Origin of the sequence: Lapillicoccus sp., from assembly GCF_046595215.1 — a bacterium.
GTDB lineage: Bacteria > Actinomycetota > Actinomycetes > Actinomycetales > Dermatophilaceae > Lapillicoccus.
In genome coordinates this window covers 1-55,018 of the sequence record NZ_JBKJPP010000212.1, presented here as the reverse complement: position 1 = coordinate 55,018, position 55,018 = coordinate 1, and the positions used below count along the sequence as shown (strand labels likewise).

Annotated in this window: 49 protein-coding genes and 1 tRNA gene; 23 read left to right on the top strand and 27 right to left on the bottom strand. The window is 69.7% G+C overall.

Annotated features, from left to right (window positions below; all coding sequences use genetic code 11):
* From ACLL9L_RS18135 to ACLL9L_RS18115, 5 genes are all read right to left on the bottom strand, one after another.
* Positions 1–387 (bottom strand): ATP-binding cassette domain-containing protein (locus ACLL9L_RS18135; RefSeq protein ID WP_411286050.1); only part of this gene is annotated, 387 nt, incomplete at its 3' end.
* Complete coding sequence (locus tag ACLL9L_RS18130) at positions 387–1,334, bottom strand: amino acid ABC transporter permease (RefSeq protein ID WP_411286049.1); 948 nt, start codon at positions 1,332–1,334, stop codon at positions 387–389. The genes ACLL9L_RS18135 and ACLL9L_RS18130, both read right to left, overlap by 1 nt.
* Complete coding sequence (locus ACLL9L_RS18125) at positions 1,334–2,236, bottom strand: ABC transporter substrate-binding protein (RefSeq protein WP_411286048.1); 903 nt, start codon at positions 2,234–2,236, stop codon at positions 1,334–1,336. The genes ACLL9L_RS18130 and ACLL9L_RS18125 overlap by 1 nt, the downstream gene beginning before the upstream one ends.
* A gap of 135 nt (positions 2,237–2,371) precedes the next feature.
* A complete protein-coding gene (gene paaI, locus ACLL9L_RS18120; RefSeq protein WP_411286047.1) occupies positions 2,372–2,818 on the bottom strand; it encodes a hydroxyphenylacetyl-CoA thioesterase PaaI in 447 nt (148 codons plus the stop codon).
* Positions 2,815–4,050 carry a 3-hydroxyacyl-CoA dehydrogenase NAD-binding domain-containing protein gene (locus tag ACLL9L_RS18115; RefSeq protein WP_411286046.1) on the bottom strand — a complete coding sequence of 412 codons (1,236 nt, stop codon included), beginning with the start codon at positions 4,048–4,050 and terminating at the stop codon, positions 2,815–2,817. Before ACLL9L_RS18115 ends, paaI begins: the two co-directional genes overlap by 4 nt.
* 15 nt (positions 4,051–4,065) lie before the next feature.
* On the opposite strand from ACLL9L_RS18115, the gene ACLL9L_RS18110 reads away from it, so the two are divergent.
* Entirely contained in the window at positions 4,066–4,620 is a 555-nt protein-coding gene (locus ACLL9L_RS18110; protein ID WP_411286045.1) for a dihydrofolate reductase family protein, read from the top strand.
* A 45-nt stretch (positions 4,621–4,665) separates the two neighbouring features.
* Here ACLL9L_RS18110 and ACLL9L_RS18105 read toward each other — a convergent pair whose 3' ends face one another.
* A complete protein-coding gene (locus ACLL9L_RS18105; RefSeq protein ID WP_411286044.1) occupies positions 4,666–4,893 on the bottom strand; it encodes a response regulator transcription factor in 228 nt (75 codons plus the stop codon).
* 35 nt (positions 4,894–4,928) lie between these two features.
* Between ACLL9L_RS18105 and ACLL9L_RS18100 the strand changes: the two genes are divergently transcribed.
* On the top strand, positions 4,929–5,132 hold the full coding sequence (locus tag ACLL9L_RS18100) for a hypothetical protein (protein WP_411286043.1): 204 nt from the start codon (positions 4,929–4,931) through the stop codon (positions 5,130–5,132).
* A 20-nt stretch (positions 5,133–5,152) separates the two neighbouring features.
* Here the strand turns inward: ACLL9L_RS18100 and ACLL9L_RS18095 are convergent, their stop codons facing one another.
* A complete protein-coding gene (locus ACLL9L_RS18095) occupies positions 5,153–6,160 on the bottom strand; it encodes a magnesium transporter CorA family protein (protein WP_411286042.1) in 1,008 nt (335 codons plus the stop codon).
* A 52-nt stretch (positions 6,161–6,212) separates the two neighbouring features.
* Between ACLL9L_RS18095 and paaN the strand changes: the two genes are divergently transcribed.
* Entirely contained in the window at positions 6,213–7,925 is a 1,713-nt protein-coding gene (gene paaN / locus ACLL9L_RS18090) for a phenylacetic acid degradation protein PaaN (protein ID WP_411286041.1), read from the top strand.
* 13 nt (positions 7,926–7,938) lie between these two features.
* On the opposite strand, the gene ACLL9L_RS18085 is transcribed toward paaN, so the two are convergent.
* The 8 genes from ACLL9L_RS18085 to ACLL9L_RS18050 all read right to left on the bottom strand — a co-directional run bounded on the left by ACLL9L_RS18085 (position 7,939) and on the right by ACLL9L_RS18050 (position 17,353).
* Positions 7,939–9,339, bottom strand: a complete 1,401-nt coding sequence (locus ACLL9L_RS18085) for a GH1 family beta-glucosidase (protein ID WP_411286040.1) — start codon at positions 9,337–9,339, stop codon at positions 7,939–7,941.
* A gap of 42 nt (positions 9,340–9,381) precedes the next feature.
* Positions 9,382–11,859, bottom strand: a complete 2,478-nt coding sequence (locus tag ACLL9L_RS18080) for a glycoside hydrolase family 2 protein (RefSeq protein WP_411286039.1) — start codon at positions 11,857–11,859, stop codon at positions 9,382–9,384.
* Positions 11,856–12,695, bottom strand: a complete 840-nt coding sequence (locus ACLL9L_RS18075) for a carbohydrate ABC transporter permease (RefSeq protein WP_411286038.1) — start codon at positions 12,693–12,695, stop codon at positions 11,856–11,858. Before ACLL9L_RS18075 ends, ACLL9L_RS18080 begins: the two co-directional genes overlap by 4 nt.
* Complete coding sequence (locus ACLL9L_RS18070; RefSeq protein WP_411286037.1) at positions 12,688–13,683, bottom strand: carbohydrate ABC transporter permease; 996 nt, start codon at positions 13,681–13,683, stop codon at positions 12,688–12,690. The genes ACLL9L_RS18075 and ACLL9L_RS18070 overlap by 8 nt, the downstream gene beginning before the upstream one ends.
* A gap of 73 nt (positions 13,684–13,756) precedes the next feature.
* A complete protein-coding gene (locus tag ACLL9L_RS18065; protein ID WP_411286036.1) occupies positions 13,757–15,085 on the bottom strand; it encodes an extracellular solute-binding protein in 1,329 nt (442 codons plus the stop codon).
* A gap of 153 nt (positions 15,086–15,238) precedes the next feature.
* On the bottom strand, positions 15,239–16,273 hold the full coding sequence (locus ACLL9L_RS18060) for a LacI family DNA-binding transcriptional regulator (protein ID WP_411286035.1): 1,035 nt from the start codon (positions 16,271–16,273) through the stop codon (positions 15,239–15,241).
* Positions 16,274–16,332: 59 nt separating this feature from the next.
* Positions 16,333–16,950: an L-threonylcarbamoyladenylate synthase gene (locus ACLL9L_RS18055; RefSeq protein WP_411286053.1), complete on the bottom strand. Its 618-nt coding sequence runs from the start codon at positions 16,948–16,950 to the stop codon at positions 16,333–16,335.
* A 1-nt stretch (position 16,951) separates the two neighbouring features.
* Entirely contained in the window at positions 16,952–17,353 is a 402-nt protein-coding gene (locus ACLL9L_RS18050) for a phage holin family protein (protein WP_411286034.1), read from the bottom strand.
* Positions 17,354–17,452: 99 nt separating this feature from the next.
* On the opposite strand from ACLL9L_RS18050, the gene hisC reads away from it, so the two are divergent.
* Entirely contained in the window at positions 17,453–18,544 is a 1,092-nt protein-coding gene (gene hisC, locus ACLL9L_RS18045) for a histidinol-phosphate transaminase (protein ID WP_411286033.1), read from the top strand.
* Positions 18,545–18,640: 96 nt separating this feature from the next.
* On the opposite strand, the gene ACLL9L_RS18040 is transcribed toward hisC, so the two are convergent.
* A complete protein-coding gene (locus ACLL9L_RS18040; RefSeq protein WP_411286032.1) occupies positions 18,641–19,630 on the bottom strand; it encodes a type IV toxin-antitoxin system AbiEi family antitoxin domain-containing protein in 990 nt (329 codons plus the stop codon).
* A 417-nt stretch (positions 19,631–20,047) separates the two neighbouring features.
* On the opposite strand from ACLL9L_RS18040, the gene pdhA reads away from it, so the two are divergent.
* From pdhA to ACLL9L_RS18020, 4 genes are read left to right on the top strand one after another with little or no spacing between them, the layout of a single operon-like run.
* Positions 20,048–21,145: a pyruvate dehydrogenase (acetyl-transferring) E1 component subunit alpha gene (gene pdhA, locus ACLL9L_RS18035; protein WP_411286052.1), complete on the top strand. Its 1,098-nt coding sequence runs from the start codon at positions 20,048–20,050 to the stop codon at positions 21,143–21,145.
* A gap of 1 nt (position 21,146) precedes the next feature.
* On the top strand, positions 21,147–22,121 hold the full coding sequence (locus tag ACLL9L_RS18030) for an alpha-ketoacid dehydrogenase subunit beta (protein ID WP_411286031.1): 975 nt from the start codon (positions 21,147–21,149) through the stop codon (positions 22,119–22,121).
* Between the two features lie 30 nt (positions 22,122–22,151).
* The gene (locus ACLL9L_RS18025; RefSeq protein ID WP_411286030.1) at positions 22,152–23,660 is read left to right on the top strand and encodes a dihydrolipoamide acetyltransferase family protein; all 1,509 of its coding nucleotides are present in this window, start codon (positions 22,152–22,154) and stop codon (positions 23,658–23,660) included.
* Between the two features lie 16 nt (positions 23,661–23,676).
* On the top strand, positions 23,677–24,900 hold the full coding sequence (locus ACLL9L_RS18020; RefSeq protein ID WP_411286029.1) for an MFS transporter: 1,224 nt from the start codon (positions 23,677–23,679) through the stop codon (positions 24,898–24,900).
* Positions 24,901–24,917: 17 nt separating this feature from the next.
* Here the strand turns inward: ACLL9L_RS18020 and ACLL9L_RS18015 are convergent, their stop codons facing one another.
* The 4 genes from ACLL9L_RS18015 to ACLL9L_RS18000 all read right to left on the bottom strand — a co-directional run bounded on the left by ACLL9L_RS18015 (position 24,918) and on the right by ACLL9L_RS18000 (position 28,748).
* On the bottom strand, positions 24,918–25,304 hold the full coding sequence (locus ACLL9L_RS18015) for a hypothetical protein (RefSeq protein WP_411286028.1): 387 nt from the start codon (positions 25,302–25,304) through the stop codon (positions 24,918–24,920).
* A gap of 149 nt (positions 25,305–25,453) precedes the next feature.
* Positions 25,454–27,301: an MDR family MFS transporter gene (locus ACLL9L_RS18010; protein ID WP_411286027.1), complete on the bottom strand. Its 1,848-nt coding sequence runs from the start codon at positions 27,299–27,301 to the stop codon at positions 25,454–25,456.
* A 1-nt stretch (position 27,302) separates the two neighbouring features.
* Positions 27,303–27,788, bottom strand: a complete 486-nt coding sequence (locus tag ACLL9L_RS18005) for a MarR family winged helix-turn-helix transcriptional regulator (RefSeq protein ID WP_411286026.1) — start codon at positions 27,786–27,788, stop codon at positions 27,303–27,305.
* A 99-nt stretch (positions 27,789–27,887) separates the two neighbouring features.
* Complete coding sequence (locus ACLL9L_RS18000) at positions 27,888–28,748, bottom strand: maleylpyruvate isomerase family mycothiol-dependent enzyme (RefSeq protein ID WP_411286025.1); 861 nt, start codon at positions 28,746–28,748, stop codon at positions 27,888–27,890.
* Between the two features lie 27 nt (positions 28,749–28,775).
* On the opposite strand from ACLL9L_RS18000, the gene ACLL9L_RS17995 reads away from it, so the two are divergent.
* The 3 genes from ACLL9L_RS17995 (at position 28,776) to ACLL9L_RS17985 (ending at position 32,199) form a co-directional block, all read left to right on the top strand.
* On the top strand, positions 28,776–30,839 hold the full coding sequence (locus ACLL9L_RS17995) for a cytochrome c oxidase assembly protein (RefSeq protein WP_411286024.1): 2,064 nt from the start codon (positions 28,776–28,778) through the stop codon (positions 30,837–30,839).
* A 10-nt stretch (positions 30,840–30,849) separates the two neighbouring features.
* Positions 30,850–31,674: a carbon-nitrogen family hydrolase gene (locus ACLL9L_RS17990; RefSeq protein WP_411286023.1), complete on the top strand. Its 825-nt coding sequence runs from the start codon at positions 30,850–30,852 to the stop codon at positions 31,672–31,674.
* A 258-nt stretch (positions 31,675–31,932) separates the two neighbouring features.
* A complete protein-coding gene (locus tag ACLL9L_RS17985) occupies positions 31,933–32,199 on the top strand; it encodes a DUF6458 family protein (RefSeq protein WP_411286022.1) in 267 nt (88 codons plus the stop codon).
* Between the two features lie 85 nt (positions 32,200–32,284).
* On the opposite strand, the gene ACLL9L_RS17980 is transcribed toward ACLL9L_RS17985, so the two are convergent.
* Entirely contained in the window at positions 32,285–34,168 is a 1,884-nt protein-coding gene (locus tag ACLL9L_RS17980; RefSeq protein WP_411286021.1) for an acyl-CoA dehydrogenase, read from the bottom strand.
* 249 nt (positions 34,169–34,417) lie between these two features.
* Here ACLL9L_RS17980 and ACLL9L_RS17975 point away from each other — a divergent pair, with 249 nt between their 5' ends.
* Positions 34,418–35,677 carry an LCP family protein gene (locus ACLL9L_RS17975; RefSeq protein WP_411286020.1) on the top strand — a complete coding sequence of 420 codons (1,260 nt, stop codon included), beginning with the start codon at positions 34,418–34,420 and terminating at the stop codon, positions 35,675–35,677.
* Positions 35,678–37,035: 1,358 nt separating this feature from the next.
* Here ACLL9L_RS17975 and ACLL9L_RS17970 read toward each other — a convergent pair.
* The gene (locus tag ACLL9L_RS17970) at positions 37,036–37,575 is read right to left on the bottom strand and encodes a DUF2199 domain-containing protein (RefSeq protein ID WP_411286019.1); all 540 of its coding nucleotides are present in this window, start codon (positions 37,573–37,575) and stop codon (positions 37,036–37,038) included.
* Positions 37,576–38,084: 509 nt separating this feature from the next.
* Between ACLL9L_RS17970 and ACLL9L_RS17965 the strand changes: the two genes are divergently transcribed.
* Positions 38,085–39,554 (top strand): multicopper oxidase family protein, encoded by a 1,470-nt coding sequence (locus tag ACLL9L_RS17965; protein ID WP_411286018.1) that lies wholly within the window; start codon positions 38,085–38,087, stop codon positions 39,552–39,554.
* A gap of 216 nt (positions 39,555–39,770) precedes the next feature.
* Positions 39,771–39,929, top strand: a complete 159-nt coding sequence (locus ACLL9L_RS17960) for an excisionase family DNA-binding protein (RefSeq protein ID WP_411286017.1) — start codon at positions 39,771–39,773, stop codon at positions 39,927–39,929.
* A 1,245-nt stretch (positions 39,930–41,174) separates the two neighbouring features.
* Here ACLL9L_RS17960 and ACLL9L_RS17955 read toward each other — a convergent pair.
* A tRNA-Gly gene (locus ACLL9L_RS17955) sits at positions 41,175–41,248 on the bottom strand.
* A 157-nt stretch (positions 41,249–41,405) separates the two neighbouring features.
* Between ACLL9L_RS17955 and dcd the strand changes: the two genes are divergently transcribed.
* The 7 genes from dcd to ACLL9L_RS17920 all read left to right on the top strand — a co-directional run bounded on the left by dcd (position 41,406) and on the right by ACLL9L_RS17920 (position 47,493).
* Positions 41,406–41,981, top strand: a complete 576-nt coding sequence (gene dcd, locus ACLL9L_RS17950) for a dCTP deaminase (protein WP_411286016.1) — start codon at positions 41,406–41,408, stop codon at positions 41,979–41,981.
* A gap of 84 nt (positions 41,982–42,065) precedes the next feature.
* Positions 42,066–42,761, top strand: coding sequence for an alpha/beta hydrolase (locus ACLL9L_RS17945; RefSeq protein WP_411286015.1), 696 nt, complete (start codon positions 42,066–42,068; stop codon positions 42,759–42,761).
* 52 nt (positions 42,762–42,813) lie between these two features.
* A complete protein-coding gene (locus ACLL9L_RS17940; protein ID WP_411286014.1) occupies positions 42,814–43,944 on the top strand; it encodes an ABC transporter ATP-binding protein in 1,131 nt (376 codons plus the stop codon).
* Positions 43,941–44,579 (top strand): ABC transporter permease, encoded by a 639-nt coding sequence (locus tag ACLL9L_RS17935; RefSeq protein WP_411286013.1) that lies wholly within the window; start codon positions 43,941–43,943, stop codon positions 44,577–44,579. The genes ACLL9L_RS17940 and ACLL9L_RS17935 overlap by 4 nt, the downstream gene beginning before the upstream one ends.
* Positions 44,580–44,583: 4 nt before the next feature.
* Entirely contained in the window at positions 44,584–45,357 is a 774-nt protein-coding gene (locus ACLL9L_RS17930; protein WP_411286012.1) for an ABC transporter permease, read from the top strand.
* On the top strand, positions 45,354–46,271 hold the full coding sequence (locus ACLL9L_RS17925; protein ID WP_411286011.1) for an ABC transporter substrate-binding protein: 918 nt from the start codon (positions 45,354–45,356) through the stop codon (positions 46,269–46,271). Before ACLL9L_RS17930 ends, ACLL9L_RS17925 begins: the two co-directional genes overlap by 4 nt.
* A 115-nt stretch (positions 46,272–46,386) precedes the next feature.
* Positions 46,387–47,493: a DNA polymerase IV gene (locus ACLL9L_RS17920; RefSeq protein WP_411286051.1), complete on the top strand. Its 1,107-nt coding sequence runs from the start codon at positions 46,387–46,389 to the stop codon at positions 47,491–47,493.
* Here the strand turns inward: ACLL9L_RS17920 and ACLL9L_RS17915 are convergent, their stop codons facing one another.
* Complete coding sequence (locus tag ACLL9L_RS17915; protein ID WP_411286010.1) at positions 47,494–49,746, bottom strand: heterodisulfide reductase-related iron-sulfur binding cluster; 2,253 nt, start codon at positions 49,744–49,746, stop codon at positions 47,494–47,496.
* 195 nt (positions 49,747–49,941) lie between these two features.
* Here ACLL9L_RS17915 and cysK point away from each other — a divergent pair, with 195 nt between their 5' ends.
* The gene (gene cysK, locus ACLL9L_RS17910; protein WP_411286009.1) at positions 49,942–50,871 is read left to right on the top strand and encodes a cysteine synthase A; all 930 of its coding nucleotides are present in this window, start codon (positions 49,942–49,944) and stop codon (positions 50,869–50,871) included.
* 1 nt (position 50,872) lies between these two features.
* The gene (epsC, locus tag ACLL9L_RS17905; protein WP_411286008.1) at positions 50,873–51,490 is read left to right on the top strand and encodes a serine O-acetyltransferase EpsC; all 618 of its coding nucleotides are present in this window, start codon (positions 50,873–50,875) and stop codon (positions 51,488–51,490) included.
* Between the two features lie 22 nt (positions 51,491–51,512).
* Here epsC and ACLL9L_RS17900 read toward each other — a convergent pair whose 3' ends face one another.
* From ACLL9L_RS17900 to ACLL9L_RS17890, 3 genes are all read right to left on the bottom strand, one after another.
* Complete coding sequence (locus ACLL9L_RS17900; RefSeq protein ID WP_411286007.1) at positions 51,513–54,038, bottom strand: CHAT domain-containing protein; 2,526 nt, start codon at positions 54,036–54,038, stop codon at positions 51,513–51,515.
* 36 nt (positions 54,039–54,074) lie between these two features.
* Complete coding sequence (locus ACLL9L_RS17895; RefSeq protein ID WP_411286006.1) at positions 54,075–54,599, bottom strand: hypothetical protein; 525 nt, start codon at positions 54,597–54,599, stop codon at positions 54,075–54,077.
* Positions 54,596–55,018 (bottom strand): RNA polymerase sigma factor (locus ACLL9L_RS17890; RefSeq protein ID WP_411286005.1); only part of this gene is annotated, 423 nt, incomplete at its 5' end. The genes ACLL9L_RS17895 and ACLL9L_RS17890, both read right to left, overlap by 4 nt.

The window sequence follows — 55,018 nt, the reverse complement described above, 5'->3', positions numbered from 1 at the left end:
CGCCTCGAGGACGTTCTCGGTGGCGGTCATGTGCGGGAACAGGTTGAACCGCTGGAAGCACATGCCGATGTCGCGGCGCTGGGCGGCGATCGCCTTGTCGCCCAACCGATGCAGGCGCCCGGCTCGGTCGTCGTAGCCCATCAGCACGCCGTCGACCCAGATCCGGCCGCCGTCGATCGTCTCGAGCTGGTTGATGCATCGCAGGAAGGTGGTCTTCCCCGACCCTGACGGGCCGAGGAGGCAGACGACCTCGCCGCGATGCACGTCCAGGTCGATGCCCTTGAGGACCTGGTCGCCGTGGAACGACTTCATCACGTTGACGGCGTGCACCAACGGCGGGTCCGTATGCCGTGGGGAGGGATCTCGGTGTCTCGGCTGCGTGGTCATCACGCACCTCCCATGCCCGCGGGTCGGGCGAACCGCGGGTTCTTGGGCTTCGGCTGCCCGAACCCTCGGCCGAAGTACCGCTCCAGGTAGGACTGCCCGACCATGAGGATCGAGCAGACGATGAGGTAGTACAGGGTCGCGGCCACCAGACCCGGCATGATGCGGAAGGTCTGCGAGCCGATCGAGGACGTCTGGTAGAAGAGCTCGGTGATGACCGGAAGGGCGACGAGGAGGGACGTGTCCTTGACCATGGCGATGGTCTCGTTTCCCGTGGGTGGGACGATGACCCTCATGGCTTGGGGGAGGACGATTCGGCGCATCGTCCTGCCCGAGTCCATCCCCAGCGCCTGGGCTGCCTCAGCCTGACCCTTGTCCACGGACAGGATCCCGGCTCGGGCGATCTCGGCCATGTAGGCCGCTTCGGACAGACCCAGTCCGACCATGCCGCCGAAGATCCCCCCGGTGATGTCCTTGGTGTCGAAGTGCCAGATGGTCAGGTCGTTGCTCAGGCCGAACACGCTGGCGATCTGCTCTCCGAAGGGCACCCCGATGTCCAGCCGGTTGTAGAGGTAGCCGATGCCGGTGCCGATGAGCACCAGGAGGACGTAGCGGGGGATGGCGCGGAAGAACCACGTGTAGCCGAACGACACCCAGCGCAGGACGGGGTTGTCGGACAGGCGCATGACGGCGACCACGACGCCGAACGTGACGCCGATGGCCATCGCGCCGGCGGTGCCCAGGAGCGTCCCCTTGTAGAGACCCTCGAGGACTCGCTGCTGTTGCATGATCTCGAGGGCGAAGGGGAAGTCCCACTTGGCGTTGGTCACAAAGGAGCTGACGATCATCGCCACGACGACCGTCAGCGCGGCGATGGCGACCCAGCGCCAGGGATGCCGGACCGGCCGGGCCTGGATGAGGCCCGGCCGCTCCGGCGATCGCTCGGTCATCAGGGGTTGACGGCGAAGGTCGTGACAGCACCGCTCTCGTTGCCCCACTTGGCGAGGGCCTTCTTGTATTCACCTGAGGTGTTGAGCGCCGTGAGGGCATCGCCAATGGCCTTGGCGAAGTCGGTCTGGTCCTTGGCAACGACGATCCCGTAGGGGGCTGCGTCGTAGATCTGGCCGGCAGCCTCGAGCTGACCGTTCGTCTGCTTGACGGCGTAGAGGCCGACGGGGGAGTCGGCGAGCATGGCGTCCGCCTTGCCGGAGATGACGGCGGTGGTGACCTTCCCCTGGTCCTCGTCGACGACGGGGTTGATGGCTGGCTTGCCGGCGTCCGTGCACTTCTTGCTGCGGGCCGGGAGGTCGTCGGTCTCCTGCACCGTGCCCTTCTGGACGCCGACGTTGAGGCCGCAGGCATTCTCCGGGTCGACCTTCTTCGGGTTGCCCTTTGGCGTGACCCACTGCGTTCCCGCGTTGAAGTAGCTCACCATGGTGGCCTGGGTCTTGCGGGTGTCGTTGATGGTGAAGCTCGACAGGCCGACGTCGTACTTGCCGCTGCTGACCCCGAGGATGATCGAGTCGAACTTCGCCGGCTGGTACTCGACCTTGAGGCCGAACTTCGCGGCGATGGCGTTGAAGATGTCCACGTCCATGCCGACAACCGTCTTGCCGTCGGTGTCGAGGTACTCGTTCGGCGCATATGTCGCGTCGGTGCCGACCACGATCGTGCCGGCGGACTTGATCTTCGCCGGGAGCTTGGCGACCAGGGCGGCGTCAGCGGTCTGGGTGGCCGCAGGAGCCGAGCTCGGCTTTGCTGCGTCACCACCGGAGAGGGAGCTGGAGCCGCATGCGGCCAGGGACAGGCCCACCGCTCCCACGAGGAAGATGGACAGGGGACTGCGGGTCATTCGGGGGTTTCCTCTCACCGGGGCTAGCGTGTTGAGGGTGATCCTGCCACCCCGGCGGCTCACGCGGGTGAAGCTGCCCTCAACCGTGACCTGGGCTCTGCGCGCCCCAGCTGCCGGCGGTGCCTGTTCATCGGGTCATTGACGGCGCAGGGCGCGCGACCTCCCGCGGAACTCCACGATGACCGCCCCGTCCGACTCGCGGGTCACGGTCACGTCGGTCAGCCCGCTCCGCCCGTATGCCGTCCGGCTGGCTCCCTCGGCCACGAGCACGTCACCGAGCCGGGCGGCCGCGACGAAGACGATGTCGGCGCCCGCGGCGACGGTGACCTCGCCACGGGAGTTGCAGACGAGCCCGAACGTCGAGTCGGCGAGGGTGAAGAGGAAGCCCCCGTGCGCCGTGCCGTGCCCGTTGACCATGTGCTCACCGACGGTCATCCGGACCACCGCGTGGTCGACCTCGAGGGTCACCGCCTCCATGCCGAGGTGCGCCGACGCCCTGTCGTCCGCCCACATCGCTTTGACGTGGGTGAGGTCGGCCTCGCCCGTCGGCGCGTGCTCGCCGCCGGCGGGGTTGTCCCTCATACGGTGGCCGAGAGGGCCGGGCTGGGGCGGTAGCGGCCACCGGGGAACGCCGCATCGAGCTCGACGAGCTGTGCGTGGATCACGTCGTGGCCGATCTCCCGACCCCAGGCGATCGGGCCACGGGGGTAGTTCGTCCCCAGGGTCATGGCCAGGTCGACGTCGGCGGCGCTGGCCTCGCCGCGGTGGACGAGGTCGAGCGCCTCGTTGACGAGCATCGCCACCGTCCGGGCCACCGGGTCGGTCGTGATCGGCCCGCCCACCAGCTCGGCCATGCGCCCCTCGTCAGGCGAGGCGTCCTGCGGGCCGGCGCCCCCGGCATACCGGTAGATGCCCTCGCCGCTCTTGCGGCCGAGGTGACCGTCGGCCACGAGCCGCTGCTGGAGGGCGGTCGGGGCGTAGCGCTCGTCGCGGCCGGTCTGTTCCCAGACGCTGGTGCCGACCGCGAGGTTGACGTCCTGGCCGATGAAGTCGGTGAGCTCGAGCGGCCCCATCCGGAAGCCGGCTTCGCGCAGGCACGCGTCGAGGGTGGCGGCATCGGCGACGCCGGCCTCGAGCATCCGCTGGGCCTCCCCGTAGAAGGGGCGCGCGACGCGGTTGACGATGAACCCCGGGGTGGAGGAGCAGTGCACGGGCGTCTTCCCCCAGGCCCGCATCAGGCTGGTGACGTGATCGAGCACCGGTCGCGCGCTGGCGTCACTGTGGATGATCTCGACGAGCCGCATCACGGTCGGCGGGTTGAAGAAGTGCAGGCCGATCACGCGTTCGGGGTCATGGACGGCCGAGGCGATCGCGCCGATGTCGAGGCTGGAGGTGTTGCTCGCGAGGACCGTCGTCGGGGCCTGCAGGGCGGCCAGCTCTGCGAAGAGGCGGCGCTTGACCTCGAGGTCCTCCCTGATCGCCTCGATGACCAGGCCGCACTCGGGCAGGTCCTCGAGGCGGCTCTCGACGTGGACGCGAGCGAGCGCGTCGGCTGCCGCGTCGCGCGAGATCCGCCCCCGGTCCGTGGCCTGGCCCAGCGATGACGCGATCCGGGCGAGGGCGGCCGATGCTGCCCCATCGACCACGTCGACGAGGTGCGCCTCGTGGCCTGCCGCGGCAGCGAGCTGGGCGATGCCTGACCCCATCGACCCCGCACCGATGACCGCGACGTGTCCGATGGCCTCCATGACCGACATCCTGCCCCAGTCGAGCGACGCGTCGACATCCTGCGGGTCTCGCCGTGATGTGGACACCGTACACTTGTCGCCATGCTGATCTACTCGGCGATCACCTCGCTCGACGGATACGTCGCGGCAGCGGACGGCGGTTTCGAGTGGGCCGCTCCGGACGAGGAGGTCCATGCGTTCGTCAACGACCTCGAGCGCCCGGTCGGCACCTATCTCTACGGCCGGCGGATGTATGAGGTGATGCGCTTCTGGGAGACGGCGAGCGCCGGCGCTGACCAGTCGCCGGTCACCGTGGACTACGCCCGGATCTGGCAGGCCGCTGACAAGGTCGTCTACTCGAGGACATTGAAGGCCGCATCCACCACGAGGACGAGGATCGAGCGAGACCTCGACCCGGATGCGGTCAGGCAGCTCACGGCGTCGGCGGACCAGGACCTCTCCATAGGTGGTCCGGAGCTGGCCGGCCAGGCTATCGAGGCGGGGCTGGTCGACGAGCTGCGGCTCGTCCTCGTCCCCGTCGTCGTGGGGGGCGGCAGGAGGTCCCTTCCCGAGCACGTCCGGGTGGAGCTCGAGCTGCTGGACGAGCGCCGGTTCAGCAGCGGTGTGGTCTACCTGCGCTACCGCGTCAGGCGCTGACGAGATGCGCAGACCCGTGGGCGGCATACGGCCTCCGCGTGGGGCTCAGCGCGCCTCGAAGGGACGGTCGCCGACCGAGACCACGCCACTCTCGTCGGAGTAGATCACCGCCTGCACCCGGTCGCGCAGACCGAGCGTCATCAGCACCCGGGCCACGTGTGTCTTGACCGTCGTCTCCGAGACGACGAGCTGCGGGGCGATCTCCGCGTCGGACAGGGCTCGGCCCAGCAGCGCGAGGATCCCCCGCTCTCGAGGCGCTGCGGCCCTCGTCATCGCCGCGAGGTCGGCGCTGCCCCTGGTGGCTGAAGGTGGCGTCGGCCATCGCCGGAGTCGGCGGTCTGTTCGCCGGGTTCTTCTTCCCGGTGTTCCTGTTCTGGCTGTCGGCCGTCGTGCTCGGGGTGCGCAAGATCACGGCACGAGCGCGCGCAGCGGCGTGCCGGCAGCCCAGCCCGTCCGGGCCGGACCCGTCTCAGCAGCGCACGCAGGTCAGCGGCGTGCGCTGCCGCGGGTGAGCAACATCGAAGACGGCCGGCTACAGCCAGCCGCGGCGCTTGAACACGGCATACAGGCCGGCGGCGAGGGCGACGATGATCACCGAGGTGGCGATCAGGCCGGAGGTCTGCTGGAAGCCCGGATAGGGCACGTTCTGCCCGAACCAGCCCGTCACCGCCGTCGGCACGGCGATGATCGCGGCCCAGCCGGTCAGCTTCTTCATGACGTTGTTGAGCCTGGCGTCCTGCAGCGACAGGTTGGTCTCGAAGACCGTGGTCACCATGTCCCGCAACGACTCCGTCCACTCGGATGCCCGGAGGACGTGGTCGTAGAGGTCGGAGTACCAGCCGTCCAGCTCGTTGCCGCCTGTCCGGTGCTCGGTGCGGTGCCGCAGGATCGCGTTGACCACCTCGCGCATCGGCAGCACGACGCGGCGCAGCTCGACCAGCTCCTTGCGCACCCGGTAGGTGTCGCGCTGGGTCTGCCTCGTGCGGGCCTGCTCGTCGAACAGCTCGTCCTCGAGGGCCTCGATGGCGTCGTCGAGCTGTTGGATCGTCTCGAAGTGGCCGTCGACGACGACGTCGAGCAGGCCGTGGAGCAGGGCGGACGGCCCGAGCTCGAGGAGGTCGGAGTTCTCGTCCCAGCGCGCCACGACCTCGTCGATGTCGAAGTCGTCCTTGCGGCGGACCGTCACCATCCCCCGGGGCAGGACGAACGCCGACACCCGCGAGGTCCGCAGGCGGGAGTCGAGGCCGGGTGGGCCGCCGCCGGTCTCCATCCGGGTCGCGTATGCCGTGACGAAGGTGTGCGTCTTGTGCCGCGTCGCCTTGGGCCGCTCTCCATGGGCCACCGCGTCCTCGACGGCGTGCCGGTCGAGGCAGAGCTCCTGGGCCAGCGCGGAGAGCCGGTCGTGGTCGGGCTCGCAGAGGTCCACCCAGACCAGGGCGCCCTCGTCGTCGAGCAGCTCGGACAGCTCGTCGAGCGGGAAGTCCTCCCGGTCGAGCTTGCCGCCGCGCCAGAGCCGGGTCCGCACACCGTTCGTCGTCACGAGGGGCAGTCTGCCCCTTCGGGCTGGACCGGCGCGCGGATACCATCACCGGGTGACCACCGAGGCAACGACGTCCACCACCCACCCGCTCGCGACGCAGCACGCGCAGGTCCTCGAGGAGGTCCGCAGCGCCCTGGCCTCCCGGCGCTGGTTCTCGCGCTATCCCGATTCCCCCTCGCCGCGGGTCTACGGGGAGACGGCGGCGGCCGACGGCCTCGCGGCATACGAGGCGCACCTCGGCACGGCGTATGCCGGGCTGCAGGGTCAGCCGGGCACTGCCACCTTCGTCGGGTCGGAGGTCTCGCCCTACGGCCCGACGCTGGCGGTGGAGTATCCGCGGCTCGACGTCGACGCGGCGCTGGTCGCCGCGCATGCCGCCATGCCGGCCTGGCGTGACGCAGGGCCTCAGGTGCGGGCGGCGGTCTGCGTCGGGATCGTCGACGGGATCAACCGGCGCTCCTTCGAGATCGCCAACGCCGTCATGCACACGTCCGGCCAGCCCTTCGTCATGTCGTTCCAGGCCGGCGGCCCGCACGCGCAGGACCGCGCCCTCGAGGCGATCGCGGCGGGTCTGGTCGAGCAGGAGCGGGTGCCGGCGTCGGTCGTGTGGGAGAAGCCGGCCAAGGACGCCCCGATCCGGATGCGCAAGGACTACCGGGTCGTGCCGCGGGGGATCGCCCTGGTGATCGGCTGCAACACCTTCCCGACGTGGAACGCCTATCCCGGTCTCTTCGCCTCGCTCGTCACCGGCAACCCGGTGATCGTCAAGCCGCACCCGCGGGCCGTGCTGCCGCTGGCCATCACCGTCGAGATCGCCCGAAAGGTGTTGACCGACAACGGTTTCGATGCCGCACTCGTGCAGCTCGCCGCGGAGGCCGACGATGAGGGCTCGGCCAAGGACCTCGTCGAGCGTCCCGAGATCGCGATCGTCGACTACACGGGGGGGTCCGGCTTCGGGGAGTGGCTCGAGCGGGAGGGCGCGGCGCTCGGCACGCTGGTCTACACCGAGAAGGCCGGCGTCAACACGATCGTCATCGACTCGACGGACAACCTGCGCGGGGTGCTCGGCAACCTCGCCTTCTCGCTCACGCTCTACTCCGGGCAGATGTGCACCACGCCGCAGAACCTCTACGTCCCGGCAGGCGGCATCGAGACGGACGAGGGCCACCTGTCGTTCGACGAGTTCGGCTCCCGGCTCGGGGCGGCCATCAGCCGGCTCACCGGTGACGACGCGAAGGCCGTCGAGCTGCTCGGGGCGACGGTCAACCCGCAGGTGCGGGCCAACGCCGGTGCTCTCGCGGCGCTGGCGGCGGACTCGGGCGGCACGGTGGTCCTCGACTCACGCGCGGTGACCCACCCGGCATACCCCGACGCCGTCGTGAGGGCGCCCGGTCTCGTGGCGCTCGACGTCTCGCGCGAGGACATCTACACGCAGGAGTGCTTCGGGCCGGTGAGCTTCCTCATCGAGACGGCGTCGACCGAGCAGTCGCTGGCACAGTTCGCGCACACGGTGCGCGAGCACGGGGCGATGACGGCCGCGGTCTACTCGACGTCGGAGGAGGTTCTCGACGCCGCGCGTGACGCCGCAGCCGACGCGGGGGTCTCGCTGTCCGAGAACCTGACCGGGTCGGTCTTCGTCAACCAGACGGCGGCCTTCTCGGACTACCACGGCACGGGGGCCAACCCCGCGGCCAACGCGGCCTACGTCGACGCCGCGTTCGTGGCGAACCGGTTCCGGGTCGTGACGAGCCGCCGCCACGTCTGACCTGTCCGGAATCTCAGGCGCTGGCGCGGATGACCTGTGCATAGAGCTTCGCGGAGTCCTTGAGGGTGCGCTCCTGCGTGTCGTAGTCGACCCTGATGATCCCGAAGCGGCGTTCATAGCCCCATGCCCACTCGAAGTTGTCGAGCAGGGACCAGAGCTGGTAGCCGCGCACGTCGGCGCCGGCGTCGATCGCGTCCTTGACGGCCTGCAGGTGGGTCCTGACGTAGTCCACCCGCAGGTCGTCACGGACCTGGCCGTCGGCGTCGACGGTGTCCTCGAACGCGGCGCCGTTCTCGGTGACCATGAGCGGCAGGCCGGGGTGGGCCGCCGACGTCCGGACAAGGAGCTCGGTGAGCCCGGCCGGGTCGACGAGCCACCCCATCGCCGTGCGCAGTCCCGGTGGGCGGACGAAGTCGACGTCGTCGACGCCCACCCAGGCAAGGTGCTCGGACTCCTGGTGCCCGTCGTCGAGGTGGCGCTCCGACACCCCGTCCCAGCGCCTGGCGATGCTCGTCGTGTAGTAGTTGACCCCCAGCAGGTCGAGTGGCTGGTGGATGGTCTCGAGGTCGCCGTCGCGCACGAAGGACCAGTCGGTGACCGCGGCCGTGTCCGCGATGAGGTCCTCGGGGTAGGCGCCGTCGAGCTCCGGCCCGAGGAAGGCCCGGTTGCCGAGGGCGTCGAGTCGCCGGACGATGTCGAGATCGTCCTCGGAGGCCGGGTCCGCGGGGTGGATGACGTGCAGGTTGTGGGTGACGGACACCGTGGCGGAGGGCAGCTCGGCCCTGATCGCCTGGATGGCCAGGCCGTGCGCCAGGTTGAGATGGTGCACGGCAGCGAGCGCGTCGGCCCCGTCGGTCCGCCCGGGTGCGTGGACCCCGGAGGCGTAGCCGAGGTAGGCCGAGCACCACGGCTCGTTGAGCGTCGTCCAGACGTGGACCCGGTCGCCGAGGGTCTCGGCGACCCGGGCGGCGTACGGGGCGAAGGCCTGGGCCGTCGCCCGGTTGGCCCAACCGCCCCGGTCCTCCAGCTCCTGCGGGAGGTCCCAGTGGTAGAGCGTGGCGATCGGCCGGATGTCGTGGTCGAGCAGCTCGTCGACCAGGGACGAGTAGAAGTCGATCCCTTTCTGGTTGAACGCCCCCGAGCCTCCCGGCTGGACGCGGGGCCACGCGATGGAGAACCGGTAGGACTGGAGGCCGAGCTGCGTCATCAGGGCCACGTCGTCGCGCATCCGGTGGTAGTGGTCGGCGGCCACGTCGCCGTTGTCGTCGCCGAGGACCCTGCCGGGGGTGTGCGAGAAGGTATCCCAGATGGACGGTGTGCGGCCGTCCTCCGTCACCGCGCCCTCGATCTGGTAGCTCGCGGTGGCGGCACCGAAGAGGAAGCCCTTCGGGAAGGTGAGGTTCGGGTCGGTCATGGTGGGTGGCTCCTGGTCTCGGGAGGTGGTCAGTGGGTGGGCTCAGCGGTGGACGAGCTGGTTCGTCGACCGCAGCACCTGTGGGGACAGGAAGCGCTGAGGGTCGACGGACCTGCTGCTGCGGACGTGGAAGGTGTGGCTCTCCCCGGCCAGGAGCGTGAGGAGCATGTCGTCGGCGACCGCGTCCGGGTCGACCTTGTCGACGAGCAGGCAGACGTCGCGCTGCAGCGCGTCGGCCGTGACGTGGACGGCATACCCGTCCGGGGTCCGCTCGGCCGCGCTCGTCTTCCACGCGTCGACCAGGCCCAGCCGTCGGTCCTCGTCGAAGAACCACAGCGCCCGCTCGTCGCCGAGCCGGGCGACGACGAGCTCGTCGCGCGGGTCGGTCCCGTCAAGGAGGGCAGCGGCCAGCGGGACGAGGGTGGTGCTGCGCGCTGGGGTCGCGACCGGCAGCGTCGTGACGGCGCGCTCGACGCCGTCGAACGTGACCCGTCGCACCCTGGCGTGGCCCACCCAGGGGGCGTCCGTGTCGTTGCACCCAGCCAGCGCGAGGCCTCCGTCGCGGGGCTGGATGGTCAGCAACCGGTCGGCGTTGACCCGGCGCAGGGCATACCAGAGCGGCTTGCGGCGGCCGTCACCGTCGACGGCCGCCCAGGACGTCACGGGCCAGCAGTCGTTGAGCTGCCACACGATCGAGCCGCTGCAGACGGGCTGCCACGACCGGAAGTGCTCGATGCCGAAGGTCACCGCCCGGGCCTGCTGCACGGACATGGCCCAGTGCCAGTCCTCGACGTCCGCGGGGAGCTCGAGGTGCGGGGCGATGCCGCGGCTGAGCTTGGCGTCGCCGTCCTCGGCCTTCTGGTGACTGAGCATCCCCGGCGAGCGCGGCGTGAGGGGGTGGTCGTGGACGGCGCGCGTGAGGGTCGCCCAGGTCGGCGGACCCTGGTAGCCGAACTCGGCGACGAAGCGGGGGACGGAGGACCGGTATGCCGTGTAGTCGAGCTGGTTCCACACGTCCCAGAGGTGCGTGGTCCCGTGGGACGGGTCGTTCGGATGGCGGCGCTCGTCGAACGACCACGGGCTGCCCGGGGAGTAGGGCCGGGTCGGGTCGAGCTCGGCGACCAGGCGCGGCAGGACGTCGAGGTAGTAACCGCGGCCCCAGGTCAGGTCGCCGAGCTGGTCCGCCCAGTGCCAGTCCACGTGGCCCCAGAGGTTCTCGTTGTTGCCGTTCCAGAGGACGAGGCTGGCGTGCGAGCTCAGCCGGGTGATGGCCCCGGTCGCCTCGGCGATGATCTCGTCGGCGAGCGGGGACTCCTCGGCGTAGGCGGCACAGGCGAAGAGGAAGTCCTGCCAGACGAGGACGCCCTGCTCGTCGCAGAGGTCGTAGAAGTCCTCGGACTCGTAGATCCCGCCGCCCCAGACCCGCAGGAGGTTCATCCCCGCGTCGACGGCGTCGGTGATCCGTCGCCCGTAGCGGGCCCGGTCCACCCGGCTCGGGAAGCAGTCGTCGGGGATCCAGTTGGCGCCCTTGACGAGGATCGGCCTGCCGTTGACGACGAGGGTGAACGGGGTGCCGTGCTCGTCCGGTGTCGTGTCGAGGGTGACAGTGCGGAAGCCGATCCGCCGTTCCTGCCGCTCGAGCTCCTCCTCGCCGCGAAGGGGGGTGACGTGGAGGAGGGTGACGACGAGGTCGTGCAGCGGCTGGTCACCGTGGCCGCGCGGCCACCAGAGGTCGACGTCGGGGACCTCGAGGGTGGCGACGGCGTGGCTGCCGAGGACGGCGACGTCGGCCGATGTCCCGTTGAGCTCCACCCGGAGGCGGAGAGGGACCTCAGCGTGAGCAACAGGGGTGCCGGCGGCGCTCGAGGCGTGGACGACGTCGGCGTGGACCTCCACGCGGCCCGTGCCGTCGGCGACGGTGACCAGGGTCCGGACGTCACCCAACCGGGCCGTGTGCCAGCGGTGGACGTGGACCGCTCGCCAGATGCCCGCCGTGACGAGGTCCGGCCCCCAGTCCCAGCCGAAGTTGCAGGCCATCTTGCGGATCGCGTTGTAGGGGTGGGCGTTGACGTGGTTCCGCGGCCCCTGCTCGGTGCTCGCCGCCTCGGCCGCGTCGAGCTGGGCGGCGAAGTCGACGGTGAGCTCGTGGCCCCCGCCATGCAGGAGCGAGGTGACGTCGAAGCGGTGGGTCCGGTGCATGTTGCGGGGCGATCCGAGGACCTGCCCGTCGAACGTGACGGAGCAGACGGTGTCGAGCCCGTCGAAGACGAGCTCCACCCGCTCACCCGGGGCCGCCGGCGACTCGTTGACGCTCGTCGCGTAGCGCCACGACGAGCGCCCGATCCAGGCGAGGGCGGCCTCGTGCTCGTCGAGGTAGGGGTCGGGGATCACCCCGGCGCCCAGGAGGTCCGTGTGGACGCACCCCGGCACCGCCGCCGCGACGGCCACGCCGAGCAGCCCGGCCGGTGCGGCCCCGCCGGTGGCCCGGAGGGTCCATGACGCGGGGAGCGGCGTCCTCACTTGACCGCTCCCGCGGTGACCCCGGCGACGAAGTGCTTCTGGGCCAGCAGGAAGCCGATGACGACGGGGATGCTCACCACGAGCGACGCGGCCATGATCTGGTTCCAGTAGATGTTCGTCTGGGTGGAGTACTGCCGAAGTCCCACGGCCAGGGTCCGGTTGGCGTCCGTCGTCATCACCGAGGCGAAGAGCACCTCACCCCAGGACGTCATGAACGCATAGATCGCGACGGCGATGACGCCCGGTCGAGCCGCCGGGAGGACGACCCGCCACAAGGCGCCCATCGGTCCGCAGCCGTCGACCATGGCCGCCTCGTCGAGCTCGCGGGGGATGGTGTCGAAGTAGCCGACGAGCATCCAGATGGAGAACGGCAGGGAGAAGGTCAGGTAGGTGATGATCAGGCCGGTGCGCGAGCCCACGAGCTGGATCCCTGTCGAGGAGTTGATGTTGACGAAGATGAGGAACAGCGGCAGCAGGAAGAGCACGCCGGGGAACATCTGGGTCGACAGGACGGTCGTCGTGAAGACGGAACGTCCGCGGAAGCTGAACCTCGAGACGGCGAAGGCCGCCAGGATGGCGAGGAGCACGCTTGCCGCGGTGGCGACGGTGGCCACGATGATGCTGTTGACGAAGTAGCGCGCCAGCGGGACCGTTGACCACATGTCGACGAACGGCGCCACCGTCGGGCTCGTCGGCCACCACGTGAAGCTGTTCTGGACGTCGCGCAGTGGTTTGAGCGAGGACGTCGCCATCGCATAGAGCGGGATGACCGTGAAGACGCCGAGCACGGCGAGGACGACGCCCCGGTAGACCTTGAAACCTCGCGTGTTACGCACGACGGGACCTCCTGTTCGTGGTGACGAGATAGACCGCGGTGACGACCAGGAGGAAGAGCAGGAGCAGGACCGACATCGCCGCCCCGCTGCCGAAGTTCCAGGTGAGGAACGATGCGTTGTAGATGTGGAACGAGATGAGGTCGCCCGCGGGCGGCTGGGCCGTGCCGAAGAGGACGTAGGGCGTGTTGAAGTCGCTGAAGGTCCAGAGGAAGAGGACGAGGACGAGGACGAGGTTGACCGGGCGCAGGGACGGCAGGGTGATGTGTCGCCACTGGCGCAGGTTGTTGGCCCCATCGACCGCCGCGGCCTCGTAGAGGTCGGTGGGAATGCTCTGGAGACCGGCCATGAGGGTGAGGAACGCGAACGGCCAGAGGCGCCACACCGCGACCGTGACGACCGAGGCGAAGGCGTTGCTGCCGATGAGCCAGAACGGCCGGTCGGTCATGGCGCCAAGGTTGTCGACGAGGACGTTGTTCACCAGCCCCGTGTCGCGCTGAAGCATGAAGTTCCACGTGAGGATGCCGGCGTAGGCGGGTAGGGCGTAGGGCACGAGGAACACCGTCCGCACGAGGCCGCGCCCCCGGAAGGGCTGCTGCAGCGCGACGGCCGCGGCCATCCCGAGGACCCAGGCGGAGAGGACGGCGAGCAGGGAGAACGCGAGGGTCACGAGGAAGGACGTCAGCAGTCCGCGCCCGATGCTCGAGTCGACGTCGATGGCGACCGCGTAGTTGCCCAGCCCGGCATAGGGTGCCTCGGACCAGTTGGAGATGAAGAACTTCGTCAGCTTGACGAAGCTCATCCAGATACCGACGAGCATCGGCACGATGTGGATCAACAGCTCCATCAGGACTGCTGGGGCGAGGAGCAGGTAGGGCAGATAGCGGGGCCGTCGGTTCGATGGCCGTCGTCCCCGGACCCGGGTGGTGCGCCTGGCCACCACGGTGCGCTCCGGCGTGGCGATGGAGGGTCTGACAGTGGGAGCCGACACGGCATACCCCTTCACGCTTGGGCTGGTGGCCCGGCTCGGCGAGGAGCCGGACCACCGGCTGTGGTCAGGGTGGTCAGCCGACGGCCGCCGTCACCTGGTCCTGGGCGTCCTTGAGTGCGGTCTTGACCTCGCCGGCGCTCACCGTGCCGCCGGTGGCGATCTTGGCGAACAGGCCGTTCATCGCCTTGCCGACCGTGCTCTCGAACTGGTCCTCGGCGGGCACGAGCGGGAGCGGCTTGGACTGGTTGGCGTAGATGTCCTGGAACGTCTTGGCCTCCTCCGCGTTGTCCGTGAAGACCGGGGTCGCGTTGTTCAGGACCGGCAGCGACGAGAATGGTTTGCCGAGTGAGGTCTGGGTCGCCTCGGAGGTCATGAACTTGACGAACTGCAGCGCCGCGTCCTTGTTCTTCGTGTTCTTGAAGATCGACAGGTTGATGCCGGCGATGAACGTCGCGATCTTCTGGCCGCCCGCCGGGGCGGGGAACGGCACGACGCCGTACTCGTCGCTCTTCATGCCGTTGGACACGATCGAGTTGTCGGCGTTGTTCTGGTTGAGGATCATCGCGACCTTCTTCGTCGCGAAGTCGTTGACCGCCTTGGTGCCGTTGTCGTACTGCGCGTTCGAGGTGTTGACGACCTTGTCCTTCTGCATGAGGTCGAGGTAGCGCAGGACGCCCTGGACGTTCGGGTCAGTGGTGAAGGTCGGCTTGCCGTCCGTGTCGAACCACTGGCCGCCGTTCTGTGAGCCGTTGATGAAGGCGAAGTGGACGTTCTCGGTGTAGCTCCCGGCGGCGAGCGAGAAGCCGTAGGTGCCCTTGGCGGGGTCGGTGAGCTTCTGGGCGGCCGAGACCATCTCCTCCCACGTCTTCGGGGGGTTGAGGCCGGCGGTCTTGAACATCGCCTTGTTGTAGTAGAGGCCGTAGGCGAGCCCGTAGAGCGGCACCGACGTGACGTCCTGCCCGGCGGCGCCCCCGGTGTCGAGGGCAGGCTTGACGAACTTGTCCTTGCCGCCGATGGCCTTCATGGCCGCCTCGTCGTAGGGCATGAACGCCTTGGTGGCCTGCAGGGACGCGGCCCAGGTGTTGCCGATGTTGAGGACGTCGGGGCCGGAGCCGGACGTGATCGCGGTCTGGATCCGGGTCTGCAGGTCGTTCCAGCCGATCACCTCGAGATTGACCTTGATGCCCGTCGCCGTGGTGAACTTCTCCAACTCGGGTGCGAGCACCTGCTTGTCGTTGTCGAGGCTGGTGCCCTGGTTGCTGGCCCAGTAGGTGATGGTGGTGCCCGCACCTGCGGTGGCACCGCCCGCGGTGGTCCCGCTGCCTCCGCTGCTGCTGCACGCGGCGGCGCCGAGGGCGAGAGCGGGGACCGTCAGCGCGGCCATGAGTGAACGCAGTCTCACGTCAGACTCCCTTGTCCGATGAGGCCTCCGCGCGGGGTGGGTGTCCTGCTGGTGGTGTCGGAGGCAGGTGTCCCCAGTATGAACCTAACCGGTTAAGGAAGGGAACCTAACCGGTTAAGTTCGTGACCAAGTCGTGACCTCGCTGGTCCGCCATCAGGACGACGCCGGACCCGTCGAGTCACGCACGAGGAGGGTCCCGACGGGCGACAGCCGGTGTGGCTCGGTGTCGCCCCCGATGAGCCGGAAGAGCAGGTCGGTCGCGAGCCGCGCCTTCTCCATCAGCCCGTGGTCCATCGCCGTCAGGCGGGGTCGCGCGACCTCGCAGAGGACGGAGTCGTCCCACGCGATGATCGACAGCGCCCCGGGGACGTCGATAGCGAGCTCACCGGCCGTCCGCAGCGCCGCCGTGGCCATGATGTCGTTCCCGACGATGAGCGCCGTCGGCCGGGACCGGGCCGGCAGCGTGAGCAGGTGCCGGGTGCGCTCGGCCCCGGACTCGTAGCCGTAGCTGCCCTCGACGTGCCGCATCCGCATCCCCCGGCGCCTGCCCTCCCGGGTCAGGAGGTCGGCCCGCACTCGTTCGTGGATGTAGCTCATCGGCCCACTGATGTGCGCGATCCGCCGGTGTCCGAACGCGTTCAGGTGATCGAGCAGGACGGTCACGGTCTCGAGCTCCGGGGTGATCAGCCGACCGATGTGGTCGTCGAGGTCGCGCGAGGTGACCATCACACACGGCATACCCATGGACACCAGCAGCGGGATGCGGGGGTCGTCGTCGAGCTCGTCGTAGAGGATGAACCCGTCGACGCGCCGCTGGCGTGCCCACCGGCGGTACACGTCGATGTCCTCACCGTTCTCACCCGTGAGCCGCAGCAGCAGCGAACCGTCGGCCTCGTTGAGGTACTGCTCGACGCCGAAGAGGGTCCGCATGTAGAAGCCCTCGGCCGTGATGACCTTGGGGTCACGAGCGATGACGATGCCGATCGTCCCCGACCGGGATGCCGCCAGGGCGACGGCGGCGGAGCTCGGGTGGAAGCTCAGCTCGTCGGCGAGCTCCAGCACCCGTTGCCGGGTCTCGGCACTGACGCCCGGCCGGCCGTTGAGTGCGTAGGAGACCGACGCCTTGGAGATGTCCAGGCGCCGGGCGATGTCACTGATGGTGACCCGCTCCGGTCGCGTGCTGCTCACGAGGTGATCCTTCCAGACGCGAGGAGTCCCCTCGACGCCGCAGCGCGGGTCGTTCACCGCTACTCGAAGGCGGTCGGGTCCCCTGCGCCGTGGCGGGTGATCTCGGGGTAGCCGTCCGAGTAGTCGACGACCGTCGTCGGCTCGTTGCCGCACTCACCGTCGATGACGGCGTCGATCTGGTGGTCGAGCGCCTCCTTGACCTGCCAGCCGTCGGTCATCGGCGTCTCCTCGCCGGGCAGGATCAGCGAGCTGGTGAGCAACGGCTCTCCCAGCTCCTCCAGGAGCGCCCGGACGACCGCGTGGTCGGGGATCCGCACGCCCACCGTCTTCTTCTTCGGGTGGAGCAGCCGCTTGGGCACCTCCTTGGTCGCGGGGAGGATGAAGGTGTAGCTGCCGGGGGTGGCCGCCTTGATGGCCCGGAAGACCGCGTTGTCGATGTGGACCAGCTGACCGAGCTGGGCGAAGTCGCGGCACACGAGCGTGTAGTGGTGGCGCTCGTCGAGCCGCCGGATCGTCGCGATCCGTTCCTTGCCCTCGGCGTTGCCCAGGGCGCACCCGAGGGCGTAGCCGGAGTCGGTGGGGTAGGCGATCAGCCCACCGTCACGCAGCATCGCCACGACCTGCGCGATCGCCCGCGGGTTGGGGTCCTTGGGGTGGACGTCGAAGAAGCGGGCCACGTCAGCGCCTGCGGTTGCCGTCGGGGATGAGGACATGCAGGACCATCGAGACGACGGTGATGACGAGGGCGCCCAGGACGGCGTCCCAGAAGAAGTGGTCGACGTGGAACGCGAGGCCGAGCCGGCCCGAGAGCCAGGACGTCAGCTGGAGCATGAGCGCGTTGATGACCAGCGTGAACAGTCCGAGCGTGAGGAGGATGAACGGCAGCGAGAGGAGCTTCACGACCGGCCTGATGATCGCGTTGACCAGGCCGAAGACGATCGCGACGAGCAGCACCGTCGTGAACGTGCCGGTCCACTCGGCGCCCCTCCCGAAGGTGATGCCGGTGACGACGAAGGCCGCCAGCCACAGCGCGAGGCCGTTGACGACGGTCTTGAGGACGAAGTCCTTGAGGACACCCATGTCGTCATCGTGCCACGACCACGAGCAGGTATGCCGTGACTCCCGCGGACCGCCCGGGTCACCCGCCCGGGTCACCCACCCGGTCCTACAGTGGGACCCATGTCGACGCCGTCCGAGCCCGAGCAGGTCCGCCTGCGTGCCGCCCTCGACGCCCTGCCGGCATACGTGCCGGGCAGGCCGGCTGTCACGAAGCCGGGGCAGACGGCATACAAGGTCTCCAGCAACGAGAACCCCTACCCCCCGCTCGAGCGGGTGCGCGCCGTCATCGCCGAGGCAGCCGGGAACGTCAACCGCTACCCCGACCTGGCGGTGACCGCGCTGACCGCAGCCATCGCCGCGCACGTCGGCGTCGAGCCCGCCCACATCGCCACGGGCAACGGGAGCGTCGCCGTCCTCGCGCACCTCATCACCGCGATGTGCGACCCCGGCGACGAGGTGGTCTATGCCTGGCGCTCGTTCGAGGCCTACCCGATCGTCGTCGCGCTCGCGGGCGCCTCCTCGGTGCAGGTCGGGCTGGACGCGGATGACCGGCACCGCCTCGACGCGATGGCCGCCGCGGTCACCGAGCGGACCAAGGTCGCCATCGTCTGCTCCCCGAACAACCCCACCGGCACGACCGTGCACCGCCGCGAGCTCGAGCGCTTCCTCGACGCGGTGCCGGCGCACGTGCTGGTCGTCCTCGACGAGGCCTACGTCGAGTTCGTGGCGGACGTCGACGCCCCGGAGGCGATCTCGGTGTGGCGTGAGCGTCCCAACGTCATGGTGCTGCGGACGTTCTCGAAGGCCTACGGGCTGGCCGGCCTGCGGGTCGGGTATGCCGTGGCGCACGAGCGGATGGCACGGGCGCTGCGCTCGACGGCGACCCCCTTCGGGGTGAGCTCCGTCGCGCAGGCCGCGGGGATCGCGTCGCTCGCGGCCTTCGACGAGCTGCAGGAGCGGGTCGAGGCGCTCGTCGCCGAGCGGGCCCGCGTGGCCATGGCGCTGGAGGAGCAGGGCTGGAAGCTGCCGGTGAGCCAGGCCAACTTCGTGTGGTTCCCGCTCGGAGTCGACTCGAGCGACTTCAACCGGGCGTGTCAGGAGGCCGGGCTCGTGGTGCGGCAGTACGGCGACGACGGGGTGCGGGTGACGATCGCCGAGGTCGAGGCGAACGACCGGCTGATCGAGGTCGCCCAGGCCTTCGGCCCCCGCTGACGCAGCCCCCCGCTGACGCTGCCCCCCGCTGACGCAGCCCCCGCACCGATCCTGTTGACGCTGAGTCAAGGGGGTTGACGCCCCTTGCAGGCTGCGTCAACCCCCTTGACTCAGCGTCAAGAGCCCGGCCGGACCGCGCGCCCTGGCCCGGGCTATGGCGGCCCGGATCCGTCGGGCCAGGGCTGCGGGGTTGTCGAGCTCGGACCAGACGACCCGGACCACTTCGTAGCCGAGCTCACGCAGCCGGTCTTCCCGGCGCTTCTCCGCCCACAGGACCTCCTCCGGGCTGAGCCGCCGGCCCCGGGAGTCCACGGCATCGAGGGTCCTGCCGTACTTCACCTTGCCGTCGAACTCGATGGCAACCTTGACCCCATCGAGCACGAAGTCGACGAAGGCAAGGAACCCCGGGGCCACGACACGGTGCTGCGGCGTGACGGCGAGGCACATGAGGTGGAAGGCGTGGCGCAGTCGTGTCTCGCCGGGCGATGCGTGCCGGGCGTCCGCGAGCTGGAGGAACGGGCGCAGCATGGAGGTCCGCGGGTGGTGCTGGACCCACGCGAGGGCGACGTCCAGGTCCTGCGGGAGGATCAGCTTCTGGTGCAGGGCGCCGTCTGCGGCCACCAGGCTCGCCAGGGGCCCGGCCGAGATTCCGGTCTGGAGGACGGCCAACGCCGGCACGACGGTCACGGGGAACGGCTCCCCGTCGGGGACCGCCGCGACCGCCTCGGCCGGGATGCACCGCCCGAGCGAGAGACCCTTCCGGGTGCGGGGAGCGCCGGATGTCACCCGGCTGAGGCGTACCGTCTGCCAGTCGGCCCGCAACGTGGGGAGCCCGAGCAGGCAGAGCGCGCTGTGGTGCGACGCCACGGCCCGCCCCTCGTGAGAGCGGACCATGGCCCTGGTGACCAGGGCGTGCCTCTCCTCGGGGGTCTCGGGCGGGCCCACGGCATACCAACCCCGGGCCAGGCTGACGAGCTGACCCTCCCGCACGAGGCGCTCGAGGTCGGGGGCGCCCAGACCGGCGCGGCGGCCGTCCGCGACACTGAGGATGCCGTGGCGGTCGGCAACCGTCTCCAGGGTGGACATCCGCCCAGCCTGCCCCGGATGGCGCAGGTGGCGCAGAGCCCCTGTGGACAACCCGAGCCCCGGCAGGAGTCAGCTGCTCACCGTGGTCGGGCCTGCCCTCCGTGTTGACGCTGCGTCAACACTGGCGACCGGCTCTCGATCGTCCCCGGGGTGGACCGAACCGACCACATGGTGAGATCTGTCGGCGCGACGGATACATTGGGCCCGAGAGGCTCGACGGTGAGCGCCACCACACCCGGCGGCGTCCACACCACCGACGCCGAGGTCCGGTGCGGAGAACCCGTGCCACGGTTCCACGGCCCGAGGACGGGCACGGCTCGCACAGCGCCGTGCACGCGAAGAGGAGTGCCTGTGAGCGCCAACAAGGTCGTGGACCTGACCGCACCGGTCCCCGCTGTCGGGGACGGTGGCCCGGACATGATCCAGCTGCTGACCCCCGAGGGCCAGCGCGTCGAGAGTCCGGCGGCGGTCGACTACGCCGCCTACGTCGACGAGCTGACCGACGAGGACCTGCGCGGCTTCTACCGCGACCTCGTCCTCATCCGGCGCGTCGACGCCGAGGCCACCGCGCTGCAGCGCCAGGGCGAGCTCGGCATCTGGGCCTCGCTGCTCGGGCAGGAGGCCGCCCAGGTCGGGTCCGGCCGGGCCATGAAACCTCAGGACTATGCCTTCCCCACCTACCGCGAGCACGGCGTCGCCTGGTGCCGCGGGGTCGACCCGCTCAACCTCCTCGGCCTCTTCCGCGGTATCAACCACGGTGGCTGGGACCCCAACGAGAAGAACTTCCACCTCTACACGATCGTCATCGGCGCCCAGACGCTCCACGCGACCGGCTATGCCATGGGCATCCAGCACGACGGCGACGTCGGCACCGGCGACCCCGAGCGCGACACCGCGGTGATCGCCTACTTCGGCGACGGCGCCACCGCACAGGGCGACGTCAGCGAGGCGTTCACCTTCGCCGCCGTCCACAACGCGCCGGTCGTCTTCTTCTGCCAGAACAACCAGTGGGCGATCTCCGAGCCCAACGACCGCCAGACCCGCATCCCGCTCTTCCAGCGCGCCCGCGGCTTCGGCTTCCCCGGCGTGCGGGTCGACGGCAACGACGTCCTGGCCGTGTATGCCGTGACGAAGCACGCGCTCGAGGAGGCCAGGTCCGGTCAGGGCCCGTTCCTCGTCGAGGCGTGGACCTACCGGATGGGTGCCCACACCACCTCCGACGACCCGACCAAGTACCGCGTCTCCGCCGAGGTCGAGGTGTGGAAGCTGCGCGACCCGATCGAGCGGGTCAAGGCCTACCTCGCCCAGCAGGGCAAGGCTGACGCCGCGTTCTTCGAGCAGGTCGAGGCGGAGGCCGACGCGCTGGCCGTCACGGTCCGGGAGGGGTGCCTGAGCATGCCCGACCCGACGCCGGAGTCGATGTTCGACCACATCTACGTCGAGGAGCACCCGCTCGTCGAGGCGGAGCGAGCGCAGTTCACGGCATACCAGGCGAGCTTCGAGGGTGGGCACTGACATGGGCCAGATGACGATCGCCAAGGGCGTCACCAACGGTCTGCGCCGCGCCATGGAGAAGGATCCCAAGGTCATCCTCATGGGCGAGGACATCGGCAAGCTCGGCGGCGTCTTCAGGGTCACGGAGGGCCTGCAGAAGGACTTCGGCGAGGACCGGGTCATGGACACCCCGCTCGCCGAGGCCGGGATCGTCGGCACGGCGATCGGGATGGCCCTACGCGGCTACCGGCCCGTCATCGAGATCCAGTTCGACGGGTTCGTCTATCCCGCGTTCGACCACATCGTGAGCCAGGTCGCCAAGATGCACGCCCGATCGCTGGGCAAGGTGAGGCTGCCGATGGTCATCCGGATCCCCGTCGGCGGCGGCATCGGCGCGGTCGAGCACCACAGCGAGTCCAACGAGGCGTACTTCGCCCACACCGCGGGCCTGCGCGTGGTCTGCGTCTCCAACCCCGAGGACGCCTACTGGGGCATCCAGCAGGCCATCGAGACCGACGACCCGGTGATCTTCTACGAGCCCAAGCGCCGCTACTGGGACAAGGGTGAGGTCGACGAGGACGCCGCTCCCCGCAGGCTGTTCGAGGCCGCCGTCGCCCGGGAGGGCACGGACTGCACGGTCGTCGCCTACGGGCCGATGGTCAAGACGTGCCTCCAGGCCGCCGAGGCCGCGCAGGAGGAGGGCAAGAGCCTCGAGGTCATCGACCTGCGCTCGCTCAGCCCCCTCGACTACGACGCCCTGACGGCGTCGGTCGAGAAGACGGGCCGGATGGTCGTGGTCCACGAGGCCTCGACCTTCCTCGGCCTCGGCAGCGAGATTGCCGCGATCGTCTCCGAGACGTCGTTCCACCACCTCGAGGCGCCCGTCCTGCGGGTCGGCGGCTACAACCTTCCCTACCCACCGAGCCGCCTCGAGGAGGAGTTCCTCCCCGACCTCGACCGCGTCCTCGACGCCGTCGACCGCTCGCTCTCCTTCTGACTGACGTTCTGAGACAAGGGATTCCACGACATGAGTGTGAAGCAGTTCAAGCTCCCGGACCCCGGCGAAGGACTCACCGAGGCTGAGATCGTCACGTGGCGCGTCCGGGTCGGTGACACGGTCAAGGTCAACGACATCATCGTCGAGATCGAGACGGCCAAGTCGCTCGTCGAGCTGCCGGTGCCCTTCGCGGGCACCGTGACCGAGCTCCTCGCCTCCGAGGGCGACACCGTCGAGGTCGGCTCCGTGATCATCTCCGTCGAGGACGGCCAGGGCGCCGACGCGCCACCGGTGCCGTCCCCCACCGACGGTGGCGCGGACATCGAGGAGGGCAAGATCGGCGGACTGACGTCGACGGGCCGCACCGCCGTCCTCGTCGGTTACGGGGTCAAGCAGACCGAGGCCAAGCGCCGCCCCCGCAAGGGCGGCGGGTCGCCCGCAGACCCCGGTATGCCGCGTGCCTCGGCTCCGACGGCACCGGCGCGCCACCTGCCGGTGAAGAACCCCGACGAGTTCGTCCCGTCCCCGGCGGTCGCCGTCGACGACTACACCGCACGCAGCCCGCGGGCGAGGGTCGATGCGCCGTCGCCCCCGTCCGGGGCCGGTCGGGCGCTGGCCAAGCCACCGGTCCGCAAGTACGCCAAGGACCACGGGATCGACCTCGACCAGGTTGCCGGCTCGGGGGACAACGGGATCATCACCAGGGCCGACGTCGATGCCCACGTGACCGGGCAGGGCCCGAAGCCCGTTGCGTCGCCGGGCGACTCGGGCGACTCGGGCGACGGCACGGCATACGTCGCCCCGGTGTTCGGTGCGACAGGTGAGCGTGAGACCCGGGTGCCGGTCAAGGGCGTCCGCAGGATGACCGCCCAGGCGATGGTGCAGTCGGCCTTCACCGCGCCGCACGTGACCGAGTGGATCACCATCGACGTCACCCGCACGATGGAGCTCGTGGCCCGGCTGAAGCAGGACCGTGAGTTCCAGGACGTCAAGGTCACCCCGCTGCTGGTCCTGGCCAGGGCTCTCTGCATCGCGATCGCCCGCAACCCGGGCATGAACGCGACGTGGGACGAGCCGGCGCAGGAGATCGTGGTCAAACGCTACGTCAACCTCGGCATCGCGGCCGCGACCCCCCGGGGGCTGCTCGTCCCGAACATCAAGGACGCGGACCGGATGGACCTGCACCAGCTCGCCGAGGCCATCGGCGCGCTCACCGCGACGGCCCGGGAGGGACGCACCCAGCCTGCCGACATGGCCGGCGGCACGATGACGATCACCAACGTCGGGGTCTTCGGGGTCGACAGCGGCACGCCGATCATCAACCCCGGCGAGAGCGCGATCGTCTGCTTCGGCGCGATCCGCAAGCAGCCGTGGGTCGTCACCGACACCGACGCCAACGACGAGATCGCGGTCCGACACGTGACCCAGCTGGCGATCTCCTTCGACCACCGGCTCATCGACGGCGAGCTCGGCAGCCGGTTCCTCTCCGACGTTGCCGCGATCCTCGAGGACCCGAGTCGGGGTCTCGTCTGGGGCTGATCCCCCAGGTCCCACCATGCTGTCCGCCTACCACCCCCTGTTCGCCGTGCCCGGCGCCGACCGGTTCATTGTCGGCGCCGCCCTGGGGCGGCTGGCGGCGGCGATGTTCGGGATCTCCGTCGTCGTCATGGTCGCGACCCGGCACGACTCCTACGGTCTCGCCGGGGCAGTATCGGCGGTCGGTCTGCTCGCCCTCGCCGTCCTCGCGCCGGTGATCGGAGGGCTCGTCGACCGGCACGGGCAGCGGCGCGTCGCGATCCCCCTCGTCGCCTTCTCCACGCTGATGATCGCGGCCACCGTGGCCTGCTCGATCCTGGACGCCCCGATCTGGACGCTCTTCGTGTTCTACCCCCTCTCGGCCGGGGTGCCCAGCCTCGGCACCATGTCGCGGGCCCGGTGGAACCAGATCTGCGACGGCGACGAGGCCACCCTCCACGTCGCGATGTCGTTCGAGCAGGTCCTCGACGAGCTGTCCTTCGTCGTCGCCCCGGTGCTCGCCGTCGTGGTGAGCACCCTCGTCCTGCCCGAGGCGGGGCTCGTGCTCGCTGGGGTGGGCTACCTGACGGGCACCCTGCTCTTCTGCTCGGCCCGCTCGAGCGAACCGACGGTCGTCCACCGCGACCACCGTCCGGAGGGGGTGGCGGCCCGCCGGCCCGGGCTCGTCGTCGTGTCGATGGTCATGGTGATGACCGGCGTGATCTTCGGAGGCAACGAGGTCGTGACGATCGCCGTCGCGGATGGCGCCGGCAGCAAGGGGTTCTCGTCGGTGATGCTCGCCCTCTTCGCCCTGGGTTCAGCCGCCTCGGGGGTCGTCTTCGGGACGAGGGTCTTCCGCTCGTCGATCGTCACCCGCCTTGTCGTCGGTACGGCCGGCATGTTCGTCCTCGAGCTGCCCGTCCTGTTCGTCAACGGTCTGTGGCCGCTCGCCGTCGTCATGGCCGTCGCCGGCGTCGCCACTGCGCCGACCCTGATCACGAGCATGGGCCTGGCCCAGCGCCTGGTGCCGACGGCGATGCTCAACGAGGGGATGACGATCGTGCTCACCGGCCTCATCGTCGGGATCTCGGCGGGCTCGGCCCTGGGTGGCGCCGCCGTTGAACGCCTCGGAGCCCACGAGGCCTACCTCGTCCCCGTGCTCGCCGGTCTCGGCGCGCTTCTCACTGCCCTCGCCGGGTGGCGACGGCTGGCCCGGGCCGACCGGCTCCGTGAGCGCACGGCGCCCACCCCCGCTGCTCGCTGAGCGCCGTGTGCTGAGCGCTACCCGGCGACGAGGCGGGTGAGGGCGATCCGTGCGACCTCGGGATAGAGCAGCGCCACGGGCAACGGCCCGTCCACGACCAGCGTGGCCGCCGATCCGCCCGCGCTCGTGGCCAGCACCTCGTGCTCGAGGTCGACCCGTAGGACTCCGACGCTGACGTGCCAACTCCAGGTGTGCGCCACCTCGTCAACGGCGTCCACGACGAACGGGATGCGCACCCCCGGGGGTCCGTGGACCACCCCGGTCAGGCCCGCCACGAGCCGGGCGCCCGATGCCTCGACGCGCCGGATCGGGGGCGACCACGAGCTCCAATCGGCGAGAACGGCATACCGCTCCCACACCTGCCCGACCGAGGCGCGACCCACGGCCGCAACGCTGCGCCTCATGGCCGGGCGGCGGACGGGAGGGCGGGGGAGGGGGTCATGCCCGCGACGCTACCCCGCACGCAGGAGGGCCCGGTCACCGACTGCGGTGACCGGGCCCTCGTGCGTGGTGTGTCAGCTGTATGCCGTGGCCACCGGTGGGGGCGGCCGGGTCAGGCCAGCTGTTCGCCGCGCTCCGCCCGGTGCCGTCCGGGCTTGCGTGCTGGGCGGCTGTCCGGCGAGACGTCGGTCTGCGTGGCGTCGTGCTTCGCGGCGTCGTGCTGGACGTCAGCGCGCGACTCCTTGTCCGAGGCACCGCCGACCCTGACCAGCTCGGCCTTGTCGGCCTCCCGGTCGGCCTTGCCGCGCTCGTCGTAGGACGACCCGCTGCGCAGCTCCACGTGGGGAAGGAACCAGGCGACGGCGAACGAGATGACGAGGATGGCTGAGGCCACGAGGAACACCGTCTGCATCGACAGCGAGAAGCCCTCGAGGTAGGGGTGCGCCAGCCGCGGGTCGATCTTCTGCAGGAATGACGAGTCGCTCAGGGCAGTGTTGAAGGCGGCGCCCCCGTCGGTTGCCGCAGCCCTCAGTCCCTGCAGGAAGCTGGCGTTCGCTGCCGGGTCACCCTGCGGGTTCTGTGCAGCAGCAACGAACGCGGGCGTGCTGCCGGCAGAGGCATAGGCAGCCGGGATGTTCTCCGCGGCCTTCGAGAAGAGGATCGACAAGAAGACAGCCGTGCCGAGCGTGCCACCCATCTGGCGGGTGAAGGTCGCCGATGAGGTGGCCACCCCGATGTCCCGAGGGCTGACGGCGTTCTGGACGGCGAGAGTGAGCGGCTGGAAGTTGAAGCCGAGGCCCATCCCGAAGAACACCATGATGATCATCGTCGGCCAGAGCGGGGTGTCCGCCCCTACGTAGTGGAAGGCGAACATCGACGCCACGAGCAGCCCGGTGCCGATGATCGGGTACTGGCGGTAGCGGCCCGTCCTCGAGATCATCTGGCCGGAGAAGATCGAGCCGGTCATGATGCCGAGGGTCAGCGGCAGCAGCATCAGGCCGGCGGCCGTGGGCGAGGCGCCCTTGACGATCTGGAGGTAGAGCGGCAGGGCGGCGAGGCCACCGAACATGCCCATGCCGATGAAGACGGAGGCGATGGAGGCCACACCGACGGTGCGGTTGGCGAAGAGGCGAAGGGGGATCAGCGCCTCCTCGCCCATGGCGCGCTCGACGAGGACGAAGCCGATCACGCCGAGGACGCCGACGCCGTAGCAGAGCACAGCGTTCGTGGATCCCCAGCCCCAGGCGCGGCCCTGCTCGGCCACGATGAGCAGCGGCACGAGCCCGACGGTCAGCGCCACGGCGCCCCACCAGTCGATGCGGTGGTCGAGCCGGCGGTGGGTGATGTGCAGGGTGCGCGTGACGACGAAGAGCGCCGCGATCGCGATCGGGACGTTGACGAGGAAGACCCAGCGCCAGCCGGTCACGCCGAGGATCGTGGTCTGGCCGGCGAAGAACCCGCCGATGACCGGGCCGAGGACGCTGGAGGTGCCGAAGACGGCGAGGAAGTAGCCCTGGTACTTCGCGCGCTCACGCGGCGGGACGATGTCGCCGATGATGGCCAGCGCGAGCGAGAAGAGACCGCCGGCGCCGAGGCCCTGGACGGCGCGGTAGGCCGCGAGGGTGCCGATGGAGGTGGCGAGCGTGCAGAGCATCGAGCCGATCGTGAAGATCGTGATGGCGGCGATGAAGAACTGCTTGCGCCCGTAGATGTCGGACAGCTTGCCGTAGAGCGGCGTAACGATCGTCGAGGTGATGAGGTATGCCGTGGTGACCCACGCCTGAGCCGAGAGACCCTTGAGGTCGTCGGCGATGACCCGGATGGCCGACGCGACGATGGTCTGGTCGAGCGCGGCAAGGAACATCCCCATCATCAGGCCGACGAGGATGGTGAGGATCTGGCGGTGGGTCAGTGGCCCACTGGGCTCGGCGTCGATCCGAGCCGGGTTGGCGGTTGCCATGTCAGTGCTCCTGGGGGGATGGAAGAGGCGGGGCGGCGCCGAGGCCGGCCTTGAAGCTTTCGACGTCGTCGCCGAAGCGGGTGAGGAGGTGGGCGAACGACTGCGCGTCCGTGTCACTCCAGGTGGAGAGCAGGGCCTCGAACCACTCGCCGCGGGCGCGGATGAGCCGCTCGATGACCTCGCTGCCGGTGGGGCTGAGCGAGAGGAGCTGGGCCCGGCCGTCCTCCGGGTCGTCGATCTTCGCGATCAGGCCGTGCTGCACGAGGTGGGACACCTGACGGCTCACCGTCGAGACGTCCGAGTGGATCATCTCCGCCAACACCGACACGCGACGCGGATCGCTCGCGAGGGTGAAGAGCAGCGGATAGTGCGAGGGGTCCACCGCGTCGTGCTGGCGGGGTGCGTGGTGGCGCATGGCCGTCATGACCTTCATGACCCGCCCCAGCGTCGTGGCGATCGATTCGGCGGTCTCGCGTCTGACTGGCACCGGACGGCCCCTCATGGTTAGTTGCTTGAACCACGCAACTATCTCACGGGAATGTGCATGCGTCAAACAACCATCTCGGTCCCGGGAACCAGGCCGGGGTCAGGGCATGATCACCAGGCGCTCGAGCACCGAGCGGGCCAGCGCCTCGTCCCCGTGCACCGTGAAGATGATCTCGTCGACGGCCCGGCGGCCGGCAGCACGCCGGGTCAGGGCGTCGGTCGACAGGATGATCGAGGTCGTCCCACCCAGGCCGTCGGTGCTGCTGTCGCGGGTGTCGCCGGTGAAGAGCGCCTCGCCCTGCGGCCGTCCGTCCTCCCCCTCGACGACCCGGACCCCCGCGCGACCGACGACGGGGCCGGTGATGTCGAAGAGCACGGCCTCGCCCACGGGCACGGCCGCGTCGCGGGCGACGATGCGGGGCAGCGACCGGATGATCGCGCTGACGAAGGCCGCCGCGGAGGGGGAGTCGAGGTTGCCGGGACGTCCGATCGCCGCGCGGATGTCCTGCTCGTGCACCCAGATGTCGACGACCCGCAGGGTCAGGGCCTCGGTGGCGGTCGTCGGCCCGAACGGGCCACGCACCACCGAGTCGGCGGTCAGCGCCGGGTCGCGCAGCGCGGACATCCGGCTGGCGAGCACGTCCTCGAGCTCACCCGCGACGTCCGACCCGTCGAGGGGACGTCGCTCATGGACGAAGAGCTCCATGAACCTGCCCATCTCGCTTCTGACGTGCGGCATCTCGGGGAGCTCGAGGGAGGGGGGCTCCGCGCCGTCGAGCCACGACTCGATGCCCACGATGTGGCTGACCTGGTCCTTGACGGTCCATCCCGGACACTCGGTCTGCAGGTCGAAGTCGTCCGGTGAGCAGGTCTGCGCCAGATCGATGACGGCCTGCACGGTGTGCTCGTAGGCGTCGATGAGCCCGGCGAGGTCGGTGGGCGGTGCCGGATGCATGGGCATGCGGCCACTGTACTTACGCTGGTGGGCATGGCCACCACCACAACGGGCACGACGAGCACGACGAAGGGCAGCGTGGCCCCGTCCCGGATCCCGGCGCTGGGTGTCGTGCTCGTCTCGCTGGCCGCCTGCGCGGTCGCCGTCGTCATCGGCGGGGCAGCCGTCCCGGCCGTCGCGGGGATCGAGGACGTCGGGGCCGTCGTCCGGTGGGGGCTGCCCCTGCTGCGCGTCGTCCACGACCTCTCGGCCTCCCTGACGATCGGGTTGCTCGTCGTCGGCGCCCTGCTGCTGCCCGGCAAGGGCCAGCCGTCGGTGATGCTCGCCGCCGGGCGGCTCGCGGTGGCCAGCGGCGTCGTCTGGGTCGTCTCCGGCCTGCTGGGTGTCGTGCTCGCCTTCTCCGACGCGGCGGGCACCCCGTTGGGCAGCTCGCAGTTCTGGCCGCAGTTCCAGGCGTTCGTCTGGTCGCTCGAGACCCTGCGGGTGGGGATCCTCAGCGCAGGGCTCGCGGCGCTCGCCACGACGGTCGCGGCCGTGGCCCTGACCCGCAAGGCCCTCGCCGCGGCGGCCTTCATTGCCCTCTTCGCCGTGCTGCCCCTCGCGCTCGCCGGGCACGCTGCCGGCAGCGCCGACCACGAGACCGCGGTCAACGCCCTGGCCGCCCACCTCGTCGGGGTGACGCTCTGGGTCGGAGGACTGCTCGCCCTGGTCGTGCTACGTCCCCTGCTCGGCACGCGGTTACCGGCCGTGATCGCCCGCTACTCGAGCCTTGCTCTCTGGTGCTTCGTCGCGGTGGGAGTGTCCGGAGTCGTCAGCGCCGTCGTGCGGCTCGGCGGTCTCGGTAACCTCTTCACGGCATACGGGAGCCTCGTCCTGGTCAAGACCGGGTGCCTCGTCGTGCTCGGCGGCTTCGGCCTGCTCCACCGGCGGCGCATCGTCGCGCGGCTGACGAACGACCCGACCGGCAACGGGCTGTTCGGCCGCTTCGCCGCTGTGGAGGTGCTGGTGATGGGGGTCGCGGTGGGCTTCGCCACCGCCCTCGCTCGGAGCCCCGGGACGGCCCCGGAGGCCCCCCTGCCGGCGACGGTGGCCGAGAGCCTCACCGGCTACCGCGAGCCCATCGCCCCCTCGACCACGACGTGGCTGACCCTGTGGCGGTGGGACTGGCTCTGGGGCGTCGTCGCCGTCGTCGCGGTGCTGCTCTACGTCGTCGGCGTCGTGCGCCTCCGGCGTCGCGGAGACTCGTGGCCGATCGGTCGCGCGGCGGCCTGGGTCCTCGGCTGGACCGTGCTCGTGTGGGCTGTCTGCGGCGCCCCGGGGGTGCTCGGGCGGATCTCCTTCTCCTGGCACATGATCGAGCACATGTTCGTAGCGATGGCCACCCCGCTCCTCCTCGCGCTCGCCGCCCCGGTGACGCTGGGCCTGCGGACCCTGCCGGCCCGCAAGGACGGCAGCCTCGGCCCGCGCGAGCTGCTCCTCGGGCTCACCCACTCCCGGCTGCTGCGCGTCCTCGGCAACCCGGTCGTGGCCGCGGCGCTCTTCTTCTTCAGCCTGGCGGTCTTCTACTACTCACCGCTGTTCCAGCTGGCCCTCGAGACCCACACCGGGCACGTGCTGATGATCGCCCACTTCCTCGTCACCGGCTACCTCTTCGCTTGGGTCCTGGTGGGCATCGACCCGGGCCCGCCCAAGTGGTCGCCCTCCCTGCGCCTCATCATCCTGCTCGTGACGATCTCCTTCCACGCCTTCTTCGGGGTCGGGCTGATGACGGGCACGACCCTGCTGGCGCCCGACTTCTTCGGCCAGCTGCGGGTGCCCTGGATCCCTGACCCGGTCGCCGACCAGCAGCAGGGGGGTGCGCTCGCGTGGGGGATCGGCGAGGTCCCGACCCTGGTCCTGGCCCTGCTCGTCGTGCTGGCCTGGGTGCGGAGCGACTCGCTGGAGACCAGGCGCACCGACCGCCAGGCGGCCCGCGACGGGGACGCCGACCTCACGGCATACAACGCGCGACTGAAGACCCTGGCCGACCAGGGCCGCCCCCGCCAGCCCTCCACCACCAACACCACCAACACCAACGACACAGACACCACCACCTAGGAGCGCGGACATGAAGGTCGCCCTGATCCAGCTCGCCTACGGCGACGACGAGAGCGTCGCCGACCGCCTCGTGCGGGTGTCCGCGCTCGTGCGTGAGCAGCGCGGGCACGACCTCGTCGTCCTGCCGGAGCTGTGGGCCGCAGGCGGGTTCGACTACCGGCACTGGCCGGAGCGGGCCGAGACGACGCAGGGCGCGGTGGCGCAGGCCATGTCCGTGGCCGCCCGCGAGGCGGGCGTCACGCTGCACGCCGGCTCGATCGTCGAGACCACGTCCGGCGCCGCCGTCGGCCGCGACGGGAAGGACCTGTGGAACACGTCGCTCGTCTTCGGCCCCGACGGCGTGCTCGCGGCGACCTACCGCAAGATCCACCGGTTCGGTTTCGGGACAGGCGAACCCCGGCTCATGGAGGCGGGGGAGGAGCTGGTCATGATGGACCTGCCCGACGGCGGTGGTGGCACGGTCCGCGCCGGGCTGTCCACGTGCTACGACCTGCGCTTTCCCGAGCTCTACCGCGCGCAGCTCGACCTCGGCGCCACGCTTTTCGTCATCCCCGCGGCGTGGCCCCGGCCGAGAGTCCAGCACTGGACCCTCCTCGCGCACGCGCGGGCCATCGAGAACCAGTGCGTCGTCATTGCCTGCAACACCGCCGGCACCCATTCCGGGCACGAGATGGGCGGCCACTCACAGGTCGTCTCGCCCACCGGCGAGGCCCTGGCCATGGCCGGCACGGGCGAGGAGGTCCTGTCCGTCGACATCGACATGAGCGCCGTCGACGCGTGGCGCGAGTCCTTCCCCGTGCTCGACGACCGCCGGATCCCCGACCACGTCCGCTGAGCCGGGAAGCCCGGCCCGGGCTCACCCGGACGCTGCGGTTCGCACCCGGCATACCGACCCGGACGCTGCACGTCTTTGTGCAGGCCGCCGCCAGCGACCACGGCGGTGAGCATGCCGCGTGCCACCATTTCCGGCAGGGGGTGCCCCCGGCGTGTGCGGGACCGGTTCGTGGGTATTCCTTCGATCAAGCACTATCGTCGAACTGCACGAGTCCGGTCGCACCCCGCGCCGGATCGTGTCCCTCCCGGGAGGCATCACATGGGTATCGGCCTAGGCATCTTCCTGATGGTCGTCGGAGCGATCCTCAGCTTCACTCGCCTCGACAACCAGATCGCGGGCACCAACCTCGACGTCGTCGGCTACATCCTCATGGCCGGTGGGCTGCTCGCCCTGATCTTCGGCACGATCCAGAACAGGCAGCGCACCCACACCTCGCACACCTCTGTCGTCGAGCGCAGGAACATCGACGAGGGCAACGTCGAGCACCGTGTCGTCGAGGAGCGTCGCACCGACGACAACCTCTGACCGTTCCTGGCGACCCTCGCCGGTTCTCGCTGACCTCCGCCGCCGCGTGAGGCCCCTGCCTCGTATGCCGTGGGGCGCCGTCGGCTCAGAAGGCGGACTCCGGGACGTCCATCAGCGAGTTGTCCGTCGCCTCGGCGATGGCCCGCTCGGAGGTGAGGTGCGGCAGGACGGTGCGGGCGAAGAACCTGGCTGCTGCGACCTTGCCGATGTAGAAGTCGGTGTCCTGCCGCGACAGTTGTGAGCCGCGGGTGGTGAGGGCCTGGTGGGCGACCGCAGCCTGGCGCAGGAGGAGCCAGCCGACGACGAGGTCCCCGGCCGCGAGCAGGAAGCGGGAGGTGTTCTGGCCGACCTTGTAGACGTTGCGCACGTCGGCGCCCTCCTGCCGCGGGTCCGACGCGAACGCGGTGGCCACCAGGTAGCCGAGGATGCCCTGCACGTCCTCCAGGGCCCGGCCGAGCAGCTCGCGCTCGGTGTCGAGGGCCCCGCCCTGGGCGCCGAGGTCCTTGGCCAGCTCCTGCACCTGCATCGCGACCTGGGAGAGGGCGACGCCCTTGTCGCGGACGATCTTGCGGAAGAAGAAGTCGAGGCCCTGGATCGCCGTCGTGCCCTCGTAGAGGGTGTCGATCTTGGCGTCCCGGACGTACTGCTCGATCGGGTAGTCCTGCAGGAACCCCGAGCCGCCGAGGGTCTGGAGGGACTCGGTGCCGAGGAGCACCCAGGCCCGCTCGGAGCCGAGGCCCTTGACGATGGGCAGGAGCAGGTCGTTGACGCGGCTGGCGAGGTCGGCGGGGGAGTCCTTCTCGAGCTCCTCGGAGCCGGAGGTGAGCTTGGCCTGGTCGACGATGTCCTGTTGGGTCGCGGTGTAGAGCACGAGCGCCCGCAGGCCCTCGGCGTAGGACTTCTGCAGCATCAACGAACGTCGCACGTCGGGGTGGTGCGTGATCGTCACCCGGGGGGCGTCCTTGTCGCCCTGCTGGGTGAGGTCGGCGCCCTGGACGCGCTGCCTGGCGTAGTCGAGCGCGTTGAGGTAGCCACTCGACAGGGTCGCGATCGCCTTGGTGCCCACCAGCATCCGCGCGTGCTCGATGACCCGGAACATCTGCGCGATGCCGTCGTGGACGCCGCCCAGCAGCGTGCCGACGGCGGGCTCCCGCTCGCCGAAGGTGATCTCGCAGGTCGTCGAGACCTTGAGGCCCATCTTGTGCTCGACGTTGGTGACATAGGCCCCGTTGCGCTCACCGAGGGCCCCGGTGGCGTTGTCCACCATGAACTTGGGGACGACGAACAGTGACAGCCCCTTGGTGCCGGCGCCGGCTCCCTCGGGGCGGGCCAGGACGAAGTGGACGATGTTGTCGGACAGGTCGTGCTCGGCCGAGGTGATGAAGCGCTTGACCCCGGTCAGGTGCCAGCTGCCGTCGGGCTGCTGGACGGCCTTCGTGCGGCCGGCGCCGACGTCCGAGCCGGCGTCGGGCTCGGTGAGGACCATCGTCGCGCCCCAGCGGCCGTCGACGAGGTGCTGGGCGAGCTGCTTCTGCTCGTCGGTGCCCAGGAAGTAGAGGATCTTCGCGAAGGCGAACGACGCGGCATACATGGCGATCGAGGGATTCGCGCCGAGGATCAGCTCGTTCATGGCCCACTTCAGCGACGGTGGGACGACGGTGCCGCCGAGCTCGGCGGGGATGTCCACGGCCCAGAACCCGCTGTCGGTGTAGGCGCGGTAGGACTTCCTGAACGACTCGGGCATGGTCACCGAGTGGGTCATCGGGTCGAAGACGGGCGGGTTGCGGTCGGAGTCGAGCAGGCTGTCGGCGAGCTCGTGCTCGGCGAGGCGCGCGACCTCACGCAGCATTTCGCGGGCCGTGTCGGCGTCGACCTCCCCATAGGGCCCCTGCCCGAGAACGTCGCCGCGGCCGAACACCTCGAAGAGGTTGAACTCCAGGTCACGCAGGTTGCTCTTGTAGTGGCCCATGGCGGGGTCCCCTCAGCTCTTCGGTATGTCTCTCGGTATGCCGGGTGGGCCTGTGGCAGTCCCCCGTCCCGGCGGGTTACCAGCCGGTAACACCCATGATGCTACCGACCGGTAACAAAAGGCAAGAGGGTTGTTCGTCGAGCGTGTCGCGGGACCCGGCTTGGCGACACCCCGGGACTGTTCAGGAAACACTCAGGTTGGGCCTTGACGATGGAGGGTCCCCTGTCGTCGATCGTGAAGCGAGTCCTCATGCGCGCCCTCCCCTCGAGGCGCTCCGTCCTGCTCGTCGCTGTTGCCGCCGTCGTGGCCGTCGTCGGGTATGCCGTGTTCCAGTACGTCAGCCTGTCCACCGGCATCAAGAAGTCGGACGTGCTCGTCGCCCCCGACGCGGCCGCCACGCCGAGCGCTGACACCAACATCCTCATCATGGGGCTCGACAGCCGGCTGGACGAGAACGGCAAGGCCCTGCCCCAGGACATCTACGACGCGCTCCACGCGGGCGACCAGAAGGACGGCGGCCTGAACGCCAACGTCCTGATGCTGCTGCACGTCCCCGGTGACGGGAGCCGGGCCACGGAGATCTCGATCCCGCGTGACGACGAGGTGGCGCTCGCGGGCTGCCCCGACGGCCAGTGCACCGGCAAGATCAAGCAGGCCTACGGGCTCGCCTTCGACCAGGCCTCGAAGGCTCTCGTCCGTGACTCGTCGCTCGACGCGACGACGCGTCAGCAGAAGCAGCGTGACGCCGGGCGCACGGCTCAGATCGAGACCGTGCAGACCTTCCTCGGGGGCATTCACATCGACCACTTCGTCGAGGTGACCATGGCCGCGTTCTACCAGCTCGCGCAGGTGGTCCAGCCGATCACCGTGTGCGTCACGAGCGACACCCAGGACCGCTACTCCGGCGCCGACTTCAAGGCCGGGGAGCAGCAGATCGACGCCGCCCAGGCCGTCGCCTTCGTTCGTCAGCGACGCGACGAGAAGCACCCGGAGCTGAACTTCACCGACCTCGACCGCGAGCGCCGTCAGCAGGCCTTCATCGTCTCGCTGGCCACCCAGCTCAAGCAGGCCGGCACCCTCGCCAACCCGCTCAAACTTTCCGGGATCCTCGACGTCACCAAGCAGAACACCGCCATCGACAGCGGCCTCGACCTGCTGGCGTTCGCCCAGCAGGCATCGCAGATGGCCGGTGGCAACGTCACCTTCTTCACGCTGCCGATCGAGCGCTTCGGCAAGAACAGTCGCGGCGAGGACGTCAATGTCGTCAACCTCGAGCAGATCCGGGCGACCGTCAAACAGCTACTGAGCCCGCAGGGTTCGACGCCGACGCCGACGCCGACGCCGACGCCGACGCCGACCGGGAAGTCTTCGGGCACGAAGTCCTCCGGGTCGACGCCGACCGGGTCCGCTGCGGCGCCAGCCACCCCCGTGCCGGTGACGGGGACGTCAGTCCCTCCGCCCACGGCCCTGTCGGCGCTCTCCGGCGGCGGGATCCCCTGCGTGAAGTGACGTCGTCCTGCCCCGCGTCGAGCCGTTGGTCGGTCACGGGCCAACAGGGAGGCGGGCGGCCCCACGGTTGACTCAGCGTCAAGCCGGTTGACGCCCCCTGCAGACCGCGTCAGGTGCCCTGACGCTGCGTCAACCTGACCCCGAGTCGCCGAGCCTGCTGGAGGTCGACACGGACGTCAGGGACGCGTCACGTCGCCGAGCCGGCCGTGGCCCGTCCACCCGGCCCAGGTGTTCCGCGCCCGACGCGGGACATCCGTTTCTTGCCAGAATGGAGCGACGCCGGCATTCTCCTGGCCGAGGTCCTCCTGACGCGCAGCTTTGGGTGTGGAGCGGGCGACGAGAATCGAACTCGCCTGTCCAGCTTGGGAAGCGAGCCCAACCAAGGTCGAGATGCTCGGGGAGTCGTGCCGCTGCTGACTGCTGATACTCGGCGCTAGCCGCTCGTTGGGCACGGATGGGGCACGGCCCAGCTGCTTTGTCCCGAAGCAGACTTGCGGGTGCTTTGTCCCGAAGCAGACTTGCGGGCGGTCTCGCTGGTCGTCCGAGCACGGAAGGAGTGTCTACGCGTCCATGGTCATCCGGGTCTGTCGGGTGCGATTGTCCCTCAGTTGGTCACTCGGAACGTTCGCCGGCTTGTGGAGGCGAACGCGCTCATTACGAGTTCGGGCCGTCCTGGTGGCATCTGTTGATAGGTGAGAGCCTCCCCCACCAGCCTCCGGGGGCACCGGGGGGCACGGAGTTCGGGCCGCCGCCCAGGTCGTCGGGTTCAGCCATGCGGCGGTTACAGTCCCCGTCCTATCTGTCGGTGGCGATGGCGTGGGAGACGCTTACGCTTACGTCCAGAACCACAGGTTGCGTCGCCTGGCTGGGATGCCAGCCCGCGGGCGGGCCATGTGAAACGCGACCTGGCACACCGCGTACATGATGGGTCCCTCGATGAGAGTGACCACGTCGTGCTGCCCAGTGCGCCATTTGGTCACAGAGTGACTGGCGGCCGTCACGATCAGGAAAGGCATGAAGACGACCCAGATCCGAAGCATGAGTCGGGTGGGATCCATCTCGGCCCCTGTCTGGCAGCGCAATGATCGGTGGTTGTCTACCGCACGATCGCCTCAGACTCGAGTCTGTGGTGTCGGCGACGGTAGTGCAGCTCAGTCAGTTTGTGCAGAGAGAGCCACCGTACCCATAGCGGAGCACAAGAGCCCGGCGGAGTGGCCGGGTCAAGAGTGGACGGAGTCCATCGCGGAGCGACGCCTCAGCGCCCTTGATGCGGTCCGGAGTCGGGCGGATGCGCAAGACGGGTCGGCGGCTCGCAGGTGAGTGTCGAACGCAGGTCTCCGACGTGCTCGGCTGCTGGCCTAGGGTCCGGCTGAGGCGAGGAGGTCGCTGTTGAGTTGCGCCAGCCGGTGGGTGTCGATCCCGGCTTCCTGCTCGGCCTGCAGGGGGTGACCGGCTGCCCGGGTGATGCGGACATGCGGGACTTCACCGGGCGGGCGGTTGTGGATCTCAACGGCAAGTCCTGAGGTCAGTGTCGTGTACGGAAGGTCAGTTTCCAGGGTGCCTTTCACCGGGTCTGCTGCCACGCGACGCGGGTCGGCGAGTGTGCGCGTGAGCGCTCGGAAGTCGGGCTCCGATACCTCGACCCAGACGTTCCAGATGAAGAAGGGGTCAGCATGACCCGTCAACGGAATACGAAGGTGGCCCCGCACGCAGAAGTGCCACTGGCCGTTGGTCTTGACCCGGCAGAAGCTGCGGGATCGTCGACCTAAGAGGCGAGCAGGCAGCGACGCCCGGTGCCAGGCGAGCGGTGCGTCGGGTCCGAAGCAGGTGATCAGGCCGACGTGTGTGCGTCCGCATTCTCGGCAGACCCACCCTTCTTCGCTTTCTCGCAGAGCCATGGGGTGATTGTCCACCTAGGCCCTTGACCCCATGGAGGTCAACGCAGCAACGTCGGAGGGCCCGCCCGGCAAGCGACGCCCCCGATGTGGGCGCGACATTCGCCGAGCGTGAATTGAGGGCCGGCTTGGCGCTGCGAGCTTGTGGCTCAGATGGACGTTACCCTCCCCGCTCGTGTTCGACGGCCCGTCGGGTCCCGGAACTGCTGCCGTGCTGCCTTGACGGTCTCGGTCATCTCGACCCGGATCCCCCCGGGTGACGTCCGACTCTGCTGGGTCAGGCGGTCGTCTTGCTGGTCGAGGCCGGCGACGTACCACTGAGAACCCAAGGTTTCCCCAAGCAGCGCAAACCACCCTTTGGTGAAGACCAGCGGCAACCGGGGATCGGTCTGCCTCTACAAGACCTCATCGTGGAGATTGGCGGCGACATGACTGACACAGGCATGACCCCCAGCAGGACAAGGGCTACTTCTATGGTCCGGGTCGCAAAAGCCAGGATGTGGGGCGAAGGCGTGCAGATCTTCGGCAACCTGTTGCGAACGTCCGGTCTGGGGCGGGTCGTGCCCGTCGTCGTTGGCGGGCTGGTGGCCGCGGTCGTGCTGGCGCCGGTGTCGGCAAGCTCGTGGGGCGGCGGGTCCACCGGCTGCGCGAACAGCGGCTGTACGACGCCGTTCGCTGTGCCGTTGCCCATCCCGCAGACCCTGTCACCAACGAGCCAGGACGCGACGACGGATTACTACACGGTCACCGAACAGCCGGCGAACCTGTCCGTAATTCCGGGCAAGACCACCCCGATGTGGACCTACAACGGCACCTGGCCCGGGCCGGTGATCAAGGCCACCAGCGGCCGTCAGGTCAAGCTGCACGTCATCAACAACCTCAGCTTCGCGACCACGACACACCTGCATGGCGCGCACGTCGCCCCGTCTTCGGACGGCGGACCGGTTGACCTGGTGCCCGTCGGTGGGACCCGGGACTATGTGTACCCGAACAACGAGAGCGCCCGGACACAGTGGTACCACGACCACGTCAAGGACCTCACCGGCAAGAACGTGTACATGGGCCTGGCCGGCCTGTACCTGATCTCCGACGCCCAAGAGCAGGCCCTCAACCTGCCCAACGGCGCGTATGACGTGCCGCTGGCCATCCAGGACAGGACCTTCAACACCGACGGCACCCTGGCCTACGCCCCTTCATCCAGTGACTACCGGACCGGGCTGATGGGAGACACCCTGTTCGTCAACGGCGCGGCCCAGCCCTATCTCAAGGTGTCGACGCACAAGTACCGGTTCCGGATCCTCAATGGCTCCAACGCCAGGTACTACACGTTCTCGCTCTCCAACGGTGCGACCATGTCCCAGATCGCCACAGAAGCCGGCCTGCTGTCCAAGCCCTACGCCCAGTCCTCGATCACCCTGGCGCCAGCCGAACGTGCCGACGTCGTCGTCGACTTCGGCAACGTCCCGGTCGGCACGTCGGTCACCCTCCGCAACAACTCGGGCTGGAACGGAGCCACCGACATCATGAGGTTCGACGTCAACAGCTCGACCAACGACCCCAGCACAGTGCCGGCGACCCTGCGGCCATTCACCCCACTGAGCGCGTCAGCGGTCAGCGTCCGACGCACCTTCACCATCGAGCAGCAGCGCGACGGCATGTGGACCTTCAACGGCAAGATGTACGACTCGGCCCGGGTCGACGCCAATGTCGCGCTCGGCGCCACCGAAGAGTGGACCTTCCAAAACAAGTCAGGACAGGATCACCCGATCCACATGCACGACATCAACTTCCAAGTCGTCAGCGGCGCCAACTCCAGCAGCAGCGGACCGAACTCGGAGTGGAAGGAAACCATCAACGTCCCGTCATGGTCCAGCGTGACAGTGCGAACCCAGTTCCCGGACTTCACCGGAATCTACATGTTCCACTGCCACATCCTCGAACACGAAGACCACATGCTCATGAGCCAGTTCAAGGTCGGCTGATTCTGCGGCCCGATTTTGTCGTCGCTCTGCCGATGTTGTGTCGTCACCGTCGGTGAGGACGTATTGAACCGAGCCAAGTCTCCCGCCGGAGGTCCGCCGGCGGGGCCTTGGTGATGATGATTCCAGCAGGGTCCGATCGGACCGTGCCAGGGACGAGTGCAAAGGGGCAGGCATGGACATAGGGCTGGACTTGGATGAGGCCGCCCGCCGGATGGGGTGGGGAAGAAGTTCCCCCGGCGGCTGGTCGCGGATCGGCGGATCCGGTTCGTCAACGTGGGCCGGTTCGTGAGGATTCTGGAGTCGGCGCTGAAGGAGTTCGTCGCCGCAGGGATCGTCGAGCCGGTCGTGCGGGCCTACCGGAGCCGGCTGACGTGACCGGGGCGACGGGGAGCAGCGGTCGGAAGCGACGGGATTGGGGGTCGGTGCGGCGGTTGCCGTCGGGCCGTTGGCAGGGCCGCTTACCTGGGGGTAGATGGGCTGCGGCGAACGGTCCCGAGGACGTTCCGGATCAAGGCTGACGCGCTGGCGTGGCTGGCGGTCAAGCAGTCGGAGATGCTGCGAGGGGAGTGGCTGGATCCTGACCTGAGGCGGATCACGGTCGACGAGTACGTCACGCGCTGGGTGAGCGAACATCGGCTGAGCCCGCGGCCCCGCGACCTGTACGAAGGGCTGAACCGGTTGCACATCCGCCCGGTACTTGGCGGTGTCCCCCTCGGGGGCATGTCGACCGAGAAGGCTCGCAATTGGCGTGCCGAACTGCTGCGGACGGGAAGGTCCGAGGGCGTGGTGGTGAAGGCCTATCGGCTGCCTCGGGTCGCGGTTAACACGGCTGTGGACGATGGTCGGATCGGCAGTAACCCTTGTCGTCTCAAGGGAGCGGACTCGGCGCACTCACCCGAACGGCCGATTACCTCGGTGCGGCAGGTGTTCGCCTTGGCACGGGCCGTTGGTCCTCAGCACCCGGGTCTTCGTGCTGAGTGCGGCGTTGACGAGTCTGCGGTGGGGCGAGCTGATCGCACTCAGGCGCAGGGACCTCGACTTGGCCAAGGGGCTGGCGTGCGTGCACCGGAGTCTGATCGAGGTTGGTGGAAGGCCGGTGGTGTCCCCGCCGAAGAACAACAGCGTGCGGACGGTCACACTGCCGGCCGTTCTCATGGACGAGTTGGCTGCCCACCTCGCGGCACGCGTGCCCCCGGGTGGGGAGGCCCTGGTCTTCGCCGGCGAGAGGGGGGCGACTCCCCGTCGCGGGAACTGGCGGGCCAATGTCGGCACGGCTGGCGCCGTAGCGAAAACTGGGCTGCCGCCGGGGTTCCACTTCCACGACTCAAGGCACGCGGGGAACCACTTGGTCGCCCAGGCCGGGCCTCGACCCGCGAGCTGATACAGCGGATGGGGCACTCGACGGTGTTGGCAGCGTTGATCCACCAGCACGACACCAAGGATTGATCCTAGCCCCTGGCTGAACGGCTGAACGCGATGGCCGCGGCGCAGCAGGGCGGCCAGCGTGAGCGGTAAGTGGGCCCCCCTTAGGGCACGTGGTGGGCACGCGACCAGGGGAGTCTCGTGGAGAGGGGCGGCGATGGCAGTGGCCTCGAGGGCGCTGACCTGCCGTTTCGTGGGTGGAGCGGGCGACGAGAATCGAACTCGCATGTCCAGCTTGGGAAGCTGGCGCTCTACCATTGAGCTACGCCCGCGCTGTGGCCGTTCGATCGTCCCGAGAGACGCCCGCAGCGGCAGCGCGTCACGCAGCATAACCGATCCCCCGGCGCGGGCCTGACCGCTCAGGCGCAGCCAAGGCGCACGGCATACGGGCGCCGGCCCGACCACCTGCCACGCGCTAACCTCTCCCTCGTGCTGCTCTCCGACAGGGACATCCGCGCCGAGATCGACGGCGGACGGGTCGGGCTCGACCCGTGGGACCCCGAGATGGTCCAGCCGTCGAGCGTCGACGTCCGGCTCGACAAGTACTTCCGGTTGTTCGACAACCACAAGTACCCCTACATCGACCCGGCGGAGGACCAGCCCGACCTGACCAGGCTGGTCGAGGTCGGGCACGGGGAGCCGTTCATCCTGCATCCGGGCGAGTTCGTGCTCGGGTCGATCCTCGAGACCGTCACCCTGCCCGACGACATCGCCGCCCGCGTCGAGGGCAAGTCGAGCCTCGGGCGGCTCGGCCTGCTCACCCATGCGACCGCAGGCTTCGTCGACCCCGGGTTCAGTGGCCACGTCACCCTCGAGCTGTCCAACGTCGCCACCCTCCCGATCAAGCTGTGGCCTGGCATGAAGGTCGGCCAGCTCTGCTTCTTCCGCCTGTCGAGCCCGGTCGAGAACGTCTACGGCAGCGCGAAGTACGGCTCGCACTACCAGGGCCAGCGCGGCCCGACCGCAAGCCGCTCGTTCGCGAACTTCCACCGCACCGAGGTCTGAGCGGTCCGTCCCATCCGGCGACGGCACCCGTGACGAATCCCCGTCGTGACAACTTCGACAGGCCCCCGATCTAGGGTGGGGACGGTGCCGACCTCCGACCTGCGCTGGGACAAGACCCCCGCCGACCCCCGGGCGGTGGTGCTCGTCCTGCACGGCGGTCAGGACTCCAGCAGGCGCCCCGCCAGCTGGACCAACCTCGCGGTGCTCCGGATGATCCCGATCGCGTGGAACATCGGCCGGGCCGGCGGCGGTGAGCTCGCCGTCGTGCGGCTCCGGTATGCCGTGCGGGGCTGGAACGGCGCCGAGCAGAGCCCCGTGGCGGACACCCGGGCAGCCCTGGACGCCATCGAGTCGCGCTACCCCGGGGTGCCGATCGCGCTGGTGGGCCACTCGATGGGCGGGCGCGTCGCCCTGCGGCTCAGCCACGACGAACGCGTGCACGACATCGTCGGGCTCGCGCCCTGGGTCAGTGGGGGCGACGAGGTCCAGCCCCACCCCGGGCTGCGCCTCTTCGTCATCCACGGGCTCGCCGACCGGATCACCTCCCCGAAGGCCAGCCGTCAGGTCGTCGAGACGCTGCAGGCCAGCGGCCGGCTCGCCTCCTTCGTCGGGTTGCGGGGGGAGATGCACGCCATGCTCCACCGGTGGCGCACCTGGGACCAGCTCACCGCGGGCTTCCTGCGCGGCTCGCACGCCCCGCCCGCCGAGCTCGACGGCGAGGCGACGTTTGAACGCCTCGGCGGCAGGGCATCATCAGAACCGGTTCTCACAGTTATCTGACAGAGACATTGCGCGACGGCCGATGTCGCACGCCTCGGTTAGGTTGGCCTGCATGATTCGCTTCGAAACGGTGTCGAAGCAGTACCCCGGGGGTACGACGGCGGTCGACAGGCTCCGGCTCGAGGCCCCGTCCGGGCAGATCACCGTCCTCGTGGGGCCCTCGGGCTGCGGCAAGACGACCACGCTGCGGATGGTCAACCGGATGATCGAGCCGACGTCCGGCTCCATCTGGCTCGACGACCAGGACACGGCCAGGCTCGACGAGGCCGCGCTGCGCCGGGGCATCGGGTACGTCATCCAGCACGCGGGGCTGTTCCCGCACCGGACCGTCGTCGACAACGTCGGCACCGTCCCGCGCCTGCTCGGGTGGGACCGGCGCAAGACCGAGAAGCGGTCGATGGAGCTGCTCGAGCGGGTCGGCCTGGACCTCGCCTTCGCGAAGCGCTACCCCAGCCAGCTCTCCGGCGGCCAGCAGCAGCGCGTCGGCGTCGCCCGCGCGCTCGCCGCCGACCCGCCGATCATGCTGATGGACGAGCCGTTCTCGGCGGTCGACCCCATCGTCCGCGAGCAGCTGCAGGACGAGTTCCTCCGACTCCAGGCCGACCTCGACAAGACCATCCTCTTCGTGACCCACGACATCGACGAGGCAATCAAGCTCGGCGACCAGGTCGCGGTCCTGCGCGTCGGGGGAGTGCTGGCCCAGGTGGCCGACCCCGCCTACCTGCTGGCTCACCCCGCCGACGACTTCGTCGCGGACTTCGTCGGCCGCGACCGCGGCTACCGGGCGCTCGGCTTCCACGAGGCCCCCCCTCTGCCGCTCAGCCCCGAGCCGACGATCGGCCTCGGGGCGACGCCCGCCGAGGCTCGGGCCGCCTCCCTCGACGGTTGGCTCCTCGTCGTCGACGAGGACCGCCACCCCCTCGGCTGGGTCGAGCCGGACCGCCTCAGCGCTCCCATCGACCGGCAGACCCTCCATCGCGGCGGCACGGTCGCCGCCGCCGGGGGGCCCCTGCGCAACGTCCTCGACGCGGCACTGTCCTCCCCCGCCCGCCGGGGGGTGCTCGTCAATGCCTCCGGTGTGTTCGTCGGCACGGTCCGGGCCCACCAGGTCCTCACGGCGATCGAGCAGACCCGGCGGCCCGAGGCCGGCACCGCCGAGCGCCAGCCCGAGGACGCCCGGTGACCTGGGTCCTGGACCACCTCGGCGACATCGCGAGGTATGCCGGGCAGCACAGTCTGCTGGCCGGCATACCGCTCGTCGTCGGTCTGGTCCTCGCCCTGCCGTTGGGGTGGCTGGCCCGGCGCAGCTCGCGCCTCTACGGAGTGATCATCGCCGGCAGTGGCCTGCTCTACACGATCCCCAGCCTCGCCCTCTTCATCCTCATGCCACTGGTGCTCGGCACCCGCATCCTCGACACCGCCAACGTCTACGTGGCGATGACCCTTTACACCCTCGCGCTGCTCGTGCGGACCGTCGCCGACGGGCTCGGCGCGGTGTCGGAGTCGACCCGGCAGGCCGCCACGGCCATGGGGTTCACCGGTCTCGGCCAGCTCGTGAAGGTCGACCTCCCGCTGGCGATCCCCGTGATCGCCGCCGGCCTGCGGGTCGCGGCGGTCAGCAACGTCAGCATCGTCAGCGTCTCGTCGCTCGTCGGTTTCCCCCAGCTCGGCTACTACCTCACCGACGGCTACCAGCGCTCGTTCCCCACCGAGATCATCGTCGGGATCGTCGGGTGCGTCCTGCTCGCCCTGGCCTTCGACACGCTGATCCGCGCCGGGGCGTGGGCCCTGACCCCGTGGCAGCGAGTGAGGGGGTGAGGGGGTGATCAACGGCATCCTGCAGTGGCTCACCGACCCTGCGCACTGGACCGGCAACCAGGGCATCCTGCGCCGCATCGTCGAGCACCTCGAGTACTCCGCGATCAGCCTCGTCATCGCGGCAGCCATCGCCATCCCCGTCGGCATCTACGTCGGACACAGCGGTCACGGCAAATGGGCGGTGGCCGTGGCGAACTCGTTGCGGGCTGTCCCCAGCCTCGGCCTGCTCTTCGCGGTGTCGATGTGGATCGGGCCGAGGATCTCCAGCGACCTCGCCTACGTCATTCCCAGCGTCCTCGTCCTCGTCCTGCTCGCCGTCCCGCCCATCCTGTCGGGGACCTTCTCCGGCATCACCGAGGTCGACCCGGCGGCGCGCGACGCCGCCAGGGGGATGGGCATGACCGGCCCGGAGGTGCTGCGCCACGTGGAGCTGCCGTGCGCGCTCCCGCTGCTCCTGTCGGGAGTGCGGAGCGCCACGCTGCAGGTCATCGCCACCGCGACCATCGCCGCGGCGATCAGCCTCGGCGGGCTGGGCCGCTTCCTCATCGACGGTCTCGCCGTCAGTGACTACGCCCAGATGGCCGGCGGGGCCCTGCTCGTCGCCGTGCTCGCCCTCGTCGTCGACGGGGGGCTGGCCCTCGTCCAGCGCTCGGTCGTCTCCCCCGGTCTGACCGGGAAGTTTCGGGGCAACCGTCTGGTTGACCCCACCGAAGAGGGGGGCGCTCGTGTCCCCGTGCCCACCGACCCTCCCGTCGAGAAGAAGAGAGAACTCGTATGAAGCGCACGATCATGCTCACGGCTGCTACGGCGGTCGCGGCGCTGACGCTCGCGGCCTGTGGCGGCGGCTCCGACCCGACGAAGGCCGCCGATGCCGGCGCCACGGGAGGCAGTGCGTCCTCGACGATCACGGTGGGTTCTGCGGACTTCTCCGAGTCCCAGCTGCTCGGCGAGATCTACGCCGGCGCCCTCAAGGCCAAGGGTGTCGACGTCAAGACGCGGCCCAACATCGGCAGCCGTGAGGTCTACCTCAAGGCCCTGCAGGACAAGTCGATCGACATCGTCCCGGAATACACCGGCTCGCTGCTGACCTTCCTCAAGGGCAACTCCCAGAACAACGACCCCAACAGTGTCTACACGGCACTCAAGACGGCCCTCCCGGCCGATCTCGTCGCCCTCGACAAGTCCACGGCGGAGGACAAGAACTCCCTCGTCGTCACCAAGGACGTCGCCGCGAAGTTCTCGCTGAAGTCCATCGCCGATCTCAAGGCGAAGGAGGGCGAGATCACCGTGGCCGCTCCGCCGGAGTTCCAGTCGCGCGCCCAGGGCATGCCCGGTCTGAAGTCGCAGTACGACATCACGCTCAAGGAGCTGCGTCCCCTCAAGGGCAAGGCCATCGTCGACGCCCTCCTCGGCGGTCAGGCGCAGGTCGGCCTGATCTTCAGCACCGACCCGTCGATCGTGACCAATGGTTTCATCACCCTCGAGGACCCGAAGCTCCTCTTCGGCTCCGACAACGTGGTCCCGCTCGTGCGCAAGGACAAGGTGAACGACACTGTCACCGCTGCCCTCAACGCCGTCTCGGCCAAGCTTGACACCCCGACGCTGGCCGACCTCGTCAAGCAGGTCGACGTCGACAAGAAGGACGCCTCTGCCGTGGCGAAGGACTTCCTCGGCAAGAACAGCCTCGGCTGACCGACCGCGCGGGTGAGCACCCGGCATACCTTGCGCACCCGGCCTGCGTGCGGGAGGCCTGCGTGCGGGAGGCCTGAGGTATGCCGGTCGCTCGCCCCGCGTGCTTGAATCGTCCATGCGCTGGGTCCTGCACGTCGACCTCGACCAGTTCGTGGCCGCCGTCGAGGTCCTGCGTGACCCGAGCCTGGCGGGTCGGCCGGTCGTCGTCGGTGGACGCGGCGACCCCAGCGAGCGGGCCGTCGTGTCGACGGCGTCCTACGAGGCGCGCGAGTCCGGCGTCGGGTCCGGGATGCCGTTGCGGATCGCGGCCCTCAGGCTGCCAGACGCAGTGTTCCTCCCGGTGGATGCGCCGCTCTACGAGGCAGCCTCGGCCGAGGTGATGGACACCTTGCGGACGTTCGACGCCGTGGTCCAGGTCATGGGCTGGGACGAGGCGTTCCTGGGGGTGCAGACGCCCGACCCGGAGGCGATGGCAGCCCTCGTGCAGGCGGCGGTGCTCGAGGCCACCGGCCTGCACTGCTCGATCGGGATCGGCGACAACAGGCTCCGGGCGAAGATCGCGACCGGGTTCGGCAAGCCCCGCGGGATGTTCCGACTGACCGCGGTCAACTGGGTCGAGGTGATGGCCGAGCGGCCGACCGAGGCGTTGTGGGGGATCGGGCGCAAGACGGCGAAGAAGTTGTCGGCCCTCGGGATCGAGACCGTCGGTCAGCTGGCGGCGTCGGACCCCGCCGTCCTGGCGGAGCGCCTCGGTCCGACGATGGGTCCGTTCTTCCACCGCCTCGGCAACGGCGTCGACCTCTCCCCGGTCGATGACACGCCCTGGGTCGCGCGGGGGCACGGGAGGGAGACGACGTTCCAGCAGGACCTCACCGACTGGGCCGACGTCGAGGCGCAGGTGCGGGCGCTGGCGCTGCGCGTCCGGGAGGACATCCTCCAGGAGGGTCGGCGCGCTGTGCGGGTCGGGCTGAAGGTGCGCTACGTGCCCTTCGACACCCACACGGCGGGTGCGGCGCTGCCATCGCCCACCTTGGACGCAGAGGTCATCGTCGAGGCGGCGGCAGCGCTGGTCAGCCGGTTCGACCACGGCCGGGCGGTCCGGTTGCTGGGCGTGCGGCTCGAGATGGAGACGCTCTCGGCCCCGCCTCCCGGGCCAGCCTCCCGGGTGGAGGTATATCCGAGCCGTCTAGCGCTCGGATATACCTCCACCCAGGAGGGTTAGTCAGGAGCGGCGCACCGCGGCGAGGAGCATCTGGGCGACGTCCACCACCTCGACGTCCTCACGGGCCGAGCCGTCCGCCTGCTTGCCGGTCAGGCCGTCGCTGATCATCACCTTGCAGAACGGGCAGCCGACGGCGATCCGGTCGGCGCCCGTGGCGAGCGCCTCCTCGGTCCGGTTGAGGTTGATCCGGGTGCCGAGCTTCTCCTCCATCCACATCCGCGCGCCACCGGCGCCGCAGCAGAATGACTTCTCGCCGTGGCGCGGCATCTCGGTCAGGGTCACGCCGGGCAGCGAGCCGATGAGCTCGCGCGGCGGGGCGTAGACGTTGTTGTGGCGGCCCAGGTAACAGGGGTCGTGGTAGGTGACCTTCTCCGCGGTCGACGCGGCACCGACCGACGACGCCTCGTCCGGCCGGGCCACGGGCACGAGCCGCTTTTCGCGGACCAGCCGGTTCAGCAGCTGGGTGTGGTGCACGACCTCATAGGTGCCGCCCACCTGGGGGTACTCGTTCTTGAGGGTGTTGAAGCAGTGCGCGCAGGTCACGACGATCTTCGTCGCGCCGACCTCGTTGAGCATCTCGACGTTCTGCTGGGCGAGCATCTGGAAGAGGAACTCGTTGCCCGCGCGACGAGCCGAGTCACCGGTGCAGGCCTCGCCATCACCCAGGACCGCAAACGAGACGCCCGCGGTGTCGAGCAGCTCGGCCACGGCGCGCGTCGTCTTCTTGGCCCGGTCCTCCAACGCTCCCGCGCAGCCGACCCAGAAGAGATAGTCCACCTCGGACAGGTCCTCGACGTCCTGGCCCACGATCCTGACCGGAAACGGAAGGTCCTTCGCCCAGTCCAGACGCATCCGGGGCGCCATGCCCCACGGGTTGGCGTTCTTCTCGAGGTTCTTGAAGAGGCCGCCCAGCTCGCTGGGGAAGGCCGACTCGATGAGCACCTGGTAACGGCGCATGTCGACGATCTCGTCGACGTGCTCGATGTCGACGGGGCACTGCTCGACGCAGGCCCCGCAGGTCGTGCAGGACCACAGCACGTCCTGGTCGATGACGGCGTCCGGGCCATGCGGGTTGTATGCCGTGAGTGGCGCGTCCGCGGCATACCCCGTCGCGCCGACCAGGGAGCCCACCGCCGCGGCAGCCTTCGTCCTGTCGCTGAGGCCCTCGCCACTCTCGCGGACCTCCTCGCTGGCGAGCAGCCACGGGGACTTGGCGTGCGCGTGGTCGCGCAGCGCCATGATGAGCAGCTTGGGCGAGAGCGGCTTGTCGGTGTTCCAGGCCGGGCACTGACTCTGGCAGCGACCGCACTCGGTGCAGGTGGTGAAGTCCAGCAGGCCCTTCCAGGTGAAGTCCTCGACCTTGCCGACGCCGAGCGCCGCGTCTTCGTCGAGCTCCTCGATCTCCTCGAAGTTGATCGGCTCGCCCTTGACCGAGATCGGCTGCAGCGGGCCGAGGGAGGTGCGGCCGTCGGCGTGCCGCTTGAAGAAGATGTTGAAGAAGGCGAGGAAGCGGTGCCAGGCGACGCCCATCGTCGGCTGGAGGGCGATGGTGATCATCCACGCGAAGGAGATGAGGATCTTGACCGCGGCGACGATGACGATGAGGTTCGTGACGGTGGCGGTGTCCAGGCCGAGGAACGCGTTGCCGATCCAGCCGGTGAGCGGGAAGTGCAGCGCGGTGTCCTGGCCGGTGCCGAGCTGGCGGGCGAGGGTCCACTCGAGGCCCCGCAGGACCCCGATGCAGAGCGTGACCCCGAGGATCGTCAGCTCGACGTAGTAGGCCTGCCAGAAGCTCGAGCCATAGAAGCGGGAGCGGCGTCCGCCCTCACCGGCAGCGCTGCGCGGGTGGTTCTGCTGGCGGATCGCCATCAGCACGAGGATGCTGATGAAGCCGCCGAAGGCGAAGACGTCGGTGACCCACTCGTAGAGGAAGAAGTGCCCGATCAACGGGAGCGCGAACTCCGGCTGGAAGAGCTGTCCGAAGGCGTTGATGAGCGTGAAGAACAGGACGCCGAACGAGACCATGGTGAACCAGTGCGCGACGGCGACGACCGGCAGCCGCGACATCCGGGTGTGACCGAGGAACTCACGGACCAGCGTGACGGCGCGCGCGCCCCTGGCGTCGGTGCGCATCTCGGGCTGGCCGAGCCGGAACGTCGCGAGGAAGTGGTTGACGGTCTTGACGAGCAGCGCGATGCCTGTGAGCGTCACGGCGAAGCACACGACGACGGCCACGATCTGGAGGGCGTTCATGCCTCGGGAGTCTACTGACCGGTAAGCGGGCGCTCACCGGATTGTGACTCGTGCCGCGCCCCACCGCGCCCGAGCGCCGGAGCAACGGCGTGACGTGAGGAGCCCCTCGGCGATAACGTGCTCTTGGAATATGTATAACGGGACGTGAGTTGTCGTCTCAGACCACTGCTGCCCTCTCGACGTAAAGGCTGACCTGTGCCCATCCACGACGACGTGACCTCCCTCATCGGCAACACCCCGCTGGTGCGCCTCAACAAGGTGATGGACGGTGCCAAGGCGACCGTCGCGGCGAAGCTCGAGTTCTACAACCCCGCCAGCTCCGTCAAGGACCGCATCGGGGTCGCCATCGTGGACGCCGCGGAGAAGTCCGGCCAGCTCCAGCCCGGAGGCACCATCGTCGAGGCGACGTCCGGCAACACCGGCATCGCCCTGGCGATGGTCGGAGCGGCGCGCGGCTACAAGGTCGTCCTGACGATGCCCGAGTCGATGTCCAAGGAGCGCCGGGCACTGCTGCGGGCCTTTGGGGCCGAGCTCGTCCTCACGGACCCGTCGACCGGCATGAAGGGCGCCGTCGAGGCGTCCGAGGAGATCGTCAAGGAGCGCGGCGGTGTGCTCGCCCGCCAGTTCGCCAACGAGGCCAACCCGGAGATCCACCGTCGCACGACGGCCGAGGAGATCTGGAAGGACACCGACGGCCTGGTCGACTTCGTTGTGGCCGGCATCGGCACGGGCGGCACGATCACCGGGGTCGGCCAGGCCCTGAAGAAGCACAACCCTGACATCAAGATCATCGCCGTCGAGCCTGCCGAGTCGCCGATCCTCAATGGTGGCAAGGCCGGACCGCACAAGATCCAGGGCATCGGCGCGAACTTCGTCCCCGAGATCCTCGACACGACGATCTACGACGAGGTCATCGACGTCGACGCCGAGACCTCCGTGCACTACGCCCGTCGGGCCGCCACCGAGGAGGGCCTGCTCGTCGGCCTCTCCTCCGGTTCTGCGCTCGCGGCCGCCTCGCAGGTGGCCAACCGCCCCGAGAATGAGGGCAAGCTCATCGTCGTCATCATCCCGAGCTTCGGCGAGCGCTACCTCTCGACGATCCTCTTCGAAGGTCTCGTCGACTGACATGGCCCTTCACCACCACGGACGCAGGGGTGGCAGCACCTGGTATGCCGTGAAGGCGGCGGTTCTCGAGGACGTCGACGCGGCCATCTCCCGCGACCCGGCCGCCCAGTCCCGGCTCGAGACGTTCCTCGCCTCGCCGGGTCTGCACGCGGTCTGGGTCTACCGGCTGGCCCACCGGCTCTGGCTCAACCCGGCATACCGGCTCCCTTCCCGGCTGCTCTCGCAGGTGGCCCGAGCCGCGACCGGCGTCGAGATCCACCCCGGTGCGACCATCGGCCGGAGGTTCTTCATCGACCACGGGATGGGCGTCGTCATCGGGGAGACGGCGGTCGTCGGGGACGACGTCATGCTCTACCATGGCGTCACGCTCGGCGGTCGCTCGCTCCAGCGAGTGAAGCGTCACCCGACGGTCGGTGACCGGGTCACCATCGGAGCCGGCGCGCGAGTCCTTGGCGACATCACCATCGGGGACGACGCCCAGGTGGGCGCGAACTCCGTTGTCACGAGGGACGTTCCGGCGGGCGCGGTGGCGGTGGGCATCCCCGCCCAGATCCGCCAGCCCGTCCCGGGGCTGACCCCCGAGGAGCTCCTCGACGAGATCCCGGCGATCTGGATCTGACCGCCGCGGCAGCGGCCTCGACCTAGTCGATCGCCTCCCACGTGGAGCCGAAGCAGACGAACGGTGCAGGCCGACTGAGGTCGCCGTCCGCGGCGAGGCCCAGCGCGGCCGCCGAGTCGACGCCGGTCGCGAGGAGCTCGTGGTAGCGGCGCATCGTCGCGTACGCGGTGGTGTCGTCCACGCGGGAGATGGAGCTGACCACGCAGCGCGCGCCCATGCTGAGGAAGGCCGCCGTCAACCCGAGCACCTCGCCGCCCGGGCGCGGGGTCGTCAGCCCGAGGTCGCATGCGGACAGGACGATGTGCTCGGCCAGCTGGGCGTCCTGCGTGATGTCGTAGGCGAACAACGGCCCGCCGGCGAGGCGGATGCTCGAGAAGAGCGGGTTGTCCCGGTTGTGGGTGCCGTGGGCGGCGATGTGGACGAGGTCGTGCGAGGTCAGCGCCGCGGCGAGCGAGGTGGCGGCGCCCCGGCTCGACTCGACGGCCCTCCCCATGGTCCAGGTGGCCGCGACGTCCCGCACCTCCTGACCGGCGAGGGGGAGCCCCGGTCCGGCCACGGCGACGACCTGTGGGTGGGATCGTGCCTCGTCCTGCAGACCGCGGAGCCACCTGCTCGACGACAGGGACACCGTGGTGGACAGGCCATGGCGGCGGGGCAACATGCCCCACGGCACCGACGCGAGGGTGCGGGTGGGCACGACGACGAGCGGTGCGTCATCGGCGAGGGACGAGGGCAGGAGTGCGGCCTGGAGGCGGGTCAGGTCACGCCGGAGTGAGCTGGTGACGGCGGCCCTCAGCGGGTCCGGGAGGAGGCGGCCGGCGAGGGCGTCCAGGTCGGCACGCACCCGCGCAAGCAGGGCCGCCACGTCCGACCACGGCACCATGCTCTCGACCCGGCACCGACCGTTGCTGACGGTCACCGCGGCGAGCTGGTGGTCGAGGATGTAGTAGGAGATGACGTCCGTGTGGCGAGCCGCCAGGGGTGGACGGAGCTCGCTGAGCCGCACCGACCGCTCGGAGCGGCCGTCGTCCTGCAGACGCCACTCACGCTCACGGATCGACCTCTCGAGCGCCTGCTGGCGGCGGCGTGGCCGGTCGATGCTGCTGCCTGGCGGCGTGTTGCGGATCTCCTCGGTGACGATGCGCAGCTGCGACAGCAGGCCCGCGAGCTCAGGATCACTGGGAGGTGTCACTGCGGTCCGGCGGTGCGACATCGCGCGCCACCGCTCGAGCGAGTCGAACACGGAGCTCGGGGACGACGACTCGAGGGCGATCCGCAGGTCGAGCTGGGCGAGCCGGCCACCGTGCACGGCCATCGCCGTGCGTAGGTCGAGACTGTGGTGGCGAGCCTGTTGCTCGGCGAGGGTGGTCAACCCGATCCGGAGCTCACGACGGGCGTGGGTGAACTCACCGGCTGCCCGGGCCACGCCGGCTCGGACCAGGTGCCGGTGGAGGCGGGCACTGAGGGGATCGCGTCCCCCCGGCGGCCCGAGACGGGCGAGGACGGCCACCGCCTGGTCGACGTGCCCGAGGGCCAGGTGCGCCTCGGCGGCGATGAGCGACACCTCGGGATCGGTGGGTGCGTCCACCCCCGCAGCGGCGATCGAGCTGCGGATCTCGCGGCTGACCCGGGCCGGGCCGCCCTTGGAGTCCAGGGATGCCTGCCACCGGGTCACGTCGGCGCGCGACTGCCACGCCGTGCTCTGGCGCCGACGGAAATCGCGTCGGGCGCGGCTGGAGTGGGTCTTGGCGAGCTGCCAGTCGCCCTGCAGGAGGGCGCACTGGGCCCGGGCGAGGTGGGTCTCGGCCCGGTCCTGGTTGGCGCGCTCGATGGTGAGCAACGCGCTGGCCCTCGCCAGCGACTCCTCGGCCTCGGCGAGGAGCCCGGCCTCCATGAGGACGCGCGCCCGGTCCAGGAACCACACACTGCGGGAGACGTCGACGTCGAGCGCATCCGCGCGGGCGAAGGCCTCGAGGGCCACCGGGAGGTCGCCGGACAGGAACTCTGCGTAGCCGAGGTTGTGCCGAGCCTTGAACTCGACGCTGGGTATGCCGTTCAGCAGCGCCATCTCGGCGCTGCGGGCCAGGTCGGCCCGCGCCAGGGCGAGGTCGCCGCGGTGGAGGTGGACCGAGCCACGGTTGAGCAGTAGGGCTGCCTGGTCGCGGATCTCGAGGGCGTCGAGGAGCAGGATGGCCTCGTCGAACTCCACCAGGGAAGCGGGCAGGTCCCCGCTGCGGACGAGCATCAGTCCCCGCAGGTCATGCACGAGGCCGACGACGTCGACTCCGTCACTCGCCTCAGCCTCTGCCTGCGCCTCGCGGAGACGCTCCTGGCCGCGGGCCAGTCCGTGGACCTCGAACTCCGACCAGGCCAGCGTGATGAGCAGGCGGGCCTTGGTGTGGGCCCACTGGTCCCGCTCCTGGGGCCTGAGCCGCTCGGTCTCCGCAAGCAGCCGCAGGGCCCGGTGCACGATGCGCGCTCCCCGCGCCGGGTGCCCGGAGTCGTTCGTGCTCCGGGCGAGGCGGGCCAGCTCCTCGACGCGCCGCAAGAGGCCCTCCCGGTCCGACGTGGTGTCCTCCTTCTCTCACAGCTCGATGGCCGGCGTGATCACCGCGTGCTCCCCGCCGCTCCCCTCCGTCGGGCGCAGCACGAGCTGGGCAAGACCCCGGGTGACGTCGTCGAAGACGAAACGACCATCCTCGTCGGCGACGATGTGGTGGCGGGTCTCGCCCACCCGCAGCTCGATCTGGAGGAAGGCGCCCGGTGCCGCCCAACCGTCGAGCCGCACGGAGTCGGCCGTGATCGGGGTGATCGTGACCATCGTCGTCACCGTATCGCTGGTGAAGGTCACGGTGCGGGCTTTGAGCAGATCATCCGACGTCAGCTCGGAGCGGGCCACGCGCTCAGGCACCGAGTCGCGCTGCAGGCGGGCGACCTCGGCCTCGAGGTCGTCGAGGGTGATCGCGAACTTCACCCTCTCGAGCAGGCCGGGCGGCACGGGGTCGCCGTGCTCGTAGATGGCCCGGAGGCCCGCGAGGGCGAGCAGGTCCAGGTCGTCCACGCCTCCCTGCTCGAGCTCGTCGAGTCGGCGGGTCGAGTCGGCGTTCATGAGGTCCCCCAGTGTGGGTCGGCGTCGAGGAGCAGGCGGAGTTTGGCCAGGCAGCGGCCACGCGTCGGGCCGATGCTGCCGACCGGCATACCGAGCGCGGCCGCGACGGCGGCGTAGTCCGGTCGGTCCGAGAAGGCGACGACCCGCAGCAGGCTGCGGCACCGCTCGGGCAGCGACTCAAGGTGACCCCAGAGCGCCCGGCCCTCGAGCGTGGCCATGGCGGCCGTCTCGGGCCCGTCCGTCACGAGGTCGCCCGAGGTCTCGAGGTCCTCCGTCTCCGGCAGGGGCCGCAGGCGCTGGGCGTCCTTGACGACCCGCCAGCTCTCGCGCTTGGCGGTGACGATGAGCCAGGCGAGCACGGCCCGCGGATCATGGATCGACTCGGCGTGGTGGACGAGGCGCAGCCAGGTGGTCTGGAC

What these genes read in the sequence shown, in the direction of transcription:
- ACLL9L_RS18130 (WP_411286049.1), bottom strand. Translation starts at nt 1,334, where the DNA reads ATGACCGAGCGATCGCCGGAGCGGCCGGGCCTCATCCAGGCCCGGCCG.
- ACLL9L_RS18125 (WP_411286048.1), bottom strand. Translation starts at nt 2,236, where the DNA reads ATGACCCGCAGTCCCCTGTCCATCTTCCTCGTGGGAGCGGTGGGCCTG.
- paaI (WP_411286047.1), bottom strand. Translation starts at nt 2,818, where the DNA reads ATGAGGGACAACCCCGCCGGCGGCGAGCACGCGCCGACGGGCGAGGCC.
- ACLL9L_RS18110 (WP_411286045.1), top strand. Translation starts at nt 4,066, where the DNA reads ATGCTGATCTACTCGGCGATCACCTCGCTCGACGGATACGTCGCGGCA.
- ACLL9L_RS18105 (WP_411286044.1), bottom strand. Translation starts at nt 4,893, where the DNA reads ATGACGAGGGCCGCAGCGCCTCGAGAGCGGGGGATCCTCGCGCTGCTG.
- ACLL9L_RS18085 (WP_411286040.1), bottom strand. Translation starts at nt 9,339, where the DNA reads ATGACCGACCCGAACCTCACCTTCCCGAAGGGCTTCCTCTTCGGTGCC.
- ACLL9L_RS18050 (WP_411286034.1), bottom strand. Translation starts at nt 17,353, where the DNA reads ATGGGTGTCCTCAAGGACTTCGTCCTCAAGACCGTCGTCAACGGCCTC.
- hisC (WP_411286033.1), top strand. Translation starts at nt 17,453, where the DNA reads ATGTCGACGCCGTCCGAGCCCGAGCAGGTCCGCCTGCGTGCCGCCCTC.
- ACLL9L_RS18040 (WP_411286032.1), bottom strand. Translation starts at nt 19,630, where the DNA reads ATGTCCACCCTGGAGACGGTTGCCGACCGCCACGGCATCCTCAGTGTC.
- pdhA (WP_411286052.1), top strand. Translation starts at nt 20,048, where the DNA reads ATGATCCAGCTGCTGACCCCCGAGGGCCAGCGCGTCGAGAGTCCGGCG.
- ACLL9L_RS18030 (WP_411286031.1), top strand. Translation starts at nt 21,147, where the DNA reads ATGGGCCAGATGACGATCGCCAAGGGCGTCACCAACGGTCTGCGCCGC.
- ACLL9L_RS18025 (WP_411286030.1), top strand. Translation starts at nt 22,152, where the DNA reads ATGAGTGTGAAGCAGTTCAAGCTCCCGGACCCCGGCGAAGGACTCACC.
- ACLL9L_RS18020 (WP_411286029.1), top strand. Translation starts at nt 23,677, where the DNA reads ATGCTGTCCGCCTACCACCCCCTGTTCGCCGTGCCCGGCGCCGACCGG.
- ACLL9L_RS18015 (WP_411286028.1), bottom strand. Translation starts at nt 25,304, where the DNA reads ATGAGGCGCAGCGTTGCGGCCGTGGGTCGCGCCTCGGTCGGGCAGGTG.
- ACLL9L_RS18010 (WP_411286027.1), bottom strand. Translation starts at nt 27,301, where the DNA reads ATGGCAACCGCCAACCCGGCTCGGATCGACGCCGAGCCCAGTGGGCCA.
- ACLL9L_RS18000 (WP_411286025.1), bottom strand. Translation starts at nt 28,748, where the DNA reads ATGCCCATGCATCCGGCACCGCCCACCGACCTCGCCGGGCTCATCGAC.
- ACLL9L_RS17995 (WP_411286024.1), top strand. Translation starts at nt 28,776, where the DNA reads ATGGCCACCACCACAACGGGCACGACGAGCACGACGAAGGGCAGCGTG.
- ACLL9L_RS17990 (WP_411286023.1), top strand. Translation starts at nt 30,850, where the DNA reads ATGAAGGTCGCCCTGATCCAGCTCGCCTACGGCGACGACGAGAGCGTC.
- ACLL9L_RS17985 (WP_411286022.1), top strand. Translation starts at nt 31,933, where the DNA reads ATGGGTATCGGCCTAGGCATCTTCCTGATGGTCGTCGGAGCGATCCTC.
- ACLL9L_RS17980 (WP_411286021.1), bottom strand. Translation starts at nt 34,168, where the DNA reads ATGGGCCACTACAAGAGCAACCTGCGTGACCTGGAGTTCAACCTCTTC.
- ACLL9L_RS17975 (WP_411286020.1), top strand. Translation starts at nt 34,418, where the DNA reads ATGCGCGCCCTCCCCTCGAGGCGCTCCGTCCTGCTCGTCGCTGTTGCC.
- ACLL9L_RS17970 (WP_411286019.1), bottom strand. Translation starts at nt 37,575, where the DNA reads ATGGCTCTGCGAGAAAGCGAAGAAGGGTGGGTCTGCCGAGAATGCGGA.
- ACLL9L_RS17940 (WP_411286014.1), top strand. Translation starts at nt 42,814, where the DNA reads ATGATTCGCTTCGAAACGGTGTCGAAGCAGTACCCCGGGGGTACGACG.
- ACLL9L_RS17925 (WP_411286011.1), top strand. Translation starts at nt 45,354, where the DNA reads ATGAAGCGCACGATCATGCTCACGGCTGCTACGGCGGTCGCGGCGCTG.
- ACLL9L_RS17920 (WP_411286051.1), top strand. Translation starts at nt 46,387, where the DNA reads ATGCGCTGGGTCCTGCACGTCGACCTCGACCAGTTCGTGGCCGCCGTC.
- ACLL9L_RS17915 (WP_411286010.1), bottom strand. Translation starts at nt 49,746, where the DNA reads ATGAACGCCCTCCAGATCGTGGCCGTCGTCGTGTGCTTCGCCGTGACG.
- epsC (WP_411286008.1), top strand. Translation starts at nt 50,873, where the DNA reads ATGGCCCTTCACCACCACGGACGCAGGGGTGGCAGCACCTGGTATGCC.
- ACLL9L_RS17895 (WP_411286006.1), bottom strand. Translation starts at nt 54,599, where the DNA reads ATGAACGCCGACTCGACCCGCCGACTCGACGAGCTCGAGCAGGGAGGC.